Genomic DNA, 57,671 nt, shown 5'->3' with positions numbered 1-57,671 from the left:
AATGATCAGACTCGTTTCCCAAGGGCACTCCCGCCCTTCCCACCAGGAGCGAGATATGAATACCCAGCACGCCAAAAGCGCCATTGTCACCGGCGGTTCGCGCGGCATCGGCCAGGCCATTGCCATGCGGCTGGCCGCCGACGGCTTCGCCGTCGCCGTCAACTACGCCGGCAACGCCAGCAAGGCCCAGGAAACGGTGGCCGCGATCGAAGCGGCCGGCGGCAAGGCCATCGCCGTACAGGGCGACATCGGCAACCCCAAGGACGTAGCTCATCTGTTCGCCGCCACCAAGGAGGCCTTCGGCCGCGTCGACGTGGTGGTCAACAGCGCCGGCGTGATGCCGATGGCGCCCATCGCCGAAAGCAGCCTGGAGGCCTTCGACAAGGTCATCGGCACCAATCTGCGCGGCGCCTTCATGGTGATGGCGCAGGCGGCGAAGGAACTGGGCCAGGGCGGCCGCATCATCGCGCTGTCCAGCAGCGTGCTGGCCAAGTCCTTCCCGGCCTACGGCCCGTACATCGCCAGCAAGGCCGGCGTGGAAGGCCTGGTGCATGTGCTGGCCAATGAATTGCGCGGCCGCGACATCACCGTCAATGCGATCGCCCCGGGCCCGGTCGCCACCGAGCTGTTCTTCGACGGCAAGTCCGATGAGCAAGTGAGCCAGATCGCCAAGATGGCGCCGCTGGAACGCATCGGTACGCCGGCAGAAATCGCCGCCGCCGTGTCCTTCCTGGCCGGCCCGGATGGCAGCTGGGTGAACTCGCAAGTGATTCGCGTCAACGGCGGCTTCGCCTGATCCCCCACCTTTTCCCATTGAGGACATCGTCATGAAACAGGTCATTCTGGTTACCGGTGCATCCAGCGGCTTTGGCGCAATGAGCGCGCGTGCGCTGGCCGATGCAGGCCATATCGTCTACGCCAGCATGCGCGACACTGCCGGGCGCAACGCAGCCCAGGTTGCCGCCGCACGCGACTACGCCGCCCAGCACAAGGTTGCGCTGCATACGGTGGAACTGGACGTGCAATCGCAGGCTTCCGCCGATGCCGCCATTGCGCAGGTCATCGCCGAGCAGGGCCGCATCGATACGGTGATGCACAACGCCGGGCATATGGTGTTCGGCGCAGCCGAAGCGTTTACGCCCGAACAGTTTGCACAGCTGTACGACGTGAACGTACTGGGCACGCAGCGAGTCAACCGCGCCGTGCTGCCGCATCTGCGCGCACGCGGCCAGGGTCTGCTGTTGTGGATCGGCAGTTCCAGCCATCGCGGCGGCACGCCGCCGTACCTGGCGCCGTATTTTGCCGCAAAGGCCGCAATGGATGCGGTGGCGGTGAGCTATGCGGGCGAACTGGCGCGCTGGGGTATCGAGACCAGCATCGTGGTGCCGGGCGCCTTCACCAAGGGCACCAATCATTTCGCGCACTCCGCCGCGCCGGCCGACCAGGCCCGCCAGGCCGAATACGACAACGGCGCCAACCAGGGCCTGACCACGGAAATTCTTACCAACCTGGCCGCCTGCGAGCCGCCGGATGCGGATCCGCAAAGCGTCGCCGCTGCAGTCGTGGACGTGGTGAACGCACCCTATGGCCGCCGCCCGTTCCGCGTGCATGTCGACCCGTCGGACGACGGCTGCGAAGTCGTCAATGCAGTAGCCGATCGCATCCGCGCGGAATTCCTGCGCCGCATCCAGCTCGGCGACCTGCTCTCGCCGCAACGCAAGCCGCACGCCGCCTGAGCACGTTCACCCCACCATCAACGTAAGGAAACTCCCATGCCGTTCGCCAATTTCAAACTTCCCGAAGGCATCGTCGATGCCGCCCGCAAGGAAGAAATCATCCACCGCACCACCGCCATGTTCGTCGAGTATTTCGGCGAAGGCGCCCGCCCCTACTCGATGGTGCTGGTGGAGGAAGTCGCCGATGGCGGCTGGGGCCGCGCCGACGAAACGCTCACCCTCGCCAAGATGGGGCTGCCGCCCGCGTCCAAGTAAGTCTGCGCTGCGGCCCATGCTCGTCACGCATGGGCCGCAGCACATCTACGCATCGAACTACGCAGGAACTTCGCCATGTCCACTACATCCGCGCATCGCTATCGCATCCAGGTCGAATGCATCGACGGCGCCAGCACCGCACCGCTGAGCTTCGAGGTGCAGCAGCACGATGACCTGCTCGCCATCGTCGAACGCGTGCGCCACGGCACCGCCTTCGCCGCCGACGATGCGCTGGCGCTGGCGGTAGGCCTGAAGCTATTCACCGGCGTGATGCTGGGCGCACGCCACGATCCCTTGTTCGCCGAGATCCAGCCGGCCATGCGCCGCTTTATCGGCAATCTGAAATCGCGGATTGCGGCCAGTACCGCAAATACCTGAAAGTTGTCCGGCCGCCTGCCACGCACAACCCGCCGATAACCTGCATGTCTTCTGTTTCGAGCCAAGATCTCTTGATCACCACACCGCAAGGGCGCCTGTTTGCCACGCGCTGGGATCCGCCAGGCGATGACGCCAGCCGACGCGCAGCCATCGTGCTGTTGCACGACTCCCTCGGCTGCGTGGCGCTATGGCGCGATTTCCCCGCCGAGCTTGCCCTGGCTACCGGCCGCTGCGTCATCGCCTACGACCGCCTCGGCTTCGGCCGCTCCGATCCGCATGCCGGCAAGCTGGATCGTCATTTTGTCGACGCGGAAGCGCACGGCGGCTTTCGTCACTTGCGCGAAGCGCTGCAGCTGGAACGTTTTGTCGCCTTCGGGCACAGCGTGGGCGGCGGCATGGCGGTGGCCTGCGCAGCCGCCCATGGGGCTCATTGCACGGCGTTGATTACCGAATCGGCGCAGGCCTTTGTCGAGGACCGCACCATCCGCGGCATTCTCGCTGCACAGCAGGCCTTCCAGTCGCCCGGGCAGTTGGAACGTCTGGCGAAATATCACGGCGACAAGGCTGCCTGGGTACTGAGCGCCTGGATCGATACCTGGCTGGCACCGGATTTCGCCGATTGGCAGCTGGACGAGGATCTGCGCCGCGTGTCGTGCCCGGCGCTGGCCATTCACGGCGAGCTGGATGAATACGGCTCGGTGCGTCATCCCGAGCGCATCGCCGCGCTGGTCGCCGGGCCATCCCACAGCCTGATCCTGCCGGCATGCGGACATGTGCCCCATCGCGAACAGCCCCCTGCGGTGATCGATGCGGCACGGCATTGGCTCGCAGCGGTGGCATGACCGGTTAGTTCTCAACGCCTGATCGTCGCGTAGCAGTGATGCCCGAAGCGGCATGGAGAGGCCACCTCCAGCGCGAGAAATTTCGGCGGCATCACTGACCGAAACCCAAGTCCGTGTTGGGGCGCAATTGGACGTTCTTCGTCGCTCGCCAGATCGCGTTTCCGTCATCCTGCACATGACCATGCCCAGGCTGCCCCGCGCAGCTTGGCGCGTTCTGTTCGTCCACTTCCGGGCACACAATTTGCTTTGGACAGGACCATGAATACGACCAGCTCACCTCCAAGCAACGAGCCCCGCCGCGGCAGCCTGTCCTGTGTCGGCATGGGCATGACCCTGGGTTCCCATCTGACGCCGTTGGCACGCAACCATATCGAGCAGGCCGATGTGATTTTCGCGGGCCTTTCCGACGGCGTGGTGGAGCTGTGGTTGCAGCGCATGCATCCGGATGTGCGCAGCCTCCAGCCCTATTACCAGCACGGCAAGTCGCGGATGAAGACCTATAAACAATGGGTCGCGCTGATCATGGCCGAAGTGCGGGCCGGCAAGCGGGTCTGCGGCGTGTTCTACGGCCATCCCGGCATCTTTGCCTGGGCGCCGCACAAGGTCATCGAGCTGGCCCGCGCCGAAGGTTTCCAGGCGCATATGGAGCCAGGCGTGTCGGCAGAAGACTGCCTCTATGCAGACCTGGGCATCGACCCGGGCCGCTATGGTTGCCAGCATTTCGAGGCCAGCCAGCTGCTGATCTATGAACGGCGCATCGACCCCACCGCCTATCTGGTGCTGTGGCAGGTCGGCCTGGTGGGCGACCGCTCCATGGCACGCTTCCAGACCGGCCCGGAATATCGGCAGGTACTGGTGGATGTGCTCAGCCGGGACTACCCGCTGGAGCACGAAGTGCTTATTTACCGCGGCGCCACCCTGCCGATCGAAAAGCCGCGCGTGCGCCGGGTGGCGCTGCGCAATTTGCCTCATGTCCCACTCAACTCCGAGGAAACGGTAATCTTGCCGCCAGCTCAGTCCCTGAAGCCGAACCTGGCGATGCGGGAACGCTTGGATGCATTGGACAACATAGATACGACAGGCATGCCGGCCTGAGGGAGGCCGGATGCCATGACACGAAACGCAGCGGCGCTGCGACGCGCACGTAGGGGCGGATCTTCAGCGCGCGCACGGCCGAATGCTTTACCAGGCTGGCGGTCCCGGTCATTCGGCCAGGGCTGTCCAGCCGCTATAAGTCCATCTCAGGAACAGGGAGAACTGCATGTCTGACACGATTGAATTGCTGGAAACCATTGGACGCGACGCGTCGCTGCGTCACGCCCCGCTCGAAGAACTGGCTGACAAGCTCAGGCAGGCCCAGGCCTCGGAGACGCTGATCGCCGCCGTCGAAACGGCCGACAGCAGCGTGCTGACGGTCGAACTCGGCCACGAGAAGCTGGATCCGCCGCAGGGCACGCTCGGCCCCTGCCACGAGGAAGACGAACCCGATCAGGACGACGAGCCGCATCATCATCCACGTCCGACGCCCGATCAGGACAAGTCCTCTCCCAAGCATTAACTGCTGGCAATGTTTCGGCCAAGCACGCGCTCCCGGCCGTGGCCTGCATGGGCAGGCACGCTGCTGGGTGCGTTTCTACTTGGTGCGTTTCTACTTGGCGCATTCCTGCCGAGCGCGCATGCCGCCGCCACCGATAACGGTGCGGCGGCAACCCTGGACCAAGCCGAACACATACGCACCAAGGACCATCCGCGCTTCGTGCAGATGCTGGCGCAGCTGCAGAGCGAATCGCCTGGCCTGAGCAAAACCGAGCAATGGCATTTGCGTTACCTCCAGGCGTGGGAAACCACCTTCGAGGGCAATTACGTCAAATCGCAACAACAACTGCAGGACGTTATCGATCACTCCGGCGACACCACGCTGGCGATCAAGGCATCGGCGGTGCTGTTGAGCAATTTCGGTTTCACCCGCCGCTACGTCGAAGCGTTTACGCTCGCCAACCGACTCACCGCGGAATTGCCTGAGGTGAAGGATCCGCTGGCCAGTTATCTGCTGTTGTTCAATCTCTCCCAGGCACTGAATTTTGCCGGCCAGACCGAACTGGCGATCAAGTACGCGCACATGATGGAAAGCACCGTTCCCGCCGGCGAAAGCCTGTGCGAACCGTTGTCGATGCAGGTGGCCGCGCTTTACAACGGCAAGCGGCTTACCGCTTCCAGTCCGCTACTGCAGCGCGCCATCGATACCTGCGTCGCCGCCGGGCAAAAGGTTGCCGCCAATAGCATGTGGCTGGTGCTGGGCAGTCTTTACATGGATGAGAACCAGCCGGAAAAGACCATCGCCTTGCTCGACCGGCTGGCACCGAGCATCAGCAGCAATCATTTTTATTTCCACATGCTGTCCTCGCAGGTTGAACGGGCAAGGGCCTACGCCAAGCTGGGCAAAGACAACGACGCCAGGAAGGCCGCGCTGGCCGCGCTGGCCATGAGTCATCCCAACGACATCAGCGAATGGCTGATGACCGCCTACGAAGTGCTTTACCAGGTGGAAAAAAAACAAGGCCACAACGCTGCCGCGCTGGCCTACTACGAACAATACGTGGTGCAGGACAAAGGCTATCTCAACGACATCAGCGCCAGGACGCTGGCCTACGTGACGGCCCAGCAGCAGACGCTGGCGCAGCGGCTGGAAACCGAACGCCTGTCGCGGGAAAACAAGATCCTGCAGTTGCAGCAGGCGCTGGTCACCAAGGCGGTCGAAACCGGGCGGCTGTACATCGCGCTGCTGCTGCTGGCGCTGGTTACGATCGCGTTCTGGCTGCTCCGGCTGAAACGCTCGCAGCTGCGCTTCAAGCGTCTGGCGCGGCTGGATGGCCTCACCGGCATCTTCAATCACCAGCATTTTATCGGCGAAGCCGAACGCGCGCTGCGCGTGCTGGAAAAAAAGGGCGGCGGCGCCTGTCTGATCTCCATCGACCTGGATCACTTCAAGCACGTCAACGATACGCATGGCCATGCCATTGGCGATACCGTGCTCAAGCACACTGTTACCGTGTGCAAGCATCATCTGCGTCCGGCCGATCTGTTCGGCCGCCTCGGCGGCGAAGAATTTGGCATCCTGCTGCTGGATTGCTCTCGCCACCAGGGGACGCTCATCGCCGATCGCATCCGGCTGGCGATCGAGGCTACCCGGGTGGAAGTCGACGGCAGCGTCGTATCGTTTTCCGCCAGCATCGGCCTGGCCTGCACCGATGCCGCGAGCTACAACCTGCAGCACCTGTGCAGGGAAGCGGATGCCGCGCTCTATATCGCCAAGCGCACCGGACGCAATCGCGTCATTGTCGGCAACAGTGGCGACGGCGACAGCAGCCGTTTCGGCACCTGATCCGGCGCCGCGCTATTCCGAAATCGCCAGCACGCAGGCGTCCGCGCCGTAGCTGCGGCAGCACACCTCGAAGATCGACAGCTCCTGGCTGGAAACGGCCGGACCCAGCAAACCTTGCAGATAACCGCTGAAGAACTTGCAGCCCGAATGTCCGGGTGTGCACAAGGGACTGTTGCGGATATGCAGGCCTTCGCCTTTGTATTCCACCTCCACCACCGCGCCCAACGCCGGCACGCCGATGCGCGTGATCGCTTCGGCCAGGGCGAGCTTCGCGCTGGCGCCATAGTCGCGCGCGAACACCCAGCCACCGGTACGCTGCCCGATCGACAGCAGCGAGGATTCGCGCGCCGCGTCGGCGACCTTTTCCTGCAGCTGCTGCAAGGATGGAAAAATCTTCGGATAGTCGCCCTGCATGCGCGGCAGCAACTGCTCGATCGCTGCTTCGTCCGGCCCTAGCGGTACCACCTCGACGAAGGGCTGTGGCGGCTCGACGACCGGCGTCGGTGCCGGCGCGGGTTTGGGTTCGAGCAGGAAGATGAAATCGGGATCCGGTTCTGCCGCCGATAGCGGTGCCGATGCCGGCGCCACGACCGCCACGGGCGGTGCCGGCGCCAGTGCCGGAGCGGGTGCGGGTGCTGCAGCCGGAACGGCCGGCGTCGGTATCACCGGCGCAGTTTCGGGCTCGGCCTTGGGCAGCGGCGCAGCCGGTGCATACGCAAACGTGCGCGCGGCGGCGAAGTGCGGTTTCGGCGGCCCATCCTCAAACAGCGCGATTTCAAAACTGATGATGCGCTCGTGCGCCTCCAGCGCCGTTTCCAGCGCACGCTGCTTGCGCGCCGGTCCGCGCACGACCAGGGTCATCAGCACGCCGTTGGGATCCTGCACCAGCCGTTGCCGCTGCACGGTAAAACCACTGGCGACGACGACCTTGCCGACGTCGATGAGAAGACCCTCTCGCGTAGCCGAGAGGGCCTGTACCTCCAGCTCGATCATTAGGCCCCCCTGTCGTCGACGCTGGCTATTGAATTGTGGCGGTCACGACGGGCGTTTCCGCAGGCGGCAACTCTGCCGCATCTGCGTTGCATCAGCAAGATGCACGCACTTTGTCATGTATTAGCTGTGATGGGGGCCTCGGTAAACGGCGCTTTCCTGACAAGTGCCCAGCCGGACGGCATGGCCGTTCCGTCACGCGGCCATCACCCTCGTGGATGACGCGTGGCTTACGAAATCGAATGCGTCTGCTGCCAGGCCCGGTCGATATCGATCCGGTGTGTCCTGCATGCATCCACGTTGTTCAACAGCAAGGCACGCCGTTGCGAAAACTCCACCAGCACGTCGTAAAAACAACCGTGGCTGATATCCATGGCGACCGTGGCCTCGCCCATATAGCCGCCATCCAAACTCACATAACCACCATGGACGACACCGTGCAGTTTTACCGGCTTCCAGTCGCCGCTACCCGGTTTTGCCAGCGAGATCGCCACCACCGGATCGCCGCTGCCGTTGATGAAATCGACATAGCCAGCCGACGCGGCGATCGCCAACGGCGAAACCACCAGGACTCCCAGCATGGACCATTTATGACGCATGACGTACTCCCCAGGAAAAAAGCAAAGCCATACCCTTCCGGCCATCTCGGAGGTGGCCGGTTCAGCAGGAATGGATGCGAGCTCCCCGCGAAAGGTTTACTGCGCCGGTGAAGACAAGTGACGAACCCGGTATCTCGCCGCGAAAAGAAAATCGTTAGGCAAGCGTTAGATGATGCGATTTAGACGGCCAAACATCCATTCGCATTCACATATTCCAAACATGTCGAGCCGATCGCCATCGTGTTATTCGCTACACCCACAGTTGTAAGACGAAATCAGTCCTACTCATCCACCCCATGCCAATGCAAGGCTTTGCATCGATCCATCCGGATGCGCGTCACGCTTGCTTGCCGTTTCTTCATATCGCCATGAAATCTTGCAACTAGCGTCTAGCAGTTCTTTAACAGCGGCTGTGGTTCTTTCATGGTCGAGTACGCCAACACACCAGGGTTGACCTATGCACGACGCACTCAGACCTGCTACCACCGATTGGGCGCAGCGCATCCTCGACACGGTCGATGCCTGCCTGCCGAAGCACGCGCCTGTGGATGTGTCAGCGCTGGCCAAAGCGCTGGCGACGGCATCGACTTGGGCAGGATGTCCGCAAGCGGCGGACCTGCTCGATGCAACGGCCAGCACGCCATATCGCCGCATTGCTCTGGCCGATCCCCAGGCACACGGCTATGAAGCCTTGTTGATTCTGTGGCCGCCCGGCCATGCCACGCCGATCCACGATCACGATGGCCTGTGGGGCATGGAAATCATGCTCGACGGCGTGCTGGAAGTGGAAGCTTTCGATCTTTCGCTGCAGCAGGATCCGCAGCTGGTTTCGCGCGGCGTGTCGGTGATCGGCATCGGCGATCACCTGGCCTTTTCGCAGGCCGACTACGCACATCGCTGCCGCAATCTTTCCGCCAACTGCGCAGCCTTGTCGCTGCATATCTACGGCGGCGCGCTGGATACGTATCGCAGCTATCACGCGCAAGACGAAGGACAGTGGGCCAGCACCACGCATCACGCGGTGCGCGAGCCCGCCCTGATCTGATCCTGCCTGTTTGGTTTGGCCGGCGCCGCATTGCCGCCGCCACTGACGCCGTTTGAGGAATGGTTATGACTGATATCGCAATCATCGGTGGCGGCGCAGCCGGCGCGGCATTGTTCGGCGCACTGCTGAACCGCGAACACGGCGGCAGCTTGCACTGGATTACCGGCCCGGCCACACCGGGCCGCGGCGTGGCCTATGCCACGCAGGAAGAGCACCACCTGCTCAACGTGCGCGCGGTGGGCATGGGTTTGTACGTCGACCAGGACGAGGACTTCGTGCAGCACGCCACGCGCCAGCGCGCGGACGTGCGCGCCACCGATTTCCTGCCGCGCCGCCTGTTCGGCGATTTCGTCGAAGCACAATGGCGCAAGCGCATGACCGCCGCCGAAAAGCGCGCACGCCCGTTTGCGCTGCATACGGTCGAGGCGTTGCGCGTGGAGCCACAGATTCACGGCTACGACGTGCTGTTGTCCGACCAGCGGACCCTGCATGTGGATACCGTGATCCTGGCGGTCGGCGCGCTGTCGCCGCGCCCGTTGCGCACGGTGTCCGCGCAGGCGCTGGCCAGCGGCGCCTTCGAACTCAATCCGTGGAACCTGCCGCGGCGCAGCCGCGCACCGCGCCGGCTGATCGTGATCGGCACCGGGCTGACCGCGGTGGATACCTTGCTGTCGGCCTCGCGGCAATGGCCGGATACCGAATTGGTCGCGGTGTCGCGGCACGGCCTGCTGCCATTCGTGCATCCGGAACTGCCGGCCCAGCCGTATCCGCAGCAGGACCAGCTCAATGCGCAGCTGCTCGCCAGCGCCGCCACGGCCGGCATGCTGCGCACGATCCGCCACGCCATACGCCATGCGCCGCAGGTCGACTGGCGCAGCGTGATCGACGGCATGCGCCCGATCAACACCACCGTCTGGCAGGGCCTGAGCCTGGCGCGGCGCCGCCAGTTCCTGCGCCATGCGCGCTGGATCTGGGAAGCCGCACGCCATCGCACTGCGCCCGCCTCGGCGGAATTCATCCAGCAACTGCGCGATGAAGGCCGCCTGCAGGTGCATGCGGCACGCGTGCTCGGGGTGGACGGCCAAGGCCCGCTCGATGTCACCGTGCGCGCCCGCGCCAGCCAGGCGCTGTCCCGCCTGCAGGCCGACCTGGTAGTGCAGGCTACCGGGCTGGATACGGCGGTGGCCTTTACCGAACACGCCTTGCTGGCGCAGCTGATCGAGGATGGCCTGGCGGTGGCCGATCCGCTGCAGCTGGGCGTTGCCGCCCAGCCCGATGGCCGGCTGATCAATGCGCGCGGCGATGCACAGCCGGGGCTGTATGCGATCGGCTCGCTGCTGCGCGGCAATCTATGGGAATGCACGGCGATGCCGGAAATCCGGGCCGCCGCGCATACGCTGGCCGCGCATCTGGCGGCCGAGCGCAATGGCGCACCGGCAAGCTCGCCCGCCACGGTCTAAGCCGCCCCTGCACATCCGTTCAACGCAAGCCTGTCTATCGTGCCGGCGCAGGCCAGCACGACGGCGGGGCCGGGCGCTATCGTCCCTGCCGCCATCTCGCTAATCTGGCCGCCAGCCGCCCTGCCCGCCATGGATCGCAGCAGGTGCGCCTTACTGCCAATCAGCGGGATTCCCTATGGTCAGCTCCACCGTCACGCCAATGCCCCGGAAAAAGTATTCGTGGCTGACCAACCTGCCGATCCGCTACAAGATCATGCTGGCGATCGGCCTGTTGCTGGGGCTGTTCCTGCTGACCAGCCTGATCAATGCCATTTCGCAGAATCGCCAGACCGAAACGCGGCATTGGGCCGACCACACGTATGAAGTGCTGCTGCAGATCCAGGGCGCGCAGCAGAGCGCGCTGTCCGCGCAGCTGGGGCTGCGCGGCTATCTGATCAGCCACAAATCCACCGAGCTCGATCGCCTGACCAGCAGCGACAAGGAATTCCTGCAACAGCTGGCGCAACTGCGCCAGCTCACCTCGGACAACTCGCTGCAGCAATTGCGCATCGACCATATCCAGGAACTGGTCGCACGCTGGGACAGCGAAATGCAGAAGATGCTGCTCGTGCCCGACGCGGCCGTGCAGGCCCCGGCCACGCCGGCCGGCATGCAGCAGTTGGCACAGATCCAGGCCGACTATCTCGCGCGCCGCAGCGTAAAAACGGAAGACTACACGCGCGTGCTCGACGCCATGACCGGCACCGAACGCCAGCTGCTGATCGAGCGCAACCACAATGCGGAACGGCTGCTGCGCAATACGCTGTATGTCAACGTGATCAGCGCGATCATCGGCCTGCTGCTCGGCCTGACCGTGATCTCGCTGACCTCGCGCATGGTGACGCGCCCGATCCGCCGCCTGGCCGAACTGATGACCCGCCTGGCCGATCACGATCACGAGATCGAGATCCGCGGCTCCGGCCGCCGCGACGAAGTGGGCGAGATCGCCAAGGCGCTGGAAGTGTTCAAGCAGATGGTGATCGACTCCGAAGAACAGGCGCTGCTGAAAAACGACGCCGCTGCAATCTCCAACAGCCTGCAGCACGCCACCAGCCACCGCGACTTTGCCGAACGCCTGACGTCCACCCTGACCCCGCTGGTACATGCCGGTGTCTCGGTGTTCTACGGCTACGACGAATCGCGCCAGCGGCTGGACCTGCTCGGCAGCTACGGCATGCGCCTGCAGAACAGCGCCGATGCGTATATGCCCGGTGAAGGCCTGGTCGGCCAGTGCGCGCTGTCGCGCCAGGCGATCAGCCTGGACCAAGTACCGGAAAACTATCTGCGCATCGACTCCGGCAGCGGCACCGCGCTGCCCAGGCACATCACCATCCGTCCGCTGCTATTGCGCGAACAGCTGGTTGGCGTGCTGGAATTTGCCGGCTTTACGGCACCCACGGCGCTGCATCGGCAATTGCTGGATGAATTGCTGCCGATGGCCGCGCTTACGCTGGAAAACCTCAACCGCGCAGTGAACACCCAGGACCTGCTCGAACAAACCCGCGAGCAAGCCGACGAACTGCGCATTTCCGCCGTCACCATGCGCCAGCAGCAGGAAGCGCTGCGAAATGCCAACGACACCTTGCAGACCAAGACCTACGAACTGGAAGAACAGTCGCAGCGGCTGCAGGCCTCCGAAGAAGAACTGCGCGTGCAGGCTGACGAACTGCAGGCTTCCAACGAAGAGCTGCGGCTGAAAACCGACACCTTGCGCCAGCAGAAGCAGCAGGTGGAAGCACTGCAGCGCGAGACCTCGCAGAAAGCCGAAGAACTGGCCCGCGCCAGCCAGTACAAGAGCGAGTTCCTGGCCAATATGTCGCATGAGCTGCGCACACCGCTGAACAGCTTGCTGATCCTGTCACGCAGCCTGGCCGACAACCGCGAAGGCAACCTGGATGGCGAACAAGTGGAGTCGGCGCGGATCATTCACGATGCCGGCTCCAGCCTGCTGCGGCTGATCAACGACATCCTCGATTTGTCCAAGATCGAAGCCGGCAAGATGGAATTGTCGCTGGTGGATTTGCCGCTGCAGAACCTGGCACGCAGCCTGCGCCGCACTTTCGACCACGTGGCGCGCGAGAAAAAACTCGCCTACGAAGTAAGCGTGGACGAGCAGTTGCCGGTCGAGATCCACACCGACCCGAACCGGCTGGAGCAGATCATCAACAACCTGCTCGCCAATGCTTTCAAGTTCACCACCAAGGGCAGCGTGCGCGTGCAGATCGGCCGGCCGGCCGGCGACCTGCCGGTGCCCGAAGCAATGAAGAGCCAGCCCTTGCTGGCGATCAGCGTAAAGGACAGCGGCATCGGCATTCCCCCCGACAAGCTCGAACGCATCTTCAATGCCTTCGAGCAGGCCGACAGCAGTACCAGCCGCCAGTTCGGCGGTACCGGGCTGGGGCTGAGCATTTCGCGCCGCATGGCCGCGCTGCTCGGCGGCGATATCGTGTTGCGCAGCGAGGTCGGCCAGGGCAGCGAATTCGTGCTGCTGCTGCCCGAACAGGCACCGGCAGCGGACGAAGCAGCGCCAGGCACGACAACCGCAGTGCAGATACCCACGCCGCGTCCAGTCACACGCTCCATGCTGCCGGCCGAAGGCCTGAACGACGACCGCGAGCGCATCGCTCCCGGCGACAGCGTGATCCTGATTGTCGAAGACGATCCGTCGTTCGCGCGCATCCTCGCCGACATCGTGCGCCAGAAAGGCCATCGCATGCTGCATGCGCCCGATGGCGAAGAAGGCCTGGCACTGGCGCGCCGCTACCATCCGGTCGGCATTCTGCTCGATGTGATGCTGCCGGGCATGGACGGCTGGACGGTGATCGAACGCCTGAAGGCCGATCCAGCCACGCGCCATCTGCCGGTGCATTTCCTTTCCGCCACCGACGATGCGTCGCGCGGGCGCGAACTGGGCGCGGTGGGTTTCCTTACCAAGCCGGTGACGCGCGAGGCGATCAACGATGCCTTCGAGCGGCTGCTGCATTTCGCCAAGGGCCGCACGCGCCATCTGCTGGTGGTCGATGACGACGCCAACGCACGCGCCGCGGTGCGCAGCTTGCTGAGCCAGGACGATGTGCAGATCGACCAGGCCGGCTCCGGCGAGGAAGCGCTGCAGAAGATTGCCGAAACCGGCTACGACTGCATCGTGCTGGATCTGGGTCTGCCCGGTATTTCCGGCCTGGAACTGCTGGAACGACTGTCCAATACCGGCAGCATTCCGCCGGTGGTGGTGTATTCCGGCCGCGAACTCAGCCGCGAGGAAAACCTCCGTATCCGCCAGTACACCGACAGCATCGTGATCAAGGGCGCGCGTTCGCCCGAGCGCCTGCTGGACGAAGTCAGCCTGTTCCTGCACAGCATCCGGCAATCGAGCGGCCCGGAGGCGAACGCGCCCTCGCCCACTTACGATGGCCTGAGCGGACATCATGTGCTGCTGGTGGACGATGACATGCGCAACCTGTTTGCGCTGTCCAAAGTGCTGCGCAGCTGGGGACTCAACATCAGCATGGCGCAGGATGGCCCCAAGGCCCTGCAGCAGTTGGACGACAACAAGAACGTGGAACTGGTGCTGATGGACATCATGATGCCCGGCATGGACGGTTACGAAGTGATGCGCGCGATCCGCGCCCAGCCCTCGCTCAGCCAGCTGCCGATCATCGCGCTGACCGCCAAAGCCATGCGCGGCGACCGCGAACAGTGCCTGGAAGCGGGCGCCAACGATTATTTGTCCAAGCCGATCGACCTGGACAAGCTCGCGTCCATGATGCACGTGTGGCTGCGCGGCTGAGCAGCAGGACGCGAGCGTGGACGCCAAGGAACTGGACGACATCGAAGTGGCGCTGTTCATCCAGGCGATGCAGCGTCGCCACGGCTACGACTTCAGCCAGTACGCACCGGCCTCGCTCAAGCGCCGCGTGCAGCAGCTGGCCGACCAACTGCAATGCCGCACCATCAGCGGCCTGACCGAGCGCATGCTGCACGAACCGCCGCTGCTGCCGCGCGTGCTCGACGGGCTCACCGTGCCCGCCTCGGACATGTTCCGCGACCCCGGGCTGTTCCGCAGTCTGCGCGAACAGGTGCTGCCGATGCTCGCCTCCTACCCGCAGATCAATATCTGGCAGGCCGGCTGCGCACACGGGCAGGAGGTGTATTCGCTGGCCATCCTGCTGGAAGAAACCGGCCTGTACGAACGCACGCAGATCTTCGCCACCGACCTCAGCGAACGCGCCTTGCGCCAGGCTGAAGAGGGCATCTATCCGGCGCGCGAGGCACAGCAGTGGTCGCGCAACTACCAGGCTTCCGGCGGCACCTGCTCGCTGGCCGACTACTACAGTGCCCGCTACAACCTGATCAAACTGGATCAGCGCCTGCGCCGCAACGTCACCTTCGCCCAGCACAACCTGGTTTCCGACGGCGTGTTCTGTGAAGCGCATCTGATCTTGTGCCGCAACGTGATGATCTACTTTTCCAATGTGCTGCAGGATCGAGTGCTGGCGTTGTTCCGCGACAGCCTGGTACGGGGCGGCTTCCTGTGCCTGGGCCTGCGCGAAAGCCTCGACTACGCGGCCAACGCGGCAAGCCTCGCGCCCTTCGACGAGCGCTTGCGAATCTTCCGGCTGGCCAGCCAAGCGGAGCGCAAAGCGCCATGAACACGCCGCAAGCTATTGCGATCGGTTGTTCGGCCGGCGGCGTGGATGCGCTCAAGGCCGTGATCGGGGGCTTCGATGCCCAGATGCAGCAGACCGTGATCGTGTGCTGCCATACCGGCTCCGACACGGTGGAACTGCTGTGCGAAGTGCTGCAGCGTGTATCGCCCTTGCCGGTGATCGAGGCGCAGGAACGCCACCGGGCACAGCCCGGCACTGTCCATCTGGCGCCAAGTGGCTACCATTTGCTGGTGGAAGCGGACCGCTACTTTGCGCTGTCGATCGACGCACGCGTGCACTACGCGCGCCCTTCCATCGACGTGATGTTCTATTCGGCAGCGGAGGTATGGCGGGAAAAATTGCTGGGCATCGTACTCACAGGGGGAAATGCCGATGGCGCCTCAGGCCTGCAACGGATACGGGCATTGGGCGGCACCGCCATTGTGCAATCGCCATCCAGCGCGGAAATGCCGGTGATGCCGCAAGCGGCCCTGGACATTGCCGGCGCGGATTACTGCGTTGATCTGACCGACATCGCCCCACTGATCCATCGACTGTGTCTTGCATGAGTACACCCAATCCAAAAATTCTGGTGGTCGACGACACCCGCGCCAACCTGGTGGCCATGCGCCGCCTGCTCGCCGACTGCGGCGCCGAGCTGGTCGAGGCCAGCAGCGGCAACGAGGCACTGTCGCTCTGCCTGGACCAGCAATTCGCGCTGATCCTGCTCGACGTGAACATGCCCGACATGGACGGCTTCGAAGTCGCCGCCCTGCTCGGCGAAGCCGAACAGTTGCGCGATACGCCGGTGATCTTCGTCACCGCCGCCTATGCCGACGATCTCAATCGCCTGAAGGGCTATCGTTCCGGCGCGGTGGATTACATCGCCAAGCCGATCAACGACGTGATCCTGCAATCGAAGGTGCGCGTATTCCTGGAGCTGCATTCGGCGCGCATGCAATTGCAGCAGACCCTGGAAGAACTGTCCGAGCGCAATCGCCAGTTGCAGGTGGAAATCGCCGAGCGCCAGCGCGTGGAAGCCAAGGTGCGCCACCAGGCCACCCACGACATGCTCACCAGCCTGCCCAACCGCGTGCTGTTCCACGACCAGCTGCGTGCCGCCATGACCGGCGCGCAGCCGGGCCGCCGCTTTGCGCTGGCACTGGTGGATATCGACGGCTTCAAGGCGGTGAACGATACGCACGGCCATCCGGCCGGCGACGCGCTGCTGCAGGCGATTGCCGGACGTCTCAATCATCACGTGCGCAGCGGCGATACCGTGGCCCGGCTGGGTGGCGACGAATTCGCGCTGATCTTCGAAAACGTCGGCGAGATCGAACCGGTTTTGCAACGCTGCCGGGAAATCTGCGACATGCTGGCCAAGCCTTATCCGCTGGCCAATACGCGCGGCGACTTTGTCGCGCACGTCAGCGCCAGCATCGGCGTCGCCGCGTGGGAGTCGCAGCTGGAATCCGACGAAGCGCTGATCCAGGCCGCCGACCGTGCGCTGTATCAGGCCAAGGAAAAAGGCAAAAACTGCTGCGTATTGGCCGGCGGCGGTTGAGCGCCACCAGCGCCAGGCGCATCATCCGGCGATGGCCGACTTCCAGATCAGCCCGCTGTTGGACACGCGCACCCTCGCCTTGCGCGATGTGCGCTGCGCAGGCCATTGCCGGCATCGCAGCGAGGAGGAATGCACCGCGCAGACGCACCTGGTGTTTCCGTATCGTGGCGTATACCTGCGCCACGTCGGCAGCGACCAGGCCGTGGCCGATGCCAACCACGTGTTGTTCTTCAATGCCGACCAGGCCTACCAGGTCAGCCATCCGGTAAACGGCGGCGACGCGAATATGTCGCTCAGCCTGTCGGCGGCGCTGCTGCAGGAACTGGCGCCGCCCGACTTGCTGGCAAAGGGTGGCGCATTGCAGTTCCGGCGCCAGTCGCTGCGTATCGATCCACGCGCACAGGCCCTGGTTGCTTTGCTGCGGCATGGCCTGGAAAACGGCGCGATCGAGCCGCTGGAAGCCGAAGGCCTGGTGCTGACCCTGGTCTGCCGCAGCCTGGGTCCGCGCACCACGCATGAGCCTGCATCCACGCAGGCACGGCGCCGCCTCGCGGACCGCGTGAAACTGCTGCTGGCCAGCGATCTGGGCCGGCGCTGGACGCTGGCCGGCATCGCTGCCGAGATCGGCGGTTCGCCGGTGTATCTCACCCAGGTGTTCCAGCAGGTGGAAGGTATTCCGCTGTACCGCTATCAGCTGCGCCTGCGTCTGGCGCGGGCGCTGGACCTGATCGATGCATACGAAGATCTGTCGGCGCTGGCAGCAGATCTGGGATTTTCCAGCCACAGCCATTTCAGCTCGGCATTCCGGCAGGCCTATGGGCGCTCGCCGGCGGCATTCAGGCAATCCTTCCGCAGCTGAGCCGGTCGCTAAAGATTTCGACAGCGCAGAACCGCCACGAATGGTCTTCTACAGCCACCCGCACCGGGTCTTTTAGGAGCCAATCCCATGAGCGAGAAAACCTGCGCCGCCTGCGACTACCCCCTCGACGACAACGCCATCAAGGTCACCATCGGCAACCGTGTCGTGGAAGTCTGCTGCGAAGAATGCGCACAGAAATTGCGCGAAGCCGGCAAGGAACATTAAGCCGCTGCAACCAGGTCCAGGCCGGTGCATACCGGCCTGGATCGCAGCTCAGGCTTGGGCTGTGTTGCGCGGCTGCAACGACAACAGCGCCAGTACCACCGCCAGCATCAGGTACGCTCCGGCAAATTGCAGGCTGATCGAGCGCAAGGCCGGATCCAGCGCCCATGGCAGATACAGGCTGCCGGTAGGCACCACCGAGTGAATCACGCCGAACAAGGTCAGGGCGCCACCAAGCAATAGGATCGAGGCCGCGCGCCGCGGCCTGCCATCGATCATCGCCACCACGAAACTGGCCCAGATCATCGAAGTGATGATGAATCCGTTGCCCAGTACATTGATCACCGCCAGCTCGGAAATGCCGTGCGAGGCATCGTTGTACAGCGCGACGAAATGCTCGCGCGGCACATAGGTGGGATCACCCAGCTTGATCGCCACCATGTCCGCGATCGCCGGAAAGAAACTGAACACCACCGCGGCGGCGTAGCGCTGCGGCGTCGCCTCGAAGGCCTGGGTGGTGATGCTGATGGCGACATAGATCAGGATCGGCGCCAACACCGCCAGCGGCAGCAATTCCACCAGGTTCGACAAATAACCGAACACGCCGCCGAGCCCCACCACGATGCCGGTCAACAACACATAGCCCGTGCGTGCGCCCATGGCGCGATACGCCGGCTGGCCGATATACGGCGTGGTCTGCGCCACGCCGCCGCAGCAGCCGGCCACCAGCGTGGCCAGGGCTTCCACCAGCAGGATGTCGCGCGTGTTGTAGTTATCGCCGGCGGCACGCGCGCTTTCGGTGACATTGATGCCGCCAGCCACCATCAGCAGGCCGAACGGCAGGATCAGCGGCAGATACGGCAGCGTGAGCGGCAGGCCGTGGATCCATTGCAAGGTCGGCCAGGGCAAGGCAACGCGCCATTGCCATGCCGCCGCAGGGTGATAGCCATGGCCCAGCCAACCCAGCGGCCCGAGCACCAGGTACAACAGCAGGCCGACCACGAAGGCCACCAGCACGCCCGGCAGATTCCACGGCATGGCACCGCGCGCCACCAGGGCATACAGCACGATGCCCAGGCCGGCAAAACCCACCATCGGCACCTTCATGATTTCCAGCAGCGGCAGAAAGCCCATCAACACCAGCGCAATGCCCGCAATCGAACCCAGCAGACCGGCACGCGGCACATGCCGCTGCACCAGCGGCCCGAAGAACGACAGCACGGTCTTGAACACGCCCATCACCACCAGCGACGCCATGCCCAGTTGCCATGTCGCGATGGCCGCCGCGTGTTCGTCCATGCCCGCCTGCTTGTAACTGAGAAAAGCCGGCCCGAGCACGAGCAAGCCCATGCCGATGCTGGTGGGCGCATCCACGCCGAGCGGCATGGCGGTGGTCTGTGCATTGCCGCTGCGCTTCGCCAGCCGCCGCGCCATCACGAAATACGCGAGATTGCCTAGCAGTACGCCCAGCGTGGTGCCGGGAAACATGCGCGTGTAAACCAGGTCCGCAGGGAAACCGAAAATACCGATCAGCGCGGTGGCGAGAAAGGCCATCACCGAGATGTTGTCCACCAACAGGCCGAGGAAGCCGTTGAAGTCGCTGCTGACGAATAGGGCTGGCTTGCTGGATGTGTTCACATGGGGGTCCCTGGGTCGGAAGCGGACGCTTGCGGGTGTTGCCGGAAAAAGGAAGGCTCGCCGCCAAACGGAAATATCCCTTACCGTCATTCCGGCGAAGCGGAGCTCGAAGTCAAAGCCAGTTGGTTCAGAACGACACATCCGCCGGCTGTGTTACCCGCAACACCGATTGATCGCCGGTGCGCTGTTTCCACGCCGCGCGGATCGCTTCGATCTTGCTGCGGTTTTCCGGCGTGTCGGGATAATCGATCACCAGCAGCTTGGAATGCAGACGCTCGGGCCGGGTTTCCTGCTTGCCCTGCCATTGCCCGTAGACATCGAGCACGCTCAGGCCATCTGGGAAGCGCGGCGTGACTTGCTGGTCGAGAAAATCGCGCCAGCTCGCTTCGCTGATGCCCTGCCCAGGTTGATCGGCCGGACCGAGGCCGAAGTACAGGCGAGTATCCACCCAGCCCTGGGCCTGCCCGGGATGCGCGGCATCGCCCTGCAAGGTCGAGGCAGCACCTGGTGCCAGCGACGTGGCGCACGCCGCGAGCAGCAAGCTCAATGACACAACGGACAAGGCACGACGCAGCATCGACTTCCCCTGAGTTGATCGCCGGGCCCATGTATTTGGACGTCCAGACGACATACGGCAACGAGTATTCACGACAACATGGGCGGCCTGCAAACCTGGCGCACCATGTTGCACAAGCACAATCCGTGCTAACCGGCTGCGGCGCTGACCATCCTGCCTTAAGCATCGTGACAGATCGCACGAATCAACGGTTTTCTTGCGGGGACCTTGCAAAGTCCAAAACATAATAAGTCGCCAGCCCGCTACCGACCTGGACAATTCCATGTCGATACGATAAACAAAATGTGACATCGCAACATGAGGGAGCAAGCCGTCTGGCCGTCTTTATGGCGGCGGCTTGAGCGAGGTCGTTGCAGCAATCCAGATATTCAAACAGGCGCCGGCCGCGACCGGCGTTGACGCTGTTCTTTTGGCCATTACTGCGGGGGATAGACCAGGCATGCGTACTTTCGCCATTCGTCGTCACACTGTTCTCTGGCTTGCCTTGGCGGCGGCCATGGCCGCCGCGGGCAGCGGATCCGCCCATGCGGATGACCCGCAGACGCAGGCAGCCAACACGGCCGGCTCGGCGGACAAGGTCCATAAAAGCACCACCCTGTCCACTGTCAACGTCAATGCACAAAGCCTGGCCGGCGGCCTGATGGCTGCGCAGGACCAGCCCAAACAGGTATCGACGATTTCCGCGCAGGCGATCGCGCAACAGCCGATCACCGCCGACTACACGCAGATGATCAACAGCGCGCCGGGTGTGAACTCGGCCTCTTACGATGGCTTCGGACTGACCGACAGCAGCAGCTATACCATCCGCGGCTTCAGCGCCAGCGAGATCGGCGTGACCCTGGATGGCGTGCCGGTCAACGATGTAGGCGATTACATTCCCTACGCTTCCGAATACGGCGAAGCGCGCAACTACGAATCGATCACGGTCTCGCCCGGCTCGGCCGATCTGGATATGCCCGATCTTGGCGCAGTAGGCGGCCACGTCAGCTTCATCACGCGCACGCCGACGCAGAACTTCAATATTTTCGCAGGCCAGACCTTCGGCAGCGACGATGCACGCAGCACCTATCTGCGCATCAACACCGGCGATACCGGCCCGGTGCGCAGCTGGATTTCGATCTCGCAGAACTCCGACAACAAATGGCGCGGCGGCGGCCAGGACGACATTCACCGCATCCAGGCCAAATCGGTGTGGACCATCGACGACAACAACAGCCTCACCGCCAATTTCAATTACAACCACGAAGAAAATTATTTCTACATGCCGCTGACCAAGGCGGAAGCCACGCAATACGGCTATCACTACGACTACGGCACCAGCTGGGCGCCGACACCGGCAGGCGGCTTCACCGCCGAGCAGCTTTACAACGATGCCACGTTCTTCACCCAGTCCAGCTATTACAAGCTTTACCAGAATCCGTTCAAGTCATGGGTGGCAAGCCTGGATGGCGAATTCAAGTTCGGCCAGAACCTGTCGCTCTCAGTGATTCCCTATTTCCAGTTCGGCGACGGCAACGGCAGCTTCGCCGGCTTCCTGCCCTTGCAGACTGGCGCGAACGGCCGTCCGGTGGTGCAGGCCGACCAGTATGCGGATGGGCAGTACGCGGTACTGGAGGCGTACCGGCCGATTACCTATCGCCCGGGCATCAATGCCAAGTTCACCCTGACGCTGGGCCTGGACAACACGCTGGACTGGGGCATCTGGTACGAGCGCTCGCGCCAGCTCGAATATATCGATGCGCAGTATGTGGATCCGCTGACCGGCGAACCGGACGGCATCTGGGGCGATCGCAATCTGCTCAGCTACAGCAATGGCGCGCCGTGGAAGAACTATCAGGAATACGACCTCACCACGGTCAAGAAAGCATTCGTGGAAGACAGCTGGACACCGAGCGATGCATGGACCTTCAATGCCGGCGTCGCCTACCTGTACACCGAACGCGACAACCAGTTCGTGTTGTTTCCGGGCAATCCCGATCCGGCCGACTGGACTTCGTACCAGAACAGCGACGATCGCTTTCATCGCTTCCTGCCCTCGCTCGGCGCCTCGTGGAAACCGAACGACAACAACCAGATCTACTACAGCCTCACCCGCACCTTCCGCGCACCGCAGGATTCGGCCACCTACGGCAACAGCCGCCTGGGCCTGCCGGCGCCGTTGCCGGAAAGCGCGTGGTCGAACGAACTGGGCTGGCGCTTCACCGATGGACCGCTGACCCTGCACACCGATGCCTACCTCGCCAACATGGGTAACCGCACCGCGGTCGGCCTGGACCAGGACACCTTCATCAACTACTACATCAACGCCGGGCCGGTACGCATGGCCGGGCTCAATGCGGAAGGCAATCTGGACCTGGGCCATGGCCTGAGCCTGTACAGCTCCTACACCTATACGCAGTCGCAGGTGAAGCAGAACCTGTCCCTGCCCGCCACCGTGGACACCGCCGCGGCGTACTACGACACCAAGGGCAAGCAGTTTCCCGGCACGCCGCGCAATATGGCCTATTTCGGCGCGCGCTATGCCGACGGCGGCCTGGTCTTGAATCTCAACGGCAAATTCACCGGCAGCGAATACGGCGATTTTCTCAATACCGATCGGGTCGCTTCCAACTTCACCGTCAACGGCAGCGCGAGTTATGAACTGCCGGATTTCAGCGTGCTGCACAAGACCACGATTGCGCTGAACTGGTTGAACATCCTCAACCGCCACTATCTGGCGCTGCCGGCCAGTCCCACCATCGATGCATCCGAATCGGCGCCGACTTACTACGTCGGCGCACCGCGGCAGTGGTATCTGACCATCAGCACGACGCTGTTTTAAGGTGCTGCCGTATCGCCTCGTCAAATACGAGGCGATACGGCGCACTCGCACCTACTCGAACTCCCAGTTGAATTCAGCCTTGAAGCCGCTATCCACCGCCTGCTGTGCGAGCTGCCCGTTGTAAGCCACGTTGATGGTGGCTTGCTTGTGCACACGTAACGCCCCCCCGTATCGACGGCCAAAGCGTTGCGTGCGATAGGCAGCCCTGCCACGGTGAATGGGGCGCCATGGGCGAAGGCCATCTGCGCATCGGGACGCACGCGGCCGAAGGCATGGCGCCAGCCCAGGCTGGTGTACGCGTCAAAGGCATCGCCCTGGAACTGGAAGTGCGTGGATGCACGTGTACCCAGGGTGCTGTAGGTGACCGCTTGCCGGTCGCCGCCTACCGACAGAGCCATCGGACCGCCCTGCTCCTGAAGACCACGCGTATTCAGGCGTACATATGCCCCACGTGCAAACGGCTCCAGCGCGAACGACTTGAACTGCAGGCGATAGGCCGCCTCGCCAAAGACCTGAGCCGTGTCGGCCTTGCCCTTGCCGTGCGCGTTGCCAGCGTAATTGGCAAAGACAATGCTGCGATCGGCCCTGAAGTCGTGCCGCGTATAAGCCGCGCCCAGGTTCACATCCAGCGCACCCAGCTGCGTACCCGCATAGATGCCGAGGTGCACGTCGTTGCTAGACAGGCGGGAGCCGCGCCGTGCGACGTTCGCCGAGGTCTGCGTATAACCGCTCATCACACCGATACGACTGTGGCTGCCCACCGCCTTGTCCGCACCGAGCAGGAAGCCGCCGAGCGTGCTCGACACGCTGGCATCGTTGCCGCTGCCATCACGGCGTGCCCAGGAACCGACGAACTGCCCCCAGGTAGCCAGGCCACTGGCCTGGGTCCGTACCGACTGCTTTGCGGAAGCATCCGGACTTTGCTGATCGGACCCGGCCTGACTCAGTCGCATGGCAACGGCATCGCGGAGGTAGCGGCTATCCTCCAGGAAGGTGTTCTTGACGCTGGCGTAGATTTCGCCGGAAAGCTGATCGGCGGCGTAACGCACCTGCGCGTCGCTTTGCAGATTGGTCAACAAGGCAAAGGGTGTGCTGAGCACGGGCAGCACGTCGGTCGCTCGCATGGAAACCGACGGCCCCATTGCCGCCGATGCGGGGGTGGCGGCGAGCGACTGGACCCCCGCCAGAGCCGCACGCTGGTTGGCGGTTTGTGCCAACGCCGGCAGCAGGCGTTGCTGAGTGACGGTGAGATAGAAGTGATGGGCATCGTAGAACGGTGCAAGCGACAACACCGCGCTTAGCGAGGTGTTGCCCAACAAGGTGTAAGTACCGCTGAGGCCTTGGTTGGCGGTGAGCAAGGTATAGCGCGTACCGGGCTTGTAGATCCGCATGCTGCTGCCGCCTGCCGCCAGGTTGACCAGGGCGCCATGGGCCAGTGTCGCGTTGCCGTCGACGATGATCTGACTCGATTGGCCGGGCTGTTGTGGATTCCACTGCGCCATGTACGTCGAGCCGCCGCCCTGCATGTAGTTACCGCCGATGCTGAGGGCTTGATACGAGCCCGTGCCATCGCCCGGCGCGATCGTACCGGTGACGGTCAGATCACCACCAATGCGCCCGCGACCGGTTAACACGCCAGCGTCAATCATCGATCCTGCCATCGAGCCGTCCAACTGCAACTGGCCGCGCGGGCCGATGCCAGTGCGGCCGGTGTAGGTATTGGTGCCACTTAGCCGCTGCCGCCCATTGGCAACGATCAGCCCGCCACCGGCACCACCGCCCAGACCGCCATCCATCAGCTGACCATCGAAGCTGCCGTCCGCAGCGGTAAGTTCGAGCGTGTTGGCGCCGAGCCTTACCGTGCCGGCGCCGGACAGAGCCTTGATGGCTATGCCGGCGGACGCGCGGGAAATGTCGAAGTCGCCGTTCGCCTGCACACCGGATGAGGATGCAATGCTGCCGGGGCCTGCCAGGCCAAGCCATCCGCCTGCTTGCACGTCAGTCATTCCGGTGTAGGTGTTTTTGCCGCTGAGATTGGCGATACCGCCATCCGCTACTGCAAAGCTGCCGCTGCCGGAAATCTCACCCGCCAGGCCCAGCGGTCCCATCGCGCTGGTCACCTTGAAACCGGTAACGATCGGTGCGTCGGTGACATAGAACGGCGTATAGGCAGTGGCCTTGTTTTCCAGGTCGTACATCACGGCATTGTGGAAAAAGAAAGCGATGCCGAGGAGGGCCTTGCCTGCCCGTTCCGGTGAGCTGTCTACTTCAATCACATAAGTTGCCTCGCCATCGTCACCTTCACTGGCTACCAATGACGTAGGCTTCGATCCCTGCGACGCACCTGTTATGGCTAGCGTACTGCCGGCCGGTACACCCGAGGATTCCGGTTCATTGTCGGAAGGAGCATCGCCAATGCCCAAACTGCTGCTGGGCGCCCCGGTATCGAGCAGGGTTTGCAACGCAACCGTGTCGGTGCCCAAGGTATAGTTGAACATCGCGTCGAACTGCTGCGCAGCGTTGGCGCCCGACCCGGGGAAAGTGGCTTGAAAAGATCGGTTGCCGCCTGGATTTTCCCAAAGTACGACGCTCAGGAACTGCGCGCGAAGCTCCGGCGTCAAACCAAGAATGAAACACGCCGGGCCACAGTCTCCAGGTACCTGGGATGTTCCATTCGCCTCCACAATGTAGCCCGTGCTGGTGAGCACGCCGGGCGCCCCACCGTTATTTCCCTCCGTAACGAAATCGCCCGCACCGAAGATGCCATAGAGGTTGTTGCCCTCTTCAGGCGCAGTGCCATGGTCGAGCCGATCCTGCCAGCTGAGATTCGTATAAATGGCCTTGCCCGTATCATCATCCTCCACCAGCCCTATCCCTTGCGCATCGCCTTTGCTTTCCAGCGTTCTGGCGCTTTCCAGCGCATATAGCGCCGCCGCTACCTTCAGACCATTGTCAGGCGAATAGCTACTTATTCGATTTCCGTTCGCCGGATCGTAGAACTGGACGCTGGCAACCTGTGCATTATTCAGTATGTAGCCAGAGGTTCCATCACCGTACATATAGGGATATGGATTACCGGACAACGAATTCGACAAACCGGGTATCCAGGCTGGATCAGCGTTGGTGCCGACTGCAATATTGAACGAATCGGATCCAGTATCGAACAGGTATTTTCGCGGAGCCCCACCATTCAAACCAACGCTGATACCAAGGCGATAATAGAAACTCGCCTCACTCGATGGCACCTTGATGATATCCAGCGGAATATTGCTGGCGTGGACACACGAATAGGATGCCAGCACACAAATGACGGCCAGCGACAGCGATCTTCTTTTGATTTTTGTCACGCGCTCTCTCCTTTGCGAAAAGTCACACGAAAATGATCAGTTTGCCAATCACTCGAATCGGCAATCTTCTCGCGATGATCTTTCCAGGCTTTCGCATTGGCGCTCTATAGGAGAGCGATGAAATTTGCGCGCGTGATGGCCGTTGGTCATGCTTCAGTCAACACAACGCGGGCCGACCCTAAATCGTCTCGGATTCAGCAATCTTTACCGGGCCAAGAACCAGGGGCGATGCCAACGGCATCGCCCCGTCAAACGTCTCCACCCAAGGACAGCACAATGGCCGGCGCAATGTCTCATGGCTGCTACTCGAACTGCCAGGTAAAACCGCCCTTGAAGCCGCTATCCACTGCATCCAGGGAAAGCTGGCCGTTATAAACCAGGCTGATGGTTGCCTGCTTGTTCACGTGCAGGTCCAGCCCGGTATCTACCGCCAAAGCATTGTGTGCGACTAGTATGCCTACAACCGAAAATGGACTGCCTTTGGCAAAAGCCAAGGAGGCCTCCGGCTGCACATTGCCGAATGCACGCCGCCATCCCAGGCTGGCATGCGCTTCAAAGGCATCGCCATTGAGATCAAACCGGCTGGACGCACGCGCACCCAGGGTGCTGTAGGCAAGCGCACTACGGTCGCCGCTTATTGACAAGGCCATCATGCCGCCTCGTTCCTGCGAACCATTCGTGTTCAATCGAACATAGGCACCGCGCAGGAACGGCTCCAGCGCGAGTGCATTGAACTGGAAGCGATAGGCAGCCTCGCCGAAAACCTGGGCGGTATAGGCGTTGCCGCTACCCTGCGTGCTGCCTGCATAGTTGGCAAAGAGAATGCTGCGATCGGCCTTGAAATCCTGCCGCGCATAGGCCGCGCCAAGGCTGAGGCCCAACCCACCCCATTGCGTGCCCGCATAGATGCCCAGGTGCGCATTGCTGCTGGATGCGCGAGAACCGCGCCGGGCGCTATTCATCGAACTTTGCGTGAAGCCGCCCATAAGTCCGATACGCGTATTGCCGCCCACTGCCGTATCCGCACCTGCGAAAAATCCGCCAAGCGTATGCGACAACGAAGCATGGTTGGCATCGCCATCGTTGCGCCCCCAGGAGCCGACGAATTGCCCCCATGTGGCCACCCCACTGGGATGTGTCCGTACCGACTGACTGGAAGATGTATCGTGGCCCTGTCCATCCGCGCCCGCTTCATACAGACGCGTGGTGATCGCGTCCCGGACGAATCGACTGTCTTCGAGGAACGTGCTTTTCACGCTGGCGTAGATTTCGCCGGAAAGCTGATCGGCGGCATAGCGGATCTGTGCATCGCTCTGCATGTTCGCCAGCAAAGCGAAGGGTGTGTCGAGCAACGGCAACGCCGCATCGATTTGCCGATAGCTCACCGCAGCATCCGCCGCGTTCGGTTCCGAAACATGCCCGGCAAGCGACTGCACCCCTGCCAGCGCGCCAGCCTGGTTGCGCGTTTGCGCAAAACTGGGGAGAGAACGCCGTTGGGCAACTTCGAGATAGAAATGATGGGCGTCGTAGACTGGCTTGAGGGACAGCACCGCACTGAGCGACGTATTGCCGAGCAAGGTGTAAGTACCGTTCACGCCCTGACCGGCGGTAAGCAGGGTGTAGCGGGAACCCGGCGTAAAGACCTGGCCACCAGACGAAATCAGCTTGACCACGGCACCATCTGCCAGCGCCGCATTGCCGCCGACCAGGATCTGGCTGGACACGCCGGGCTGCAGCGGATCCCATTGCGCCACATAGGTAGCCCCGGCAGCCTGGCTGTAATTGCCGCCGACACTCAGTGCCTGGTAGGTACCCATGCCACCGGGCGCGATCAGGCCCGTTACGGCAAGATCGCCACCAACACGGCCGTGCCCGCTGAGTACGCCGGCATCGATCATCGATCCGGCGATCGATCCGGCGAGGTCCAACATCGCATGCTGGCCTATGCCAGTGCGGCCGGTGTAGGTATTGACGCCCGTCAAGCTTTGCCTACCGCCGGCGATAATCAGTCCACCACCGGTACCGCCGCCGAGTCCACCATCCGCCAGTTGGCCATCGAAGCTACCGCTGGCGTTGCCGAGTTCCAGCGTATTGGCGCCCAGACTGACCGTGCCGGTGCCGGACAGGGCCTGGATCACGACGCCGCTGGAAGCACGCGAGATGTCGAAGGTGCCGTCTGCCCGGACACCTGACGAGGAGGCAATGCTGCCTGGACCAGCCAAGCCTAGCCACGCCCCCTGCCCCACGTTGGTGGGCCCGGTGTAGGTGTTGCTGCCGCTGAGGTTCGCTACGCCTCCTGACGTCACGGTAAAAGCACCCGCTCCAGAAATCTCGCCGGCCAAGCCAAGCGGCCCCATGGCTTTGGTGACGACGAAATCCGTCGTGATGGGCGCTTCCGTGACATAGAACGGCGTATAGGCGGTGGCCTTGTTTTCCAGGTCGTACATCACCGCGTTATGCAGAAAAAAATAAATGCCGAAAAGGGAGGTGCCGCCGGCAACCCCGTCAATCGCCTCGCCAAAATTGACTCTGTTGCTGGGATCGCCGGGATCGACGGCATTTGCGACGGAAAAAGGCTGCGCCCCGGGTGATGTTCCGGCGATCGTCAGCGTACCGCCCGAATGTTTGGCCAGGCCGTCGTCATTGATGAAGATTTCTGGAGCGCCGGTGTCGAACAAGGTAGGCAACGTAGCTGTGTAGCCATCGCCATAGGTATAGCTGAACATGGTGTCGAACTGTTGCGCGGCATTCGCACCAGACACCGGAAAGGTGGCCAGGTAGTTCGGGTTTTCGGCCGTACTTATCCATGGCACCACGCTTAGAAACTGCGCGCGCAGGGCCGGCGTCAATCCAAGGATCAGGCAAGCTTGCCCGCAACCACCAGGCGCACCGGGTGTGCCGTTTGCTTCGACGATATAGCCTGTGCTGGTAAGCATGCCCAGCGGACTGGGACTTGTAAGCTTCGAATTTGGCACGAAGTCGCCCGCACCAAAAATCCCGTAAAAGCCGCCTATATCCGGCGCCAGACCTTGATTGATGCGCTGCTGCCAACTGAGGTTCAGATAGTAATCGCCGACCTTCACGCCTTGATCGCCTGCAGCAGTCAAATCTTCCTCGTTGTCCAGCCGCCCGATAATCGCCGCCACTGAAAATCCTTCGGCGGGCGCATAGCTGCCGACCGGATCGGAGCCAGCGTTGCCGTAGAACTGGATGCTTGAAATATGCGCATTTTGCTGATCGAAAGCAAAATTGCCGTAGTTATATCTGTAGGGATAGGTTGTCAGCGCATTCCACCGGTTCGGGAACCACGCCACGTCGCCGTAATAGCCGGTGGCGATCGAGAACATCGGCGCTCCGGTATCAAACAGGTACTCACGTGACGGGGCACCGTTCACGCCGACACGGATGCCAAGGCGATATGCCGGGCTTGTCACGTCCTTGTCCACCTTCAACAAGTCCAACGGAATATCGGTTGCGTGGATGCACGAACAGGGCACCAGTCCACCGGCCAGGGCCAGCGATAGCACCCGCTTCTTGATCTTGCTCACTGCTTCATTCCTTTACGATAAGTCATGCGCCGAATAACGCATCTGCTGGCTAGACAAATTGGCATGCATTCGGCGGCAATCCCTTCGAACTTTCCTTGCCCGTCTTGTAAGGAATCTATGAAATTTACGTAGGTATTCGACGTCAGTTGCCGTCCTAATTTCTGATGGCGCCCACAACTGGAGCGCGCATATCGATCGGCAGCGCATTGCGGCGGTTGCGCAGACTCGCGCATCGCTGCGGCATTCGGACAATAGCTATCGGGGGCACACATCAAGGCGCCCTCGCGCCCGCACATGTGCGGGCCTCAGCGGCTTGTTCACCCCATCAACGAGGCCGCCTGAACCCGCGATGCCGAACCGGGCGTCGATGCAGGCACAGCAGCACTGACCAGCACCACGCGCTGGCCATGCCGGCTATACCGCCACTTCCGATCAACAACTGCAGGCTGTCCACGCGCCGCTTTACCCGGCAAGCCGGCCTCATAGGTCATAATATGACTATATATAGACATAAAATGACTATGCGCGCAAGATGACGCCCCAAGCCTGCTCGGAGCACCCATGAAGCCACGCCCCCGACAACGCTCGCCACTGGCGATGGTGGTGCTGTCCTTTGTGCTGGAAGCGCCCTCCCACGCCTATCGCATGCATGAGCTGATCAAGCAGCGCGGCAAGCACAACGTGGTCAATGTGGCGCAGCGCAATAGCGTGTATCAGACGATCGCGCAGCTGCTGGCGGCCGAACTGATCCGTGTGCGCGAGACGCAGCAGGATGAAGGGCGCCCGGAGCGGGTGGTGTATGAAATTACGCCGCTGGGCAAAAAAACGTTCTATGCATGGCTCGAAGGCATGCTCGGCGAACCGCGCCGCGAGTTCAACGAATTCCCCGCCGCGCTCGCCACGGTGATGGCGCTTTCGCCGGACGTGGTGCTGGCTCAATTCCGTCGCCGCAGCGAAACACTGAAGCAGCAGCTGGCCGAAGCGTCGGCCGAGAGCAAGCACTGGCTGGGCAAGGGCCTGCCGCGCTTTTGCATGCTGGACGACGAATACCGGCAGCAGTTGCTGAAGGCCGAAATCAAATGGCTCAACGGCATCATCGATGAGCTGCAATCCGGTCAGCTGAGCTGGAGCGAAAAGCAGCTGCGCCAGCTCGCCGCGCAATTCGAAAGCGGCAAACCTGACTAGGATCTTACGATTGTCTGCATGCGGTCAGGACGTATGGCATTTGACGACTGCGCAACGGAAGCGAATGATGCGAGGTGGGGTGACCCGGTAGGGGCCGGGTCGATAACAGCCGGGAGCAAATAACCGGCGCATAGGGAGCTACATCGCATACAGCCGACGCTAGGACGCAATCCGGCATGGCTTTGCCAGCAGGCAAGGCGTTCATTCACTACCGGGAAAAACAGGCCGCTGGACGGCCTAAAGCAGTTCGCTCGCATTGTCACCCGCGAAACAGGAATTCTTATGAACAACCTTGAATATTTGCAAAGCGGCGCCGCTCGGCGCCACCTGCGCGGCGCGCTTGTCGTCGCCGCCATCGTCAGCGCTGTATGCGTCACGCCAGCCCGCGCCCAGTCGACCACGGCAACCATGTTCGGCCAGGCGCCCGCCGGAGAAGTGGTAACCGCCATCAGCTCCACCGGCCTGCACCGCCACGAAACGGTGAATGCCAAGGGCCGCTACAAGATCGGCTCGCTTCCGGCCGGCGACTACACAGTCACGCTGGAGAAGTCGGGGCAAACCACGGACACCCGCTCCAATATCAACTTGATGGCAGCCCGCGGCACCGAAGTGGACTTCGCCTGCCCCAACGACCAGTGCGCCGAATCCAAGTAATCGGCCGGCACCTCGATGCGGCTTACCGCATCAAGCCCGCCGTCGTCGCAGCGAACACCAGGCTGCGACGACGACCGGGATCAGCAACGCAATCCAGGCGATCACCTTCCATAGCAGGCGATCGCCCAGCAAGGCCGACAGCAAGCCCCATACCGTAAGCACAGCCAGGATCGTGGGCACGCCCCAGATCCGCCCGCCACGGCGCGTGGTTTCGGGCCGGCTCATCGAAGCACCCCGGCAGCTGCCTGCTGCTCATGTGCGGTGACGATGCGCGCCAGCCGCGCCGATTGATGCCGGCGCCGCGCGATCCACAAATACAGGCCGCTGCCGAGAATCACGATAGTGATCAGGTCGAGCAGCGCCCACAGGATTTTCAGCGGCATGCCGCCGTAGTCGCCAAAATGCAGCGGCCGCGACACTTCCAGTGCGCGCAGATACCAGGGCATGCCGACCACAGCGCTCAACTGGCCGCTGTTGGCATCGACCAGTACCGGTGTAAGCAGGCGCGAGGTAAGCGAACTGTCGCCTTCCGACCAGAACAGATAGTGGTACGGACTGCCAAATGGATTGCCCGGAAAGACTGCGCTGGTCAGGCGCATGCCGGGCACGGCGCGCTGCGCGGTGTCGAACGCGGCCTGCACCGACGGCAGACTGCCCTGCTCCGGCACGGACCTGCCGCGATACGAAGCCAGCAAGGTCTGCACATCCGTGCGTTGCCATAGGGCGAACAGCGGCGTGGACAGCTCGTTCATCACGCCGGTAAGGCCCACCACCAGGGTCCAGGCCAGCACCACGATGCCGAGCATATTGTGCAGATCCAGCCATTTGACCCGCGCACTGCGCTCAGCGCGCACGGTGCCGAAGGGCAGCTTTTTCATGAACGGGCCATATAGCAGCACGCCGGACACAATGGCGAGCACGAAAAGCACGGCCATCAGGCCCATGAACAATTCGCCGGGAAGATCGAGGAACAGATCCCGATGCAGCGCCAGCATGATGTCGATAAACGTCTTGCGCCGCGCCGCCGCGTCGCCCTCGGTCTCTAGCACCTGCGCCGTGCGTGCGTCGAAGCGGATCGCATGCATCACATCCGGATCGGCGCGCATCTGCTCGAACGAGGGCACCATCCACACCATGATCTGCGGTTCGTCGTCATCGATGAACATGGATGCGATCAGCTGGCCCGGATACATCGCGCGGCTGGCCTGGGCGACGCGGTCGAGATTCGCCATCGGCGTATCCGCGGGCAGCGCCTGATATTGGTGCGGCTGCAGCCACTGGTTGATCTCGTCGCGGAATACCAGCGGCAGGCCGGTCACGCAGATCAAGAGCAGGAACGCCGTGCAGATCAGGCTGCTCCAGGTGTGGATGACGTACCAGCGCTTGAGCTTGCGGGCTGCCGTCATGGTGTTCACCAATCGTAGGTGGCGCTAGCGTAAACAGTGCGGCGCAGGCCGAAATTGCAGTCGCTGCCGCTGGTGCAGGCGGCGATATACGACTTGTCCAGCAGATTGGCCACGTTGAGCTGGAGTTTCAGCCCGTGCAAGGCGGCGTCGATTCCGCCCAGGTCGTAATGCACCGCGGCATCCACCAGGGTGAAGGCCGGCACCCGGAACGAATTGGCGTTGTCGCCATAAGTGGCCCCGATGTAGCGCACGCCGCCGGAAAAGCCCAGGCCGCTGAGCGACGAGCCATGCAGGGTGTAATCGGCCCACAGCGATGCTGCATTGCGCGGCACGCCATATTGGTCCTTGCCTTGCACCGGCGTGCTCACGCCGTTTACGCCGGTGGCCGTCACGTCGGAGCGGGCATAGGTGGACGCCGTGTAGGTGTAGCTGGCAATCAGGTTGAAGTTGTCGCTGAGGCTGATGCGATCGGACAGCTCCACGCCACGCGAGCGAATTTCACCAACCTGCACCACAAAGCCCGGATTCTGCGGATCGGTCTCCGGCACGTTCTGCTCGGTAAGGTTGTAAATCGCCAGCGTGAGCAAGCTGTTGCTGTTCGGCGGCTGATATTTCAGGCCCACTTCGTACTGCTGTCCCGTGGTCGGTATCGCGGCCGCGCCGCTGGCAGTGATATCGCCGAATTGCGGCTGGAACGAGGTGGAATAGCTGACATACGGCGCCAGTCCGTTGTCGAACAGATACACCGCACCAGTGCGCCAGGTGAGCTTGCTGTCGGTCTGGTTGGCCAGATCCAGCGAGGCGGAGCTGCCGGTCTGCTTTTCATCCGTCCAGTCTTGGCGCAGGCCCAGCAGGAAACGCCAGTGATCCAGGCTGAGCTGGTCCTGCAGATAGACACCGGTCTGCCTGGCCCAGTTTTTTTCCGCGGACAAGCTGTTCGGATCCGGCCCCTGGATCGGTACGCCATACACGGGATTGAACACATCGATCGGCGGCAGGTTCATGTTCGCGCCCCAGGTCCAGTCTTCCAGGATGCGCGTGTACTGCACGCCCAGCAGCAGCGTGTTCTGCAGCGGGCCCAGGTCGAATTGCGCTTTGAGCCGGTTATCGAGCAGGTAGGAGCGCGAGCTTTCGCGACGGATCCACGCGTAGCGGTCGAGACTTTCGTCATCGGCTTCCAGGCCCAGCGGCCAGATCATATTGGCCTGGTTGCGGTTGTCGGTGAACCGCAAGTTTTGCTGAAACTCCCAGGTGTCGTTGAAGCGATGCTGGAACTGGTAGCCGATCTCGCTGATGCGCTGCTCGGTCTTGTTGAAGTTCGGATCGCCCGGACTGAAGTCGGAAGAAATCTTGCCCTTGGGATTGGGCAGCACGGTGCCGTAGGCAGGCACATAGGAGTAATCGCCCACGGCCGGGTTGTAGGTGAAATTGGTGAGCAAGGTAAGCGTGGTGTTTTCGTCCGGGCGCCAGGTCACTGCCGGCGCGATGGCGATGCGCTTGTGCTTGATCCACGACGTCTGCGTGTCCTGCGTGGCACCCACGCCGGTCAGCCGGTATAGCCATTGGCCGCTCTGGTCGAGCGGGCCACCCACATCGAAACCAGCCTGGTAGCGATCGTAGTTGCCGATGCCGAAAGTGATTTCGTGCAAAGGCGTCGCCGTCGGCAGCTTGCTGGTGATGTTGACGATGCCGCCCGGGCTAGCCTGCCCGTACAGTACCGAGGCGGGTCCGGCCAGCACTTCCACGCTTTGATAGAAGTACGGATCGAGCAGATCGTTGCCGGTGGCATCGTCCTGCAGCCCATCCTGATATACCGCCGGCGTGAAGCCGCGCAGCTGCAGGCTGCTGCCGCTCCAGAAATTCGATGCCGTGCCTTCGGTCTCCGGCACCACGCCTGGGGAATAGCGCAGCGCCTCGTTGAGGCTTTGCGGCTGCTGGTCATCCAGCTGCTTGCGCGTTACCACCGAGATCGACTGCGGCGTTTCGATGATCGGCGCATCGGTCTTGGTCGCAGCATTGCCGCTATCGGCCACATAGCCGGCATGCGTCTGCGCGGTCACGCTTACGCCGGACAGCGTCTTGGCATGCGCGCTGTTCTTGCTGGTATCGGTGCTGTCGTCGGTGGAAGACGCAGTGCCGGCGTATGCACTGCCGTGCTGCGCCGCCAGCACGGCAGCGAGTGCGGCTGCCACGATGCGGATGGACGATGGGAAGCGTCGGCGACGCAGACGGACAGCGGCCGCAAGACGGCCGGACGACAAAACATGATTCACGCGATTAGGCCCCGTAGCGAGTCAGCACAGTCGCCCGCGAATCGCAGCAGGGCGATTCAGGCTTGGCGACACGGTCAGGCTGCTGGCATCGAGCTGGCCACCTCTTTGATGAGAATTATTATCAATAACCTGCTTTGAACTTACAAGAGCGCGCACTCGATTGCGCCAAATCGGCATAAGCCAACGCAAAAAAAACCGGCGCCCCTTCCAAAGCGCCGGCGCAGCAAAACGGAAACGGCGATCAGAAAATGGAAGCGCCGATGGTGATCATGTAAGTACGCGGCGCCAGCAGCCCGTAGTAGGGCGTGCCGGTGAACGGACCGGGATACTGCTTGGCACCGGCCTGGGCCAGCAGCGGTGCGGAGCTGACGTAACTGAAAGCCTGCTTGTCGGTCAGGTTGACCACGTTGAGCTTGAGGTAGGTTTTCTTCAGCCAACCCAGATCGCCGAAGTTGTAGCCGGCGCTGAAGTTGAAGGTGGTGAAACCGCCCACGCTGTCGGTATTGAGGTAATCGCTGTACAGCGAACTGGTTACGCGCGCACGCAGGCTGGCCCAGAAATTTTCGTTCTTGTAGCTGATGCTGAGGTTGCCCATGTTCCTGGGCGTATCCGGCATCAGCTTGCCGTCGGTGGCATAAATGCCGTTGCCGCCGCCATTGATGCTGCCCACGATCTTGGACTGCGTGTAGGTGTAGGACGCATAGACGGTCCAGTCCGGCGCAAACTTGTAGCTGGCCTCGCTGTTGAAGCCACGCATGTGCATGCGGCGTACCGAGGTGTAGTAGGTCTGGCCGTTGGCTTCGTCGTAGGCGCTTTCCTGCTTGTTGCTGTAGTTGCTGTTGTACAGGTCTGCGCTGGCCGAGATGGTGTCGCCGAAATAGCGGTAGCCCAGGTCGGTGTTCCACGATGTTTCCGGCGCCTTCAGATCCTGGCCGGCCAGCGCATTGAGCAAGGCCACCGTGTTGCTGGGCACGCGGAAGGTCTTGCCGGTGCCGATGAAGAACTGGTTCTTCTCATCCAGCTGGAACTTGACCCCGGCCGCCGGCAGGAATTTGTGCCAGCTGCTGTCGATGGTGCTGGAGGTCTGCTGCTTGCTGATCGAGCCGGCGGTGGAGCCCGGATAATCGAATACAAAGCCGGAGCGGTTGGCCCACAGGTAGCTCAGGCCGGCGGTGAAGGTCCACTGGTCGTTCGGTGTCCAGTTGTCGGTGACGAAGCCTTTCTTGATTTCGGTATTGGTGTATTCGCGGTAGTACTGCTGCGGCTTGCCGCTGGGATACAGCACAAAGTCGGAGTTGGCCCAGAAATCCAGCGGCGTGCCGGTCGCGCCATCCACCTGCAGGTAGGAGCTGGCCTGGCTCTTGCGCGAGCGCTCGTACCACACGCCGTATTCCAGGCTGTTGTCCAGGCCGAAATCCTGGTTGAAGGTAAGCACCAAGCCCGGGCGGTAGGTGGTGGCGGCGGAATAGGAATACACCACGCCCTGCGCGTTGTTCACCACCTTGCCGTCGCCGGTGATGTCCTGGTTGGTGTAGCCGTAGCGGTTGGTGGTGGCCGTGCTTTCCGTCACTGTGCCCGCACCGCCGCCACCGCCGTCGCCATACCAGTAATACGGAATCACCGACAGATGCAGGTTGTCGCCCAGCGTGAACTCGCCATCCAGGCTGAACATGTAGCTGCTGAACGGGTTGGTGCGCAGGCCGTAGTAATAGGTGTTGTTGCTGATCGCGTTCTTCAGCGCCGTGCCGGTCAGGCCGCTGGTGGGAATCCAGCGCGTGTTGTAGTCGGTGTCGTAGCCGTTCTGCTGCACCTGCTGACGCGAGACGGTTTCGTAGCTGTAGTTGTGGATGCGGCTGTACTGCAGCGAGGCACTGATCGAATTGCCGTCGCTGATCGTCCACAGCGACTTGCCATCGACCTTGGTGACTTTCATGTCGCCGGCACCGCGCCATTTGTCGGCGCTGTTGTCGGAGAACGACAGCCACGAACGTACCGGACCGAGGTCGCCGGTATTCAGGCGCACGAAGCTGCGGCGATAGTCGCGACTGCCGAAGGTCTGCGTGACGTCGACACCAGCCTGGTGCGAAGGATTGATCGTGGCCCAGCCGATGTGGCCGCCGCTGGCGCCGGAATCGGGCATGTCCACATCCGGGATGCCCTGCAGCACGGTGATGTCGCCCATGTTTTCGGTATCGCCGTATTCGGTGGCGTAGACCGAGTAGCTGCCGGTGTCGGTGATCGGGGCGCCGTTGACGGTCATGCCGATATCCGAGGAATCGTAGCCGCGCATGCTGTAGTGGCCGTTGGCCAGGCCGGTGGGATCGTCGGTGGCCGCATTCACGCCGGGGATGGTGTCGATCATCTGGGTGAAGTTGCTGCCGGGCGGCGCCTGTTCGATCGCTTCGCGCGTAATCGTGGACACGGCCTTGGGCGCGCTCTGCACCGACATCAGTCCACCGCCCAGCGACAGCGCCTGCGCGCTCACCTGCACGGAGCTGAGGTTCTGCACACGGCGCGTGTCATTGGAGGTGGTGGTATTGGACGTGCTGGACGCGTCGACATGCTGGCTGGCGGGTTCGCCCTTGCCTGCCTCGCCCGACGACGGCGTGGTCTGCGCCGGCGCCGTACCCCAGACCACGCAACAGGCCAGGGTGATCGCCAGGGAAAGATAGGTTCGCTTCATCAGTTTGTAGCCCCTGCAAGTTGTAAATAATTTGTTATTTGCTCACTTATCTGGCCTTCCGCAGATTCGAGCGCCAAGCCGCCCCCAAACCGCTGTTTTGCAAGCGATTGTTAGAGTCCCTGCTTGGATTTCACGCCGCCGATGGCGTAAGGCTGACGTAAGGTATACGCAAAATATTACAGTTTTCGTACTTTTTTGCGAAGTGATCCGCAAAAAACACCCGTTGCGGGTGCCGTGGTCGCGCAGGCCGGCTTACCCCGGATGGAGTGCGGGGTAAGCCAATACCCGCTTTCTCCGCTTACCGGCGGCTTAGATGGACCCGGCCAAAAGCCGCCACGTCATCCGCCTGTTTCGCACGCGGTGCCGCGATGTCATCGATCGACAAGCGCAGATCCGCTTCCGCGTAGTGATGCGTCTCGGCCAGCTTCAGATACGGCGACAGAAAACCGGCCGCATCCGGATCGCGCCAGTCGTAGACCATCTGTGCGCGAGTGAGATACGGCAGCCAGTGACCGTAATAGAACGGCGTAGGCGTACTGCCCATGGCGATCAGCCGATCTTGCGCGTGCGCATCCATCCACTGCCCCATCGCCACCAGGTCGCGGGTGATTTGCCGATCGCCGGCGAACGCCCAGGATCGTTTGATCATGCGTGTGTCCTGCCACACCGTGACCAGTGCAAGCAGCACCAGCGCCGCCGGGCCTGCAAAACGCCAACGCGTGGACGTCGACGGCGTATCGCCGTCCAGCAGCACGGCACCACACGCCACCACGACGCCGGCCAGCAGGCTGACGAAATATTCGCTGATCTTGAAGCCGCCATAGCCATAGCCGCGCGCCATCATCAGCAACTGAGCAAGCGCAAAGGCCAGCAGCACACCGGCCCCCAGCGCCCGCATACGCACGGCCTGCGGCATGCGCGACCAGCCCTGCCAGCTCAGGCCAAGCAACAGCAGAGCAAACGCAGCGAGCGGCAGGCCTGCATACATATTGCCAGCCTGATCCGAGGCACCGGCATGGCTCAGGTGCAGCGTGGTCAGGTAGTCGATCCAGCTGCCCTTGGCCGCCCACGGCAACAGCAGGCATGCAAGCAGCAGCTCAGCTAGCAGCAACAACAGCTCCTGCAACAGCCAGCGCAAACGGCGCGTAGCCAGTGCTTCGCCGATCAGCGCGAAAGCGCGAATGGCGCCTGCGAATACGATCAACTCCGGATACGCCGACAACATGCAGCCAAGCAGCAACAGCGCGGCCACAAAGGTGCCACGGCGCCTGGTCAGCAGCCCCAGGCCCACATAGGCCGTTGCTGCGGCCAGGGCCATGCCATTGGCAAAGTTGGAATTGATCGCCACAAACAGCAGCGTCGGACAGCCCAGCATCACCCAGGCAAGCAGGCCGAAACCGCGCGACGGACGGCGCGGCAGGAACACCAGCACCGACAGGCCGGCCAGCATCACCGCCGCCGTTTGCAGACCGTTATAGACATACATCGGATCGACGCCGCGCATGGCGCTAAGCCAGGCGAGCAAGCCCTCGCCGGCCGGACGCGGCTGCATCGCAGTGTCGCCGAAATACAGGCGCGCAATGGTGAATACCGGATGGGCCGGGCTGAAATCGGGGACACCATCGAACGCATGCCCAAGCATGTAGCGCGCGCTGCTGACGTAGGTGAAGGAGTCGGCATTGCGCGAACCTTCGAACTGGATCGCGCCCTTGAACACCGGCACGTTCAGGGCGAGCGACAGCACCGCAACGATCAGCCCGAGCAGCAGCAGATCGTTGGCATGCTGCTGGAGCAGCTGGCGCAAGGCACGCCGCACATCGCCAGCCGTCCAAAGCACCAGCAGCGCCAGCGCATAGGCCAGGGCCAGATACCAGGCCGCTGCAGCGAGCGGATACCAGACCTGCACCGCGCGACAGGCAATCAGCAGCAGCGACAGGCCGCAGGCGGCCATCATGCCGAGCGCACGCGGCCCTTCGTGGAATCCCAGCCGTACGGCCAGCGGCCAGCCGAGTGCACACGGCAATGCCAGACCTGCCAGCCACGCGTAGAGGAATTCCGATACCACGGGCAGCGTCCCCTTTGATCGATGCGGCGCATTCTAAAGGATGCGCCATCATGCGCCGGCACACTGCCGCGGCCGCAGCGCCTCTGCTACCGTGCATGTCCAATTCCGTGGAGGGGACCACCCATGCACCTGCGCCATCTTCCGGCCGCCCTGGCCATTGCGATCAGCTTGTTGTCCCTGCCGGTGGCAGCCGATACGGCCAAGTCGACGCCGACGGCCAAGGAATTGATCGCCAAGTCCAAGGCCGACGAATGGCGCACGCCCGATCCTGCCAACCTGCTCTATATGCAGCTGCCGCAGGGGCGCGTGGTGATCGAACTGGCCCCCGACTTCACCCCGCTGCACGCGCAGAACATCCGCACCCTGGTGCGCGAGCACTATTTCGACGGACTGGCCATCATCCGCGTGCAGGACAACTTCGTCACGCAGTGGGGCGATCCCAACGACGACGACAGCGGCGACAAGAGCAAGCTCAAGCCGCTGGGCAGCGCCAAGGCCAAGCTGCCGCCGGAATACACGCGCGCCATCGATGCCAAGCTGCCGTGGACGGCGCTGCCCGATGGCGATGTGTATGCGCCGCAAGTAGGTTTCAGCGAAGGCTTTCCCACCGCACGCGATCCGGCCAGCGGCCGCGAATGGCTGACGCATTGCTACGGCATGGTCGGCGTCGCCCGCGATATCGCACCCGACAGCGGCAACGGCAACTCGCTGTATGCAGTGATCGGCCAGGCGCCGCGCGGACTCGACCGCAACCTGGCGATTGCCGGCCGCGTGATCGAAGGCATGCAATATCTGTCGGGCCTTACGCGCGGCACCGGTGCACTGGGTTTCTATACGCAGGCTGCGCAGCGTACGCCGATCGTCTCGGTGCGACTTGCCGCCGATGTGCCGGCAGCAGAACGCGAAAACATCCAGGTGCTGCGCACCGATAGCCCCACTTTCGCGGCCATCATCGACGCCAAGCGCAACCGGCGCGATGCGTTCTACACCGTGCCGGCCGGCAAGATCGACCTGTGCAGCATCGACATTCCCTCGCGCACGCTGGATGCCAAGCACTAAGGCCAATCGGCCAGAAGATGAGGGCCGGATGAATGTTTCGCGGCCCTCTAAGCTCGATTACACATTTTTTTCGCCTATCCCGTAGTTAGGTGAACCCGGGCTCGCGGCTTGCGGGCCGCCACTCGGCGAAGGCAAGGAGCGATGAAGCGCAGCCACAAAATTCTGGCCTGGATCGCAGGCGTCATCCTGGTGCTGATCATCGCACTGATCCTGTTCGTGGCATGGTTCGACTGGAATCGGCTCAAGCCCACGATCAATACTCGGGTGAGCGCGGCGATTGGACGTCCGTTCGAAATCCAGGGCGACCTGAGCGCGGCGTGGCAGCGCGAGCCGAGCGAGCCGAGCGAGCATGACTTTTTCAGCTGGATGCCCTGGCCCACGTTCACCGCGCGCGACGTGCACATCGGCAATCCGACCTGGACCAAGCAGCCGGAATTCGGCCAGCTCGACGCGCTGCAGATTCGCATCTCGCCGCTGCCGCTGCTGCTGCATCATGTATACATTCCATCGGTGCAGTTGTTCGGCCCGCAGCTCGATCTTGAGCGCGATGCGCAGGGCCAGGCCAACTGGCTGTTCAACCTGCCGCAGAGTTCCACGCCGTCCAGCTGGCGCGTCGATCTTGGCGCGATCGGTTTCGACAAGGGCCGCATCGCGCTGGATGACGCCAAGACCCGGCTCAATCTGCAGGTCATCGTTACCCCGCTGCAACAGGCCATTCCCTACGACCAGATCGTGGCGCAGGCGACCAACGATGCACGCGCCGACGTCGGCCACGACGTGGGCAAGACGGTCGATGCGGACAAGACCAAGCCCGATACCTCGGCCAATGCCAACCGCACCAGCTATCAGTTCGCGTGGACGGTGGATGGTCATTACCAGGGCACTTCGGTAACCGGCAACGGCAAGACCGGCGCGGTGCTGGCGCTGCAGCAGACCGACCAGCCGTTCCCGGTGCAGGCGCGCATGCACATCGGCGACAGCAAGATCGCCCTGGTCGGCACGCTCACCGATCCCGTGCACCTGGGCGCGCTGGATCTGCGCGTATGGTTTGCCGGCACCAGCATGGCCAAGCTGTATCCGATCATCGGCATCACCTTGCCGGAAACCCCCCCGTACGCGACGGAAGGCCACTTGGCTGCCGAACTGCATGCGCATGGCAGCCGCTTCAGCTACCGCGATTTCCGCGGCCGTGTCGGCGGCAGCGACCTGGGCGGCAACCTGGAAGTGGTCACCGGCGGCGCCCGGCCCAAGCTCACCGGCGACCTGCATTCGCAGCAGCTGCGCTTCGTCGATCTGGCGCCGCTGATCGGCGCCGACAGCAACGCGCAGAAAGCGCAACGCGGCGACACCACCAAGCAGCCTGCCGACAAGGCACTGCCGGTAGAACCTTTCCGCACCGACCGCCTGCGCGCGATCGATGCCGATGTCAGCTTCGAAGCCATGCATATCGAGCATCCCAGCTCGATCCCGGTCAACGCCCTGCAAACCCATCTGACCCTGGACAACGGCCTGCTGAAACTCGATCCGCTGCATATGAGCGTGGCCGGCGGCAGCATCGACAGCCGCCTGCGCATGGACAGCGGCGCGCAGCCGATGAACGTGGCGGTGGCGATGCGCGCGCGGCATCTACAGCTCAAGCAGCTGTTCCCCACCTTCCAGCCGATGAGCACCAGCTTCGGTGAAATCAACGGCGATGCCGATCTGAATGCGCGCGGCAATTCGGTCGCCACCCTGCTGGGCGGAGCCAACGGCGAAGTGAAGCTGCTGATGAACGACGGCGCGATCAGCAAGACCCTGCTCGAAACCGCCGGCTTGAACGTGGCCAATGTAGTGATCGGCAAAATGTTCGGCGACAAGACCGTGCAGATCAATTGCGCCGCTGCCGACCTGAGCGGCACCGATGGCCTGTTCACCAGCAAGCTGTTCGTATTCGACACCAGCGACGCCATCATCAATGTCGACGGCACCATCAACTTCGCCGACGAGAAGTTGAATCTGGACGTCACCCCGCACACCAAGGGCCTGCGCATCTTCTCGCTGCGCTCGCCGCTGTATGTCAAAGGCACGCTCAAGAATCCGGACGTGGGCGTGCATGCCGGACCGCTGCTGTTGCGCGGCGGCGGCGCCCTGGCGCTGGGCGTGATCGCGCCGCCGGCCGCGCTGCTGGCCCTGATCGTGCCCAGCCGCGAGTCGTCGCACGCCAATACCTGTCAGCAGGTACTGGGCGATCTGCGCAGCGGCAAGCTGCCGCCGACCAGCAGCAAGAAGTAAGGCCCGGCGCGTACACGCTGCGGAGGGCCGGCTAGAATGGCGGCCCTTCTCCGTGATTCGCGCCGCCATGCAGCCCGTCAACAAGGCCCGCCTGCAGATCCACTTCTGTGTGCTGCTGTGGGGCTTCACCGCCATCCTCGGCAAACTGATCACGCTGCCTGCGCTGTCCCTGGTGTGGTGGCGCATGCTGCTGGTGAGCGGCGCCTTGCTGCTGACGCCGCGCGTATGGCGCGGCCTGCTTGCGATGAGCATGCGCCTGCGGCTGGCCTATGCCGGCATCGGCGTGCTGGTAGCGCTGCACTGGCTTACGTTCTATGCGGCGATCAAGCTGGCCAATGCCTCGGTCGGCGCCACATGTATTGCCCTGGGTCCGGCATTCCTGGCCTTTATCGAGCCATGGGTGGCCAAACGCCGCTTCGATCCGCGCGAGGTCGCGATGGCGATCGCAGTGGTGCCGGGGGTGGCGATGGTCGCGGGTGGCGTACCCGGACAGATGCGGCTGGGCATCGCGGTGGGCGTGTTGTCGGCCATCTTTGTCGCGCTGTTCGGCTCGCTCAACAAGCGCATGGTCGAACATGGCGATCCGCTCACGGTGACCTGCATCGAGCTGGGCACCGGCACGCTGTTCCTGACCTTGCTGGCACCGCTGCTGCCGCACACCGGACCCGCATTTGCGTGGCCCAGCGCGCATGATGCGGTGCTGCTGCTCCTGCTCGCCTTCGGCTGCACCCTGTTGCCATTTACGCTGGCGCTGGTAGCGCTGCGCCATATCAGCGCCTTCGCCACGCAGATGATCACCAATCTGGAACCGGTTTACGCCATCGTGCTCGCCATGCTGTTGCTGGGCGAACAGCGCCAGCTGGATGTCTGGTTCTATGCCGGCGTGGCGGTGATCCTGGCGGCGGTATTCGCGCATCCGCTGCTGCATCGCGAAGACCCGGCGGTGATCCCGCCGGAGCTGCTGGGCGCCGCCGACAATCCGCATCAGGATTGATCAGCGCGCAGCCAGGCGCTGGCGCATGAAGTCGATGAAGGCGCGCACTTTCGCCGGCGGCTGCGGATCCGGATACACCGCATAAATGCCGCCCTCCGGCAGACGGTATTGCGCCAGCAATACCTGCAGGCGGCCGGCCTGGATATCCTCCTGCACCAAGTAATCGGGCAACACCGACACGCCCGCGCCGCTCAGCACCAGCGCACGGATGGCCGCGGCGTTGTTGGCTTGCATCGCCTGCGTCATGCGCACCGTGTGGCGGCTGCCACTGCCGCGCGTGAAGGTCCAGCGCAGCGGTGTCATCAAGGCCGACATCGCGATCCAGCGATGCGCGGCAAGCTCATCCGGACGCCGCGGCAGGCCGTGCTCGGCCAGGTAGGCCGGCGCGGCCATCGTCAGCTGGCGAAAGCTGCCCAGGCGCGCGGCGCGCAGACTGGAATCGCGCAGCCAGCCGATGCGGATGGCCAGGTCGAAACGCTCCGCGATCAGATCGCTGATCTGGTCGTTGATCACCAGGTCCACCTGCAACTGCGGATGCAGGCGATGGAAATCGGCCAGCGCCGGTGCGAGCACCGCCATGCCGTAGTCGGTGGAAGTGGTCAGCCGCAAGGTACCGGCCGGCGTATGGCGGCGATCGCCGATGCGTTCGATCGCCGCCTGCGCCTGCTCCAGCAACTGCAGGCAATCGGCATGAAACAGCGCACCGGCTTCCGTCAACGCCATGCGCCGCGTGCTGCGTACGATCAGGGTGACGCCCAGTTCGCGTTCCAGCTTCAGCAGGTGCTGGCTGACCATGGCCTTGGTCAGGCCCAATTGCTCGGCCGCCGCGGTAAACGAACCGGCACGTACCAGGGCTACGAAAATGGCCAGCCGATTGAGATTGACGTCGCGCTGCATGGTCGAATCATTGTCAACTCATCATTGACAGTCAATTACCGATTGGCGCGTTTATCCGATCAATCGCGGGGCGCATGCTGTGCCGGCCCAATTCCCTGCGATGGAGATAAACCATGAATCTGGTTCTGTTCGGCGCCACCGGCCATGTCGGCCACGCCATCCTGCAAGAAGCCCTCGACCGCGGCCATCAGGTGACGGCTGTAGTGCGCGATCCCAGCCGCTTGAGCACGCATCATGCGCGGCTGCAGGTGGTGACCGGCGATGCGGCCCAGCCCGCCACCTGGCTCGCCGCCGCACATGGCGCCGATGCGGTCATCGCCAGCCTTTCCGCCCGCCGCGATGGCCATAGCGACACCCTTCCCCACGCTGCCGCGACGCTGCTCGACCAACTGCCCGGTGCCGGCGTGAAGCGCCTGCTCTGGGTTGGCGGCGCCGGCAGCCTGGAAGTGGCGCCGGGCGTAAAGGTGATCGACGATGCGCATTTTCCGGAAGCATGGAAGCCGGAAGCCCAAGCGCAGGCACGCGCCCTTGACGTATTCCGCGCCAGCAAGGCCGACCTCGACTGGACCTACATCAGCCCGGCCGCCCTGCTCGAAGACGGCGCACGCACCGGCAGCTACCGGGTCGGCGGCGACCAGTTGCTGACCGACGCCAGCGGCAGCAGCCGCATCAGCGTGCCGGACTATGCCGTGGCCTTGCTCGATCGCCTGGATCGAAACGACGCATTGCGCCAGCGCATCACTGTGGCCTACTGAGGCAGCACTGCGTGCAAGGGAGTGAGAGAATGGCAACACACTTCTCGCTCCCTCGCCGCCCGCCATGAATTACCGCCACGCCTATCACGCCGGCAACTTTGCCGATGTACTCAAGCACAGCGTGCTGTTTGCGCTGATCCAGGCGCTGCAGGCCAAGGACACGCCGTTTGCACTGATCGACACCCACGCCGGCAGCGGCTGCTACGCGCTGGACAGCGAAGAAGCCGGCAAGACCGGCGAATACCGCGATGGCATCGTGCGCCTGCTGTTTCCGGATCTGCAGCGCGGGGACGGCCGCGCAAAGCAAACGCTGCCGGCGTTGCTGCGCCATTGGCTCGACGCCATCCTGGCGCTGCCCGGCAACGAGCATGGGCTGAAACTGTATCCGGGCTCGCCGCTGCAAGCGGCCCGCGCCATGCGCAGCGGCGACAGTGCACACCTGTGCGAATTGCATCCGGACGAGGCGCAGTTGCTGCGCGAATTGTTTCATGACGATCCGCGCGTGCACGTACACAACCGCAACGGTTACGAAGCATTGAAGGGGTTGCTGCCGCCCAAGGAAAAACGCGGACTGGTGCTGATCGATCCGCCCTACGAAGCCCAGGAAGCCGAATACAGGTTGATCGAAGCAACGCTGAAGGCAGCACTGCAACGCTGGCCCACCGGCATCTACGCGATCTGGTATCCGATCAAGCAGCGCAGCCAGGTGCAGCCGTTCCTGCGCTGGTTGCAGCACAGCAGCGCCCGGCGTGTCTTGCGCGCCGAACTGCTGGTGCATCCGGATGACTCGCCCTTGCGCTTGAACGGCTCGGGCATGGCCATCCTCAACGCGCCCTGGAATTTCGACCAGGTGCTGCGCGAACCGCTGCAGGCGATGGCCCGCCTGCTATCGCAACAGCGCGCGGCCGAGTGGAAGCTGGATTGGCTGGTGCAGGAACAGGGCGCTGCAGCAACGCCGCCCAAGGTATCGCCGCCCCGGCGCGCCCGCTAAGCTGATCGCTCCACGGCGACGATGCGTGGCCGGGTTCGAGGCGAGGGTATCGGCATGAACATGCACTGGAGTTTCCGCCCGTTGCGCTGGCTGCTGCCGGTCGCCGCACTGGCTTTGGCGGCCTGTGCGCCGGCGCCGATCTATCCGGTCACGGCAGCAACCGTCACGGTGACACCGGCGCAGGCGGCACATGCGCCGGAGCAATACGCCAAGGGCGCGGTGATCTGGGGCGGCAGCGTGATCGAGGTGCGCAATTTCCCCGACCACACGGAAATCGAAGTGCTCGCCTATCCGCTGGATTCCTCGCAACGGCCGCAGCCGAATGCGCAGGGGCTGGGCCGCTTCATCGCGATCTATGCCGGTTATCTGGAAGCATTTAATTATCCGAACGGCAGTCTGGTGACGATCAGCGGCCAGCTCGACGGCAGCCGCAGCAGTGCGGTGGATCAGGCCGCCTACGTGTATCCGCTGGTGAATGTGGCGCAGTTCCACCGCTGGACCGCCGCAGAGTTGCGTGCCGGTCATCCGGATATCCATTTCGGCGTCGGTGTCGGCGTCGGCATTCGTTAGCAGGGAGCGCTGCATGTCCGGCCATGGCAATTCGCTGCGCGCCATCTTCCTGGCGCTGGGCGCCAACTTTGCGATCTTCCTCAGCAAGCTGGTCGCCGCTGTCATCACCGGTTCCGGCGCCATGCTGGCCGAAGCGGTGCATTCGCTGGCCGATTGCGGCAACCAATTGTTGTTGCTGCTTGGCATGCGGCAGGCGAACAAGCCACCTTCGGATGAGTACCCGCTGGGCTGGGGCCGCGCGCTGTATTTCTGGTCCTTCGTGGTGGCGTTGCTGCTGTTTGCCGTCGGCGGCCTGTTCTCGGTCTACGAAGGCGTGCACAAGCTTGCCCATCCCGAGCCGCTGAAATGGCCGTGGCTGGCGCTGGGTGTGCTGCTGTTCGGCGTGGTGGCCGAAAGCATTTCAATGCGCGGCTGCCTGCATGAAGTGAACCTGGCACGTGGCGAGCAGAGCCTGTGGCGCTGGTTTCGCGAAACGCGTTCGAGCGAACTGCTGGTGATCTTCGGCGAAGACCTCGCCGCCCTGCTCGGCCTGTGCGTGGCCGCGCTGGCCGTGGGCGCCACCATGCTTACCGGCAACTTGCTGTTCGATGCGCTGGGCACCATCGTTATCGGCGTGCTGCTGATTAGCGTGGCCATCGCACTGGCGATCGAGGTGAAAGCCCTGCTGATCGGCCAGGGTGTGGAGCCGCGCCGCCGGGCCGAATTGCTGGCCTTCCTGCACGAGCGCCCCGAAGTGGCCCAGGTCTACAACCTGATCACCTTGCAGATGGGCCCGGACGTGATGGTGGCCGTGAAGGCGAAGATGGCACCCACTCCGGACAGCCTCAGCCTGGTCCAGGCCATCAACACCGTGGAGGCGGCGATGAAGGCCCGGTTCACCGACATCCGCTGGAGCTTCTTCGAGCCGGATATCGCTGATTAGGCGGCCTCGCAATTCCGCACCGCAGCATTTTGTTGGTCTTAAATGTGCGTACCGGCCCGTCACACGCCCTTTAAGAGCCGAATTAGCGCTGCCAGCGTGAATCGCTGACCCGGCCCCTCATTCATGTTGCAGTGCAAACAATACGCTATAGTACGGACATGTCTACGACCTCTGCCCGCGTTCTCGGCTCCCTGTCCCGGCACGCCCAGCCGCCGCCCCCTGCGAACGAGCGCTTTGCCCGCTCGCCGGTCCTCACCCAGCCCAAGGGCGAGGCGATGCATACCGCGGATGGCCGCGAGCTGGTGTTGCGCAATATCGAACCGGGCGACGTGGCCGCCGTGCAGCGCTGCTTCAAGCGCCTGCCGGCGCAGGATGTGCGGCGGCGCTTCATGCACGCCATGTCCGAACTGCCCGCGCCGATGGCGCAGCGCCTGTGCCGTATCGATCCCGAGCTGGAAGCCGCCTACGTGCTGATGGACGAGACGGTAACCCCGGCCGAGCTGCGCGGCGTAGGCCGCATCTTCATCGATGTGGCGGCCAACAGCGCTGAATTCTCGGTGCTGGTGGAACGCGAATGGAGCCGCATCGGCCTCGGTGCACTGCTGATGCAGCGGCTGGTCGACGAATGCCGCCGCCGCGGGTTGGGCGAGCTGTGGGGCTATGTGCTGATGGAAAACCGCCCGATGCTCGAACTGTGCAAGGAGCTTGGCTTCGTCGCCACGATGCTGCCGGGCGAAGCAGGTACCGCGCAGATCCGACTGGCGCTGTAGGAACGCGCCGACAGGGCCGATCCGGCCGACGCGCTACACTTGTGCGTTCGACCGGTGCGGCATGAGGGCTGCGCCTCCCTATGCAGCGTTCCCATGCCCACTTCGATCAGTCACCCGCCCCTTCCCACCACCCCCAAGCAGCGCCGCTACTGGACCCCGCCACATGGTTCAGCGCGCGCCCTGCTGGTTGCCCAAGCCGCGCAGTCGCATAGCGGCCTGCTGGTAGTGGTAACCCGGGACACCCAGCGCGCCCATGCCCTGGAAGACGAATTGCGGATCTTTGCCGGATCGCTGCCGGTGCTGCATTTCCCCGATTGGGAAACCCTCCCCTACGACGTCTTCAGTCCGCATCCGGATATCGTTTCGCAGCGCATCGCCACGCTGTACCAGTTGCCCGCCGTCAAGCGCGGCGTACTGGTGGTGTCGGCCGCCACGCTGATGCAGCGCATTGCGCCGCGCACGCACATCACCGGCTCCGGCTTGATGCTGCGCAAGGGACAGAAACTGGACCTGGCCGTCGAACAGCGCCGGCTGGAAGCGGCCGGCTACCGGCATGTGCCGCAAGTGGGCGAGCCGGGCGATTTCGCCGTACGCGGCGCTTTGATCGACATTTTCCCGATGGGTGCGCGCGAACCGTACCGTATCGAGTTGTTCGACGACGAGGTGGAATCGATCCGCAGCTTCGATCCGGAAACGCAACGCTCGCAGCAGCAGGTGGAAAAAGTGGAGCTGCTGCCGGCGCGCGAATTCCCGGTCACCGACGAGGCGGCCAAGGTGTTCCGCAATCGCCTGCGCGAACGCTTTCCGATCGATGTGCGCCGCTGTCCGCTGTACCAGGACATGAAGGAAGGCGTCACGCCGGGTGGCATCGAATACTACCTGCCGCTGTTCTTCGAACAGACGGCGACGCTGTTCGACTATCTGGCCGACGATGCCCTGTTCGTGCTGGGCGAAGGCGCCAGCGAAGCGGCCGACCAATTCTGGACGCAGACGGCCGAGCGCTACGACCAGCGCGCGCACGACATCGAGCGGCCGGTGCTGCCGCCAGCGGAGCTGTATCTATCGCCGGAACAGCTGCGCGAGCAATGGAACAAGCGGTTGCGGGTGGAAGTGGTCCCCAGCGGCCATGAGCATGCCGTGGCCGCCGGCACGCAACCTGCGCCGGAACTGCCGCTCAATCGCAAGGGCGAGGAACCGGGCACGTCGCTGCGCCATTTCATCGAAAATTATCCGGGTCGCGTACTTATCGCCGCCGATTCCGCCGGCCGCCGCGAAGCCTTGCTCGAGCAACTGGCAACCGCCGGACTGAAGCCGCAGAACGTCGACGGCTGGCAGGGCTTCCTGGCCGACACGCGAGCACTGACGATCACCATCGCGCCGCTCGAACAGGGTTTCGCGCTGACCAAGCCGGCGATCACCGTGCTGACCGAGCGCGAGCTGTTCGGCGAGCGTGTGCGTACCGAGCGTCGTCGCCGACGCGGCGCAGCGCGCGATCCGGACACCATCATCCGCGATCTCACCGAGCTGTCGGTGGGTTCGCCGATCGTGCACGTGGATCATGGTGTGGGCCGCTATCAAGGCCTGGTATCGATGGAGCTCGGCGGCATGGCCGGCGAGTTCCTCACCATCGAATACGCCAAGGGCGACAAGCTGTATGTGCCGGTGGCGCAATTGGGGCTGGTCAGCCGCTACTCCGGCACCGCGCCGGAACTGGCGCCGCTGCATTCGCTGGGCGGCGACGCCTGGGAGCGCGCGCGCAAGAGGGCCGCCGAGAAAGTACGCGACGTGGCCGCCGAACTGCTGGCCATCTATGCGCAGCGTGAAGCCCGCGGCGGCGAATCGCTGCCGATCGACCGCCAGCTGGTGGAAGAATTCGGCAGCAGCTTCCCGTTCGAGGAAACACCCGATCAGCAGCTGGCCATCGACGCCGTGCTCGGCGACCTGGCCGCGCCGCGCGCGATGGATCGCGTGATTTGCGGCGACGTCGGCTTCGGCAAAACCGAAGTCGCGCTGCGTGCGGCCTTTGCCGCGGCCACCGCCGGCAAGCAGGTCGCCGTACTGGTGCCGACCACCCTGCTCGCCCAGCAGCATTACCGCAATTTTGCCGACCGCTTCGCCGACTGGCCGGTGCGCGTGGATGTGCTGTCGCGCTTCCGCTCCACCAAGGAAGTGAACGAAGCGCTCAAGCGATTGGCCGATGGCCAGATCGACGTGATTGTCGGCACGCACAAGCTGCTGCAGCCGGATATCAAGTTCAAGCAGCTGGGCCTGGTCATCGTCGACGAAGAACAGCGCTTCGGCGTGCGCCAGAAAGAGCAGCTAAAAAAGCTGCGCGCCGAAGTGGACTTGCTGACCATGACCGCCACGCCGATCCCGCGCACGCTGAACATGGCGATGAGCGGCCTGCGCGACCTGTCGCTGATCACTACGCCGCCGGCGCACCGCATGGCCGTGCGCACCTTTATCTCCGCCTGGGAGCCGGCGCTGATCCGCGAAGCCTTCCAGCGCGAGCTGCAGCGCGGCGGCCAGGTGTATTTCCTGCACAACGAAGTGGAAAGCATCGAGCGCACCGCGCGCGAAGTGCAGGAACTGGTTCCCGATGCGCGCATCGGTATCGCGCACGGCCAGATGCCGGAGCGTGAGCTGGAACAGGTGATGGCGGACTTCCACCGCCAACGCTACAACGTGCTGGTATGCACCACCATTATCGAGACCGGCATCGATATCCCCACCGCCAACACCATCATCATCGACCGCGCCGACCGCTTCGGCCTGGCGCAGCTGCATCAGCTGCGCGGCCGCGTCGGCCGTTCGCACCATCGCGCCTATGCCTACCTGATCGTGCCTGATCGCAAAGCCATTACGGCCGATGCAGAGAAGCGCCTGGAAGCGCTGGCTTCGCTGGAAGAACTTGGCGCGGGCTTTACGCTTGCCACGCACGACCTGGAAATTCGCGGCGCGGGCGAGCTGCTCGGCGACGAGCAATCCGGCCAGATCCAGGAAATCGGCTTCGGCCTGTATACCGAACTGCTGGAACGCGCGGTGCGCGCGCTGAAGTCCGGCAAGGTGCCGGATTTCGACCTCAGCAGCGAACACGAAACCGAAGTGGAACTGCACCTGCCGGCGCTGATCCCCGACGATTATCTGCCCGACGTGCATACGCGCCTGACCCTGTACAAGCGCATCGCCAGTGCGCGCGACGAGGAATCGCTGCGCGAACTGCAAGTGGAAATGATCGACCGCTTCGGACTGCTGCCGGATCCGGTCAAGCAGCTGTTCGCCATCGCCAGTCTGAAACTGATGGCTACGCCGCTGGGCATCCGCAAACTCGATTTCGGCGCCAATGGCGGCCGCGTCACCTTCCGCGACAAGCCCGAGATCGATCCGATGGCCATCATCCGGCTTATTCAGAACTATCCGCGCGTCTATAAACTGGATGGGCAGGACAAGCTGAAAGTAAATCTTGAATTGCCTGGTGCCAGCGAGCGTATTCGCACGGCGGAAGAGATTCTGACCAAGCTGGGCGCACGCAAAGCCGCGTAGATTGGATAGGTTGGGCTACCCCCGGATCAAGTCCGAGGTAACCCAACCTACCTTGCCGTTAGGCGGCGGAACTGCCGCGTACCAGGTATTGCAGGCTGAACATCCCTTGCGGATCCAGCCATACTTGCTGCACCGCCAAGCCAGCCACGGCTGCCAGCGCAGCGAAGTCATCCAGCGAATACTTGCAGCTGTATTCCACCAGCATCGCTTCTTCTTCGCGGAACAGCACCTGCAGCCGCCCCACGCGCACGCGCTGTTCGCGATTGCTGAGAATATGCGTTTCGATACGCCCGGCCATGGCGTTGTAGTGCGCACGATGGCGGAACGCACCAAGCTCGAAATTGCATCCAAGCTCGCGATTCAAGCGGGTCAGCATGTTCAGCGTAAAGGCTGAGGTGATGCCGGCAGCGTCGTTATACGCAGCCTCCAGGATCGACCTGTCCTTCTTCAGATCCACGCCCACCAGAATGCCGCCGTTATCGCCCATTTCGCTGCGCATCTTGCGCAGCAGCTGCGCCGCTTCGCGCTCATCGAAATTGCCAATGGTAGAGCCCGGGAAATACACCACGGTACGGCGTGGCGCACGCGGCGGGACCGGCAGGCGCAGCGGTCGCGTGAAATCGACCGGCAGCGGCTGGATCGGCAATGTGGGGAGATATTCTTCCATGCGCTGCATGCTTTGCCGCAACGCATCGGTCGACAGTTCGATCGGCACCCACGCCACCGGTGCGCTGAGGTGCCCCAGCAACAATCGCGTCTTGATCGCATGGCCGCTGCCGTATTCCACCAGCCGCACATCCGGTCCCAGCACCTCGCCGATCTCGCTCGCATGCGCATCGAGCAGAGCGATTTCCGCGCGCGTCAAATAATACTCAGGCTGTTCGCAGATCTGTTCGAACAGCGCCGAGCCATGATCATCGTAGAACAGCCAGGACGGCAGCCGCTTGGGCTGCGAACGCAATCCGCGCTGGACTACCTGCAGCAGCTGATTGTCGGGCGGGCGCTGCTCGTCACGTACGGCATAGGCTTGAACATTCATCGGTCCTGTCCCAATCGGATGCCCGCAAACTGCCAGCGGGCATGGGGCGGAAAGAAATTGCGATAACTGGCACGAATATGGTCTTGTGGCGTGGCACACGAGCCACCGCGCAATACCCACTGCCCATTCATGAACTTGCCGTTGTATTCGCCAAGCGCACCGGGCAAAGGCTTGAAGCCGGGATAGCTCACATAAGGCGAAGCGGTCCATTCCCACACGTCGCCATACATCTGCTGCAGACCCTCGCCGCCCGTTGCGGCACGGGGATGGAACTGCTGACTTTCCTGGAAGTTGCCGATCGCACGCAGCGATGCCGCCGCATCTTCCCATTCCGCTTCAGTGGGCAGGCGCGCACCGGCCCAACGGGCGAAGGCGTCGGCCTCGAAATAACTGATGTGGCATACCGGCGCCTGCGGATCGAGTTCGCGCAGGCCCGACAGCGTGAATTCGGTGGCCAGATCTTCCTGCCAGTACAACGGTCGCTGCCACTGCTCGTGCTGCACCGTCGCCCAGCCATCCGACAGCCACAAGCCAGGGTCGCGATAACCACCGTCGCGCACAAAGGCCAGATATTCGCTGTTGGTGATCAGCCGGTTGGCCAAGGCATGTGGCGACAGCCAAGTGCGGTGACGTGGCGTCTCGTTGTCATAGGCAAAGTGCTCGCGCCCGCGATGCCCGATCTCCACCGCGCCTTCGCGGCCTGGCAGAAATCGCATCGGCACGGACGGGCTGGCCGCTACCGCGGCTACCGCCTCCCGATAGACCGGATGCAAAGGCTGACTCCAGAACGCGTGCTTCAGATCGGTCAGCAACAGCTCCTGATGTTGCTGCTCGTGTTGCAAACCGAGTTCGATCCGCGCCGCCAGTTCATCATCGATGCCCCGCTCGATCAGCTCGCCGACTGCCTCGTCCACGCGCGCGCGGTAATCGCGCACTTCTTCCAGCGAGGGACGCGAAAGCAGGCCGCGCTGCGGCCGCGCGTGCATCGGACCCACCGACTGATAGTAAGAATTGAACTGGTAATGCCACTCTGGATTCGGCGGCCGATAGGCCGGATCGTGACCCAGCACAAACAACTCGAAGAACCAGGTGGGATGTGCCATATGCCATTTGCCGGGACTGGCATCGGGCATGGACTGCACCATCAGATCTTCGGCGCTGAGGCCCGCGCACAGCGCAAGCGTCTGGCGGCGAATACGCATAAAGCGCGCAAGGCGGTCTTCCCTGCGCACGGCAAATGTCGACGCGGTCATGACACTGGCACTAGCCGGATGGAGATGGTGCGATACATCTTGTGGAGCATGAACCAGCGGACGATCATAGTCTTCACCATGCCGCAAGCATCGTTCATATTATGTGATCCGAGCATGGCGGGAATATGGCTGCTGCGGTACCCGTATCGCCGCAGCGCATCAACGCAGCCAAGAGGTGACCTTTATGAGACCAGTCATTTCGGCAGTGCTGTTTTTTGCCTTTGCAGCAAATGCGGGACTGGCGTGGGCGCAATCATCCACGCCACCCCGGACGCCCTTGCCCAACAACGACTGCCTGCGCGTCAGCCAGATCAACGAATGGCATATCGTCGACCCCAGGACCGTGATCGTGCAGGCCGGTCCTTACCAGCGCTACCTGGTGAAGCTGCAGGCCGATTGCCAGAAGCTGGGCATCGGCAACCCGGGCCTGATGTTCATCGGCAGCTCGGGGGACAGGGCCATCCAACCGGACCGCATCTGCGGCGCGGTGGGCGAAAAAGTACGTGCCCGTTATCAACCCGCGTGTGCCATCCAGTCCTTGAGCCTGATCGACCAGGCCACGTTCAACGACCTGCGGACCAAGGCGAAGTACCACAGCATTACCTCGCAACAGCCCAGCAAGACACCATGAACTAATTGGACAAAAAAAGAGCCCGGCGCAAGCCGGGCTCTTTCATCATCTACGCCTTGATCAGTATGCCGGACCGATGTAGCGGGTCTGGTAAGGATCGGACGTGATCACCGTGGTGACCACCGGCGGCGGCGCGGCCTGGTAGACCACCGTGCCCGGCGCATAAACCACGGCCGGCGGCGGTGCGTAATAAACCGGCGGACCCGCTACGGCACCGGCGACGAGGCCTGCCACTGCACCACCCACGATCGCGCCAGCGATCCAGCGGCCACCGCTCCAGTAACCACCGCGATAGCAGCAACCGCCACCGCGGTAATAACCACCGTGATAACCATAACCGCCGTGCCAACCCGGACCGCCGCCCCAGCCGTGGGCGGATGCGCCTACCGGCAAAGCCGCGGCCGCGGCGAGAGCCAGGCCGATTGCAACGAACTTGCCGACATTACGTTTGGACATGACACACCTCCGTCAAGATGGGAATTATGGTCGTCCTCGCGCGCTTAATCTGTACTGAAGGGTTTACTTCTTTACGCGGGCGTTGTCCCACGGATTTAACCCGCCCTCAGCCGCCCCCGCCGCCCCCTTCAAACGCAGCAGCCAGCAGTCATGAATATTGGCGCGGCGGGCGAAATCGAACGGGATGCTGGCAGCGCCCCAATTCTCGATCGTGAGCCGCTCTTCCAGGGCTTCCCGGTCGAGCGTGAAGCGGCGGAAGTTGTTGGAAAACAAGATCACGCCATCGCTATTGAGATGATCGGCGCAAGCCAGCAGCAGTTTGGCGTGGTCGCGCTGCACGTCGAAATCGTCGGCACGTTTGGAATTGGAGAAGGTCGGCGGATCGACGTAGATCAGCCCGTACCGCTCGCGCGCGTGCCGCAGGAAGTCGAATGCATCGGACTGCACCAGCCGGTGGTGTGCGCCGGTGAACCCATTCAGCGCAAGATTCCGCGATGCCCATTCAAGATAGGTGCCGGAAAGATCGACCGTGGTGGTATCGCGCGCGCCGCCGGCTGCCGCGTAGACACTGGCGGTGGCGGTATAGGCAAACAGGTTCAGGAAGCGCCGCCCGTTCGCCAGCTCGCGCAACTTCGCACGAACCAGGCGGTGGTCGAGGAATAGGCCGGTATCCAGATAATCGTAGAGATTCACCAGGAACTGCAGGCCGCCCTCTTCCACTTCGATAAATTCGCCGCGCTGATCGAACTGCCCGTATTTCGAGCCGCCCTTGCCGCGTTCGCGCGTTTTCACGGCAATGCGCGTGCGCGGCACCTCGAAGGTTTCGCCGGCCACGCGTGCGATCTCGCGCATGCGGGTGCGCGCCACATCTTCGGGGATATCCGCGGGGGCGCGGTATTCCTGGATATGCAGATGGGTGGCGCCGGCCGTATCGGTGTAGACATCGATGGCCGCCGCGTATTCGGGCAGATCCTGATCGTATGCCCGCCAGGCATGAATGCCTTCGCGCTCCAGGCGCTTGCGCAAATGCCGGACATTCTTGTCCAGCCGGTTTTTCAGCATCTGCGCGCCGGCGGACAGCGGCGGCTTTTCGCGCGGCGTCTCGTCGCGCGCGCGCAGCTCGAAAATCAGCAGCACGGTTTCGAGGGCGCCGTTGTAGAGCGTGTATTTCTTTTCCGGGCGCAAGGTGGTGGCACGCCCAAGCTCCGCATCGCCAGCGAGGATGGCGGCGCGCCAGCCGGTAAAGCGGTCGCGCAAGAGTTCGCCCAAGGTTCGATAGAACTTGGGCAAGGTCTCGCGATCGCCG

Annotated in this window: 45 protein-coding genes (1 of these 45 only partly in view); 29 read left to right on the top strand and 16 right to left on the bottom strand. The window is 63.1% G+C overall.

Translation table 11 applies throughout. The features are described 5' to 3' along the window. The first annotated feature begins 55 nt into the window (after positions 1-55). The 8 genes from IGX34_RS15230 to IGX34_RS15195 all read left to right on the top strand — a co-directional run bounded on the left by IGX34_RS15230 (position 56) and on the right by IGX34_RS15195 (position 6,593). Positions 56-796 (top strand): SDR family oxidoreductase, encoded by a 741-nt coding sequence (locus tag IGX34_RS15230; protein WP_192556576.1) that lies wholly within the window; start codon positions 56-58, stop codon positions 794-796. Positions 797-827: 31 nt separating this feature from the next. Beyond that, a complete protein-coding gene (locus tag IGX34_RS15225; protein WP_192556575.1) occupies positions 828-1,736 on the top strand; it encodes an SDR family NAD(P)-dependent oxidoreductase in 909 nt (302 codons plus the stop codon). A gap of 36 nt (positions 1,737-1,772) precedes the next feature. After that, the gene (locus IGX34_RS15220; protein WP_192556574.1) at positions 1,773-1,991 is read left to right on the top strand and encodes a tautomerase family protein; all 219 of its coding nucleotides are present in this window, start codon (positions 1,773-1,775) and stop codon (positions 1,989-1,991) included. 75 nt (positions 1,992-2,066) lie between these two features. Beyond that, positions 2,067-2,369, top strand: a complete 303-nt coding sequence (locus IGX34_RS15215) for a DUF3861 domain-containing protein (RefSeq protein ID WP_192556573.1) — start codon at positions 2,067-2,069, stop codon at positions 2,367-2,369. Positions 2,370-2,413: 44 nt separating this feature from the next. Next, on the top strand, positions 2,414-3,211 hold the full coding sequence (locus IGX34_RS15210) for an alpha/beta fold hydrolase (protein WP_192556572.1): 798 nt from the start codon (positions 2,414-2,416) through the stop codon (positions 3,209-3,211). 204 nt (positions 3,212-3,415) lie between these two features. After that, complete coding sequence (locus tag IGX34_RS15205; protein WP_486599025.1) at positions 3,416-4,306, top strand: SAM-dependent methyltransferase; 891 nt, start codon at positions 3,416-3,418, stop codon at positions 4,304-4,306. A 166-nt stretch (positions 4,307-4,472) separates the two neighbouring features. Beyond that, positions 4,473-4,769, top strand: coding sequence for a hypothetical protein (locus tag IGX34_RS15200; protein ID WP_192556571.1), 297 nt, complete (start codon positions 4,473-4,475; stop codon positions 4,767-4,769). Between the two features lie 9 nt (positions 4,770-4,778). Beyond that, positions 4,779-6,593: a tetratricopeptide repeat-containing diguanylate cyclase gene (locus tag IGX34_RS15195; RefSeq protein WP_192556570.1), complete on the top strand. Its 1,815-nt coding sequence runs from the start codon at positions 4,779-4,781 to the stop codon at positions 6,591-6,593. A 12-nt stretch (positions 6,594-6,605) separates the two neighbouring features. Here IGX34_RS15195 and IGX34_RS15190 read toward each other — a convergent pair whose 3' ends face one another. Together IGX34_RS15190 and IGX34_RS15185 are read right to left on the bottom strand one after the other, a co-directional pair. Next, a complete protein-coding gene (locus tag IGX34_RS15190) occupies positions 6,606-7,586 on the bottom strand; it encodes a hypothetical protein (RefSeq protein ID WP_192556569.1) in 981 nt (326 codons plus the stop codon). A gap of 227 nt (positions 7,587-7,813) precedes the next feature. Then, positions 7,814-8,182 (bottom strand): hypothetical protein, encoded by a 369-nt coding sequence (locus tag IGX34_RS15185; RefSeq protein ID WP_192556568.1) that lies wholly within the window; start codon positions 8,180-8,182, stop codon positions 7,814-7,816. 457 nt (positions 8,183-8,639) lie between these two features. On the opposite strand from IGX34_RS15185, the gene IGX34_RS15180 reads away from it, so the two are divergent. The 8 genes from IGX34_RS15180 (at position 8,640) to IGX34_RS15145 (ending at position 18,020) form a co-directional block, all read left to right on the top strand. Further along, complete coding sequence (locus IGX34_RS15180; protein WP_192556567.1) at positions 8,640-9,227, top strand: cysteine dioxygenase; 588 nt, start codon at positions 8,640-8,642, stop codon at positions 9,225-9,227. A gap of 65 nt (positions 9,228-9,292) precedes the next feature. Continuing rightward, on the top strand, positions 9,293-10,687 hold the full coding sequence (locus IGX34_RS15175; RefSeq protein WP_192556566.1) for an FAD/NAD(P)-binding protein: 1,395 nt from the start codon (positions 9,293-9,295) through the stop codon (positions 10,685-10,687). A 175-nt stretch (positions 10,688-10,862) separates the two neighbouring features. Beyond that, a complete protein-coding gene (locus IGX34_RS15170) occupies positions 10,863-14,513 on the top strand; it encodes a response regulator (protein ID WP_225737488.1) in 3,651 nt (1,216 codons plus the stop codon). Positions 14,514-14,529: 16 nt separating this feature from the next. Beyond that, entirely contained in the window at positions 14,530-15,375 is an 846-nt protein-coding gene (locus IGX34_RS15165) for a CheR family methyltransferase (RefSeq protein ID WP_192556565.1), read from the top strand. Further along, positions 15,372-15,941: a chemotaxis protein CheB gene (locus tag IGX34_RS15160; RefSeq protein ID WP_192556564.1), complete on the top strand. Its 570-nt coding sequence runs from the start codon at positions 15,372-15,374 to the stop codon at positions 15,939-15,941. The genes IGX34_RS15165 and IGX34_RS15160 overlap by 4 nt, the downstream gene beginning before the upstream one ends. Next, positions 15,938-16,936: a diguanylate cyclase domain-containing protein gene (locus IGX34_RS15155; RefSeq protein ID WP_192556563.1), complete on the top strand. Its 999-nt coding sequence runs from the start codon at positions 15,938-15,940 to the stop codon at positions 16,934-16,936. Before IGX34_RS15160 ends, IGX34_RS15155 begins: the two co-directional genes overlap by 4 nt. Before the next feature lie 31 nt (positions 16,937-16,967). Continuing rightward, a complete protein-coding gene (locus IGX34_RS15150; RefSeq protein WP_192556562.1) occupies positions 16,968-17,795 on the top strand; it encodes a helix-turn-helix transcriptional regulator in 828 nt (275 codons plus the stop codon). Between the two features lie 87 nt (positions 17,796-17,882). After that, positions 17,883-18,020, top strand: a complete 138-nt coding sequence (locus tag IGX34_RS15145) for a hypothetical protein (protein WP_192556561.1) — start codon at positions 17,883-17,885, stop codon at positions 18,018-18,020. Between the two features lie 48 nt (positions 18,021-18,068). On the opposite strand, the gene IGX34_RS15140 is transcribed toward IGX34_RS15145, so the two are convergent. Further along, positions 18,069-19,745 (bottom strand): hypothetical protein, encoded by a 1,677-nt coding sequence (locus IGX34_RS15140; protein WP_425598800.1) that lies wholly within the window; start codon positions 19,743-19,745, stop codon positions 18,069-18,071. Positions 19,746-19,782: 37 nt separating this feature from the next. Then, positions 19,783-20,232, bottom strand: coding sequence for a DUF3574 domain-containing protein (locus IGX34_RS15135; RefSeq protein WP_192556559.1), 450 nt, complete (start codon positions 20,230-20,232; stop codon positions 19,783-19,785). A gap of 439 nt (positions 20,233-20,671) precedes the next feature. Here IGX34_RS15135 and IGX34_RS15130 point away from each other — a divergent pair, with 439 nt between their 5' ends. Further along, positions 20,672-23,053 (top strand): TonB-dependent receptor domain-containing protein, encoded by a 2,382-nt coding sequence (locus IGX34_RS15130; RefSeq protein WP_192556558.1) that lies wholly within the window; start codon positions 20,672-20,674, stop codon positions 23,051-23,053. Positions 23,054-23,073: 20 nt separating this feature from the next. On the opposite strand, the gene IGX34_RS22445 is transcribed toward IGX34_RS15130, so the two are convergent. Both IGX34_RS22445 and IGX34_RS15120 read right to left on the bottom strand, forming a co-directional pair. Next, positions 23,074-26,400 (bottom strand): autotransporter outer membrane beta-barrel domain-containing protein, encoded by a 3,327-nt coding sequence (locus tag IGX34_RS22445; RefSeq protein ID WP_338015483.1) that lies wholly within the window; start codon positions 26,398-26,400, stop codon positions 23,074-23,076. A 302-nt stretch (positions 26,401-26,702) separates the two neighbouring features. Beyond that, positions 26,703-29,948: an autotransporter domain-containing protein gene (locus IGX34_RS15120; RefSeq protein WP_192556557.1), complete on the bottom strand. Its 3,246-nt coding sequence runs from the start codon at positions 29,946-29,948 to the stop codon at positions 26,703-26,705. A gap of 561 nt (positions 29,949-30,509) precedes the next feature. Here IGX34_RS15120 and IGX34_RS15115 point away from each other — a divergent pair. Together IGX34_RS15115 and IGX34_RS15110 are read left to right on the top strand one after the other, a co-directional pair. Then, positions 30,510-31,133 (top strand): PadR family transcriptional regulator, encoded by a 624-nt coding sequence (locus tag IGX34_RS15115; protein ID WP_192556556.1) that lies wholly within the window; start codon positions 30,510-30,512, stop codon positions 31,131-31,133. 282 nt (positions 31,134-31,415) lie between these two features. Continuing rightward, on the top strand, positions 31,416-31,787 hold the full coding sequence (locus tag IGX34_RS15110) for a carboxypeptidase-like regulatory domain-containing protein (RefSeq protein WP_192556555.1): 372 nt from the start codon (positions 31,416-31,418) through the stop codon (positions 31,785-31,787). 30 nt (positions 31,788-31,817) lie between these two features. Here IGX34_RS15110 and IGX34_RS15105 read toward each other — a convergent pair whose 3' ends face one another. The 5 genes from IGX34_RS15105 to IGX34_RS15085 all read right to left on the bottom strand — a co-directional run bounded on the left by IGX34_RS15105 (position 31,818) and on the right by IGX34_RS15085 (position 40,214). Further along, positions 31,818-32,012, bottom strand: coding sequence for a hypothetical protein (locus IGX34_RS15105; protein ID WP_192556554.1), 195 nt, complete (start codon positions 32,010-32,012; stop codon positions 31,818-31,820). Beyond that, entirely contained in the window at positions 32,009-33,193 is a 1,185-nt protein-coding gene (locus tag IGX34_RS15100) for a PepSY-associated TM helix domain-containing protein (RefSeq protein ID WP_192556553.1), read from the bottom strand. The genes IGX34_RS15105 and IGX34_RS15100 overlap by 4 nt, the downstream gene beginning before the upstream one ends. A 5-nt stretch (positions 33,194-33,198) precedes the next feature. Next, positions 33,199-35,466: a TonB-dependent siderophore receptor gene (locus IGX34_RS15095; protein ID WP_192556552.1), complete on the bottom strand. Its 2,268-nt coding sequence runs from the start codon at positions 35,464-35,466 to the stop codon at positions 33,199-33,201. Positions 35,467-35,707: 241 nt separating this feature from the next. Beyond that, positions 35,708-38,149, bottom strand: a complete 2,442-nt coding sequence (locus tag IGX34_RS15090; RefSeq protein WP_192556551.1) for a TonB-dependent receptor — start codon at positions 38,147-38,149, stop codon at positions 35,708-35,710. A gap of 298 nt (positions 38,150-38,447) precedes the next feature. Then, positions 38,448-40,214, bottom strand: a complete 1,767-nt coding sequence (locus IGX34_RS15085; RefSeq protein WP_192556550.1) for a hypothetical protein — start codon at positions 40,212-40,214, stop codon at positions 38,448-38,450. Positions 40,215-40,337: 123 nt separating this feature from the next. On the opposite strand from IGX34_RS15085, the gene IGX34_RS15080 reads away from it, so the two are divergent. The 3 genes from IGX34_RS15080 to IGX34_RS15070 all read left to right on the top strand — a co-directional run bounded on the left by IGX34_RS15080 (position 40,338) and on the right by IGX34_RS15070 (position 44,538). Beyond that, positions 40,338-41,273: a peptidylprolyl isomerase gene (locus IGX34_RS15080; protein ID WP_192556549.1), complete on the top strand. Its 936-nt coding sequence runs from the start codon at positions 40,338-40,340 to the stop codon at positions 41,271-41,273. 141 nt (positions 41,274-41,414) lie between these two features. Continuing rightward, complete coding sequence (locus IGX34_RS15075; RefSeq protein ID WP_192556548.1) at positions 41,415-43,544, top strand: AsmA family protein; 2,130 nt, start codon at positions 41,415-41,417, stop codon at positions 43,542-43,544. A 67-nt stretch (positions 43,545-43,611) separates the two neighbouring features. Then, complete coding sequence (locus IGX34_RS15070; RefSeq protein ID WP_192556547.1) at positions 43,612-44,538, top strand: DMT family transporter; 927 nt, start codon at positions 43,612-43,614, stop codon at positions 44,536-44,538. Here IGX34_RS15070 and IGX34_RS15065 read toward each other — a convergent pair whose 3' ends face one another. After that, entirely contained in the window at positions 44,539-45,435 is an 897-nt protein-coding gene (locus IGX34_RS15065; protein WP_192556546.1) for a LysR family transcriptional regulator, read from the bottom strand. Between the two features lie 113 nt (positions 45,436-45,548). Here IGX34_RS15065 and IGX34_RS15060 point away from each other — a divergent pair, with 113 nt between their 5' ends. The 6 genes from IGX34_RS15060 (at position 45,549) to mfd (ending at position 52,986) form a co-directional block, all read left to right on the top strand. Next, positions 45,549-46,190, top strand: a complete 642-nt coding sequence (locus IGX34_RS15060) for an NAD(P)-dependent oxidoreductase (RefSeq protein WP_192556545.1) — start codon at positions 45,549-45,551, stop codon at positions 46,188-46,190. Positions 46,191-46,254: 64 nt separating this feature from the next. Continuing rightward, entirely contained in the window at positions 46,255-47,181 is a 927-nt protein-coding gene (locus tag IGX34_RS15055; RefSeq protein WP_192556544.1) for a 23S rRNA (adenine(2030)-N(6))-methyltransferase RlmJ, read from the top strand. A gap of 54 nt (positions 47,182-47,235) precedes the next feature. Beyond that, positions 47,236-47,751, top strand: coding sequence for a Slp family lipoprotein (locus IGX34_RS15050; RefSeq protein WP_225737487.1), 516 nt, complete (start codon positions 47,236-47,238; stop codon positions 47,749-47,751). Positions 47,752-47,764: 13 nt separating this feature from the next. After that, a complete protein-coding gene (locus IGX34_RS15045) occupies positions 47,765-48,673 on the top strand; it encodes a cation diffusion facilitator family transporter (protein WP_192556543.1) in 909 nt (302 codons plus the stop codon). Between the two features lie 158 nt (positions 48,674-48,831). Further along, positions 48,832-49,443, top strand: coding sequence for a GNAT family N-acetyltransferase (locus tag IGX34_RS15040; RefSeq protein WP_192556542.1), 612 nt, complete (start codon positions 48,832-48,834; stop codon positions 49,441-49,443). Between the two features lie 93 nt (positions 49,444-49,536). Further along, positions 49,537-52,986 carry a transcription-repair coupling factor gene (mfd, locus tag IGX34_RS15035; protein ID WP_192556541.1) on the top strand — a complete coding sequence of 1,150 codons (3,450 nt, stop codon included), beginning with the start codon at positions 49,537-49,539 and terminating at the stop codon, positions 52,984-52,986. 58 nt (positions 52,987-53,044) lie between these two features. On the opposite strand, the gene egtD is transcribed toward mfd, so the two are convergent. Continuing rightward, positions 53,045-54,025: an L-histidine N(alpha)-methyltransferase gene (gene egtD, locus IGX34_RS15030; RefSeq protein WP_192556540.1), complete on the bottom strand. Its 981-nt coding sequence runs from the start codon at positions 54,023-54,025 to the stop codon at positions 53,045-53,047. After that, entirely contained in the window at positions 54,022-55,278 is a 1,257-nt protein-coding gene (egtB, locus tag IGX34_RS15025; protein ID WP_192556539.1) for an ergothioneine biosynthesis protein EgtB, read from the bottom strand. Before egtB ends, egtD begins: the two co-directional genes overlap by 4 nt. A gap of 184 nt (positions 55,279-55,462) precedes the next feature. Here egtB and IGX34_RS15020 point away from each other — a divergent pair, with 184 nt between their 5' ends. Then, positions 55,463-55,909: a DUF6491 family protein gene (locus IGX34_RS15020; protein WP_192556538.1), complete on the top strand. Its 447-nt coding sequence runs from the start codon at positions 55,463-55,465 to the stop codon at positions 55,907-55,909. Between the two features lie 60 nt (positions 55,910-55,969). Here IGX34_RS15020 and IGX34_RS15015 read toward each other — a convergent pair whose 3' ends face one another. Both IGX34_RS15015 and rlmKL read right to left on the bottom strand, forming a co-directional pair. Then, positions 55,970-56,365, bottom strand: coding sequence for a hypothetical protein (locus IGX34_RS15015; RefSeq protein ID WP_192556537.1), 396 nt, complete (start codon positions 56,363-56,365; stop codon positions 55,970-55,972). Between the two features lie 63 nt (positions 56,366-56,428). Next, on the bottom strand, positions 56,429-57,671 hold the 3' portion of the coding sequence (gene rlmKL, locus IGX34_RS15010; RefSeq protein WP_192556536.1) for a bifunctional 23S rRNA (guanine(2069)-N(7))-methyltransferase RlmK/23S rRNA (guanine(2445)-N(2))-methyltransferase RlmL. Its footprint extends 956 nt past the window's final position; only the last 1,243 of its 2,199 coding nucleotides appear in the window; its start codon lies off the right edge, out of view; it ends in the stop codon at positions 56,429-56,431.

The organism is Dyella acidiphila, assembly GCF_014863405.1.
In the GTDB taxonomy this organism is placed as follows: domain Bacteria; phylum Pseudomonadota; class Gammaproteobacteria; order Xanthomonadales; family Rhodanobacteraceae; genus Dyella_B; species Dyella_B acidiphila.
This window is presented reverse-complemented; position numbering and strand designations above follow the sequence as displayed.

Bases quoted from the DNA above. Each gene is read 5' to 3' on its own strand.
- IGX34_RS15230 (WP_192556576.1), top strand. From the start codon at position 56: ATGAATACCCAGCACGCCAAAAGCGCCATTGTCACCGGCGGTTCGCGC.
- IGX34_RS15225 (WP_192556575.1), top strand. From the start codon at position 828: ATGAAACAGGTCATTCTGGTTACCGGTGCATCCAGCGGCTTTGGCGCA.
- IGX34_RS15220 (WP_192556574.1), top strand. From the start codon at position 1,773: ATGCCGTTCGCCAATTTCAAACTTCCCGAAGGCATCGTCGATGCCGCC.
- IGX34_RS15215 (WP_192556573.1), top strand. From the start codon at position 2,067: ATGTCCACTACATCCGCGCATCGCTATCGCATCCAGGTCGAATGCATC.
- IGX34_RS15210 (WP_192556572.1), top strand. From the start codon at position 2,414: ATGTCTTCTGTTTCGAGCCAAGATCTCTTGATCACCACACCGCAAGGG.
- IGX34_RS15200 (WP_192556571.1), top strand. From the start codon at position 4,473: ATGTCTGACACGATTGAATTGCTGGAAACCATTGGACGCGACGCGTCG.
- IGX34_RS15195 (WP_192556570.1), top strand. From the start codon at position 4,779: ATGTTTCGGCCAAGCACGCGCTCCCGGCCGTGGCCTGCATGGGCAGGC.
- IGX34_RS15190 (WP_192556569.1), bottom strand. From the start codon at position 7,586: ATGATCGAGCTGGAGGTACAGGCCCTCTCGGCTACGCGAGAGGGTCTT.
- IGX34_RS15185 (WP_192556568.1), bottom strand. From the start codon at position 8,182: ATGCGTCATAAATGGTCCATGCTGGGAGTCCTGGTGGTTTCGCCGTTG.
- IGX34_RS15180 (WP_192556567.1), top strand. From the start codon at position 8,640: ATGCACGACGCACTCAGACCTGCTACCACCGATTGGGCGCAGCGCATC.
- IGX34_RS15175 (WP_192556566.1), top strand. From the start codon at position 9,293: ATGACTGATATCGCAATCATCGGTGGCGGCGCAGCCGGCGCGGCATTG.
- IGX34_RS15170 (WP_225737488.1), top strand. From the start codon at position 10,863: ATGGTCAGCTCCACCGTCACGCCAATGCCCCGGAAAAAGTATTCGTGG.
- IGX34_RS15160 (WP_192556564.1), top strand. From the start codon at position 15,372: ATGAACACGCCGCAAGCTATTGCGATCGGTTGTTCGGCCGGCGGCGTG.
- IGX34_RS15155 (WP_192556563.1), top strand. From the start codon at position 15,938: ATGAGTACACCCAATCCAAAAATTCTGGTGGTCGACGACACCCGCGCC.
- IGX34_RS15150 (WP_192556562.1), top strand. From the start codon at position 16,968: ATGGCCGACTTCCAGATCAGCCCGCTGTTGGACACGCGCACCCTCGCC.
- IGX34_RS15145 (WP_192556561.1), top strand. From the start codon at position 17,883: ATGAGCGAGAAAACCTGCGCCGCCTGCGACTACCCCCTCGACGACAAC.
- IGX34_RS15140 (WP_425598800.1), bottom strand. From the start codon at position 19,745: ATGACGGTAAGGGATATTTCCGTTTGGCGGCGAGCCTTCCTTTTTCCG.
- IGX34_RS15135 (WP_192556559.1), bottom strand. From the start codon at position 20,232: ATGCTGCGTCGTGCCTTGTCCGTTGTGTCATTGAGCTTGCTGCTCGCG.
- IGX34_RS15130 (WP_192556558.1), top strand. From the start codon at position 20,672: ATGCGTACTTTCGCCATTCGTCGTCACACTGTTCTCTGGCTTGCCTTG.
- IGX34_RS15115 (WP_192556556.1), top strand. From the start codon at position 30,510: ATGAAGCCACGCCCCCGACAACGCTCGCCACTGGCGATGGTGGTGCTG.
- IGX34_RS15110 (WP_192556555.1), top strand. From the start codon at position 31,416: ATGAACAACCTTGAATATTTGCAAAGCGGCGCCGCTCGGCGCCACCTG.
- IGX34_RS15105 (WP_192556554.1), bottom strand. From the start codon at position 32,012: ATGAGCCGGCCCGAAACCACGCGCCGTGGCGGGCGGATCTGGGGCGTG.
- IGX34_RS15100 (WP_192556553.1), bottom strand. From the start codon at position 33,193: ATGACGGCAGCCCGCAAGCTCAAGCGCTGGTACGTCATCCACACCTGG.
- IGX34_RS15090 (WP_192556551.1), bottom strand. From the start codon at position 38,149: ATGAAGCGAACCTATCTTTCCCTGGCGATCACCCTGGCCTGTTGCGTG.
- IGX34_RS15080 (WP_192556549.1), top strand. From the start codon at position 40,338: ATGCACCTGCGCCATCTTCCGGCCGCCCTGGCCATTGCGATCAGCTTG.
- IGX34_RS15075 (WP_192556548.1), top strand. From the start codon at position 41,415: ATGAAGCGCAGCCACAAAATTCTGGCCTGGATCGCAGGCGTCATCCTG.
- IGX34_RS15070 (WP_192556547.1), top strand. From the start codon at position 43,612: ATGCAGCCCGTCAACAAGGCCCGCCTGCAGATCCACTTCTGTGTGCTG.
- IGX34_RS15065 (WP_192556546.1), bottom strand. From the start codon at position 45,435: ATGCAGCGCGACGTCAATCTCAATCGGCTGGCCATTTTCGTAGCCCTG.
- IGX34_RS15060 (WP_192556545.1), top strand. From the start codon at position 45,549: ATGAATCTGGTTCTGTTCGGCGCCACCGGCCATGTCGGCCACGCCATC.
- IGX34_RS15055 (WP_192556544.1), top strand. From the start codon at position 46,255: ATGAATTACCGCCACGCCTATCACGCCGGCAACTTTGCCGATGTACTC.
- IGX34_RS15050 (WP_225737487.1), top strand. From the start codon at position 47,236: ATGAACATGCACTGGAGTTTCCGCCCGTTGCGCTGGCTGCTGCCGGTC.
- IGX34_RS15045 (WP_192556543.1), top strand. From the start codon at position 47,765: ATGTCCGGCCATGGCAATTCGCTGCGCGCCATCTTCCTGGCGCTGGGC.
- IGX34_RS15040 (WP_192556542.1), top strand. From the start codon at position 48,832: ATGTCTACGACCTCTGCCCGCGTTCTCGGCTCCCTGTCCCGGCACGCC.
- mfd (WP_192556541.1), top strand. From the start codon at position 49,537: ATGCCCACTTCGATCAGTCACCCGCCCCTTCCCACCACCCCCAAGCAG.
- egtD (WP_192556540.1), bottom strand. From the start codon at position 54,025: ATGAATGTTCAAGCCTATGCCGTACGTGACGAGCAGCGCCCGCCCGAC.
- egtB (WP_192556539.1), bottom strand. From the start codon at position 55,278: ATGACCGCGTCGACATTTGCCGTGCGCAGGGAAGACCGCCTTGCGCGC.
- IGX34_RS15020 (WP_192556538.1), top strand. From the start codon at position 55,463: ATGAGACCAGTCATTTCGGCAGTGCTGTTTTTTGCCTTTGCAGCAAAT.
- IGX34_RS15015 (WP_192556537.1), bottom strand. From the start codon at position 56,365: ATGTCCAAACGTAATGTCGGCAAGTTCGTTGCAATCGGCCTGGCTCTC.